Raw genomic sequence first — 56,514 nt, forward strand, 5'->3', positions numbered from 1 at the left:
GAATAATGGGGCTTATTCACGCCGGGGCATAAGGATAAGCGGAAAGTGCCTGCGATGCATCTCTTTGTTCACGGCAAGTTGAAATCAATTGGTTATCGGGTGCATAGTGACAAGGATTCTAATGATCCCCGAGTCAAAACTCTCGGGTTATCAACATTAATCACATTGGAATGGGAGAATAAAATGGAAGTGCGAGTTATTGCCACCCTGCAGGCTAAACCCGAGTTTGTTTCGGCCGTCAGCGATGCGGTGCATGAGATTATCGATCCAAGCCGTCAGGAATTGGGCAACCTGCAATATGACCTGCACCGCGATCTCGAGAAGCCAGGAACTTTCGTGTTCTTTGAACGCTGGGCAAGCGCGGAGGCGCTGGAGAAACACAACGCCACCGAGCATTTTAAGCGGTTTGTCGCCAGCATTGACGGCAAGCTGGATTTGCTGGATATCAAACAATTGAAAAAAATTGCCTGAGTTTATTTCGGCAATAAAAAACCCGCCATCAGGCGGGTTTTTTTATCGAAGCAGATTACCTTATTCGTTAACCGGCTGCGGTTTGGTTGCCGGTGCGGTAGCTTGATTTACCGCCGCATGGCCACCGGCTGAGCCTTTACCTTCGAAGGCGAAGGAAGGACGCTGCCAATCGCTGTGTTGCTGCTGCTCAGGCACATAGTCCGGAGCAGGGGCCTTGGTCATTGGCGCCGTAGCGATATGCTTGTACAGCGTACTAGCCTGTACCGGTGCGGGTTGCTGTTGCACTGCCGGCGCTTGTTTTTCAACAACGGCCGGAGCTACAGTTTCCTGAACCGGGGCAGTTTCAACGACAGGTGCAGCAGGCTCGGTGACGACTTCTGCCACGGTTGCCGTTTCTTCCACCACCAATACCGGTGTTGATTCTGCCACTGGGGTTTCTTCAACCTCAGGAGCAGTTTCAACCGCTGGTGCCGCTTCAACGGCTGGGGTTTCTTCGGCCACAACGGCTGCTTCAACCACTGCAGTTTCTTCAACTGCTGGTGTTTCAGCTGCTACCGGAGTGTCTTCAGCCTGAGCAGCGATGATTGGCTCGGCGGTTTCAACAACCGGTTGGGCTTCTTCAACAACTGTTTCAACCGTATCTGCCACAGCTTCCTGCTGGTTAACCGGGGCGATTTCCTGCTCTGCGACCGCGGCAACCACCGGAGCGGCCACGCTGACGGCTTCTGGTGCCATGACGTTGTCGGCAGCGATTTGGCTAGCTTCAGCCTGAACTTCAGCTTCATCAACCACTTGCGTAGCTTGTGTGACAGGGTAACTCACCCAGACCTTGCCTGACGCCATTTCTGGTGAGGCAAAAGCCCCCGCCAGTGGCATTGGCGACTGAGTTGGGTAACGCTCGTCACGGTAACGACGACGACGCTGACCGCTAACGCGCAGGTGGCGCGGTGAACGACGTGAGCGGCGTGGCATGCCGTTTTCGCCATTAGCGCGGTTGTCACCCTGAGCATCGTCTTCGGCCTGCGCTTCAACGGTTTCCGGCAGCAGTTTAACGCTGTCTTCGGCCTGAGCAGGTTTCGCGTCCTGAGCTTTCGCTACCGGCGTTTTAGGTGCCAGCAGCTCTTCCGCTGCGCGATGCAGCTCTTCTTCCGCGGACAGCACACGAACCTTCTGCGACAGAGGACGACGTTGACGACGCTGCATGTTCTGCATCTGACGTTCTTCGTGATCTTCATCGCTGGCGGTCGTGGCAGTGGCAGCTTCTGTACTTTCCAGTGCGGCCACTTCTTGCTGAGCCTGACGCTTTTCTTCCTGACGACGGCGTTGGCGTTCGGCGCGCTGCTCACGGCGCTGTTGCTGCTCTTCACGCTGTGCCTTGGCGGCTTCTTCAGACTGCGGCTCATCGGTAACCGTGGCAGTGGTTTGCTGCGCATTGCGACGGTTGCGGCGCTGCTCGTCACGCACTTCACGTGTTTCACGGCCTTCGCGGTTATCGCGCGGTTCGCGATTTTCACGCGGCTCACGATTATCACGATCGCGGTTATCACGGCCTTCACCGCGCTCTTTGCGTTCACCACGTTCTGGACGATCGCTACGTTCACCGCGCTCACCACGGTCTTTACGACCGGTACCCTGACGGCGTTGACCGCGACGATCCTGGCGACGGTTTTCACCGTTGCTTTCGGTCTTAGGCGCTTCAACCACAGGTTTGGCTTCGACAACCGGCTGTTCTTCACCGGTAAACAGCGCTTTCAGACCACCAAACAGACGGCCCAACAGACCAGGCTTGGCAGCGGCTGGTGCAGCTTGTTTGGTTGCTGTTGCCGCAACGGCGGGCTGAGTAGCAACGGCTTCTTCAGCCGGTGGTGGTGCATCGGCGGCCAGCGAGAACGAGGCCAGAGCCGGCTGTTCCGGGCGTTTGCGCTCCATCGGCGCATCTTCCAACGGCTGAGCCATCTCTTCTTCGTGCAGTTTCGGCAACAGGTAGCTCAGGGTTGGTGTTTCTTCACCCTTACGTACGCGCAGCACAGAGTAGTGTGGGGTTTGCATCTGATCGTTCGGCACGATGATCGCTTTCACGCCACCCTGACGTTTCTCGATCGCGCTCACCGATTCACGTTTTTCGTTCAGCAGGTAAGAAGCCACCTGAACTGGCACGATAGCGTGAACTTCTTTGGTGTTTTCTTTCAGCGCTTCTTCTTCGATCAAACGAAGAATGGAAAGCGCCAGAGATTCGTTATCACGGATGGTGCCGGTGCCGTTACAGCGCGGGCAAACGTGATGGCTGGATTCACCCAGTGACGGGCTGAGGCGCTGACGCGACATCTCAAGCAGACCGAAACGGGAAATGCGACCGATCTGGATACGCGCGCGGTCTTGACGCACGGCATCGCGCAGGCGGTTTTCAACTTCACGCTGGTGGCGAACCGGGGTCATATCGATAAAGTCGATAACGATCAGACCGCCGAGGTCACGCAGGCGCAGCTGGCGAGCGATCTCGTCTGCCGCTTCCAGGTTGGTGTTGAACGCAGTTTCTTCGATATCGCCGCCGCGGGTTGCACGCGCGGAGTTGATGTCGATAGCGGTGAGCGCTTCGGTAGAGTCGATAACGATCGAACCGCCGGAAGGCAGGCGAACTTCACGCTGGAAGGCGGATTCGATTTGAGATTCGATTTGGTAGTGGCTGAACAGAGGGATTTCACCGCTGTACAGTTTGATTTTGCTGCTGAAATCCGGACGGCCCAGGGCAGCGATGTGCTCTTTGGCCAGATCGAGAACTTTTGGATTGTCGATCAGGATTTCGCCGATGTCCGGGCGCAGATAGTCGCGGAATGCACGTACGATGACGTTGCTTTCCTGATGGATCAGGAAGGGCGCAGCGCGGCCTTCAGCGGCTTTTTTAATCGCTTCCCAGTGCTTCAGGCGGAAAGAGAGATCCCACTGCAATGCATCGGCCGATTTGCCAACGCCTGCGGTACGAACAATCAGGCCCATGCCATCCGGGAGTTGCAGAGAAGAAAGCGCTTCTTTCAATTCAGTGCGGTCATCACCTTCGATGCGGCGTGAAATACCACCGGCACGTGGGTTGTTCGGCATCAGAACCAAATAACTGCCGGCCAGGCTGATGAAGGTGGTCAAGGCGGCGCCTTTGTTGCCACGTTCTTCTTTATCAACCTGAACGATCACTTCCTGGCCTTCGCGCAGCACATCTTTGATGTTCGGGCGACCATGAGAGGAGTAGTTACTTGGGAAGTATTCGCGAGCGATTTCTTTAAGAGGGAGGAAACCATGTCGTTCGGCGCCGTAATCTACGAACGCTGCTTCAAGACTTGGTTCTATACGAGTGATTTTGCCTTTGTAAATATTCGCTTTTTTCTGTTCATGACCCGGACTTTCAATATCCAAATCATACAGCCGCTGTCCATCTACGAGGGCAACACGCAACTCTTCCTGCTGAGTTGCGTTAATCAACATTCTTTTCATCTTAACTTACTCGTTATTTTTACATTATCGACAAAGCTGCGGGCAAAATAACCTCATGGCCGGATTAAAACCGAAAACCCCGTGTCTTCTCGCAAAGCCGTCAACCTCACGGTTGTCGCCTGCATAGGGGCGCATTATCTCGGTAAGCCTGTATTTCTTTGTGAAAAACAGCACTTTTACTAGGGGAATAGCCTCTGATTTACGTCGACAGATCTGATTCCATTTGCCGGCCAAGCTGCAACCCGCAGCCCGCTAATTGTTTGATTTCACATTACGTCTTACGCCATTGCTGCGTTTTTGTGCCATCAGACAAATTTTATAATTCCACCGTTTTCCCTGTTTAACGAGAATCAACGTGGAAAGTAAATGCATTATTCCACTGCTGATACTGTTATAGCAAGGTGACTTTTCCTTAACTGCGGAAGAAATCGCAAACGTTCAAACCGGCTTGCTGCCTTATTGTCCGTCAGGGTTTATCCTGCAGTCAGAGAGACAGTTAAGCACAGAAAAAGAAGTGGCGCTATTTACGCGCTCTATTTAGAATCCCGCTCCATGAAAACGAACATTCCCGCAGTACAATTAATCACGATTTCTGACGACGAAGCCGGTCAGCGAATCGACAACTTTCTGCTTGCTCGCCTGAAAGGCGTGCCGAAGAGCATGATTTACCGCATCGTACGCAAAGGCGAGGTACGGGTTAATAAAGGACGCATCAAGGCTGAATACAAGCTGGCGGCTGGTGACGTGGTGCGAGTACCGCCGGTCCGCGTTGCCGAACGTGAAGACGCGCCGGTTTCCGCCAAGCTGGACAAAGTGGCGGCACTGGCCGATTGCATTTTGTATGAAGACGATCATTTGCTGCTGCTGAACAAGCCTTCAGGCACCGCGGTGCACGGTGGCAGCGGCTTGAGCTTTGGCGTGATTGAGGGCCTGCGCGCGCTGCGCCCGGAAGCCCGTTTCCTGGAGCTGGTGCACCGGCTGGATCGCGATACTTCCGGCGTGTTGCTGGTGGCGAAAAAACGTTCTGCACTGCGTTCGCTGCATGAGCAATTGCGGCTGAAAGGCATGCAGAAGGATTATCTGGCGCTGGTACGTGGCCAATGGCAGTCGCATTGCAAGGCCGTGCAGGCACCGTTGCTGAAAAACATTCTGCAAAGCGGCGAACGTATCGTGCGCGTCAATAGCGAAGGTAAACCGTCGGAAACCCGCTTCAAGGTAGAGGAGCGCTTTGAGCATGCCACGCTGGTCAAGGCGAGCCCGATTACCGGGCGCACCCACCAGATCCGCGTTCACACCTTGCACGCAGGGCACCCGATAGCCTTCGATGACCGCTATGGCGATCGCGAATTCGATCGCCAGTTGGCCGGTACCGGGCTCAAACGCCTGTTCTTGCATGCCGCGGCACTGCGGTTCGAACACCCGGGCACTGGCGAAACCATGCGTATCGAAGCGCCGATGGACCAGGAGTTGCGCCACTGCCTGCAGGTATTGCGCAAGCAGGCCAAAGGCCAGTAAGTAAAAGTATTTTATACCAGCGGGTTGATGCCTTCAGCCCGCAGCATCTCCAGCAGGGCTATCAGCGGCAGACCGATCAACCCATTCGGATCTCGCCCCTCCAGTTTATCGAACAACGCAATACCCAGACCTTCACTTTTAAAACTACCCGCACAGTTGAGCGGCTGTTCAAGGCGCACATAAGCGCTGATTTCTGCGTCGCTCAGCGCACGGAAATGCACATGGAAGGGCTCGCAAAGCGCCTGCAGGTGATGGCTGCGGCTGTTGTACAGCGCCAGACCGGTATAAAACGTCACCCTTTGGCCGCTGGCCTGGCGCAATTGGGCGCAGGCGTTCTCTTCGGTATGCGGTTTCCCGGTTATTTTACCGTCGATCACGCAGACCTGGTCGGAACCGATAATCAAATGGTCAGGATAGGCGATGGTCAATGCCTGGGCTTTCGCCGTCGCCAGCCGTAAGACCAGCGCTTCGGCAGTTTCCCCGGCCAGCGGGGTTTCATCGACCTGCGGCGCGTCACAGGTAAAAGGCAGATGCAGTTTTTCCAACAGCATCTTGCGGTAGGTCGAGGTGGAGGCGAGGAGTAGTCTCTGCATAATTTTTTTCGTAAACCATAGCGTAAATGGAGAGGTCATTTTAAACTGTCCGCCGCTGAGGAAGCGAATATTGGTGAAAGGTGCCGTTTTACGGCCTTTTTCTTTGACTCTAAGTCGTTACAAAGTTAATATGCGCGCCCTATGCAAAAGGTAAAATTACCCTTGACCATTGATGCGGTACGTACCGCTCAGAAACGCCTGGACTATGTTGGTTCCTATGCGCCTGAGCAGGTTACACGTGTTGCTGCCTCTGTGGTCAGTGTGGACAGTGATGTTGAGGTCTCGTTATCTTTCGATATTGATAACCAGCGCCTCGCGGTGATAACAGGGCATGCGGACGTCCAGGTAATGCTGATGTGCCAACGCTGCGGAGTCCCGTTCGAACACCATGTTCACACAACATATTGTTTTAGCCCGGTCGTCAATGATGAGCAGGCTGAGGCATTACCGGGGGCGTACGAGCCGATCGAAGTCGATGAGTTTGGCGAAGTTGATCTGCTGGCAATGATTGAAGACGAAATTATTCTTTCACTGCCTGTCGTCCCGGTACATGAATCTGAACACTGTGAAGTGTCCGAAGCGGACATGGTCTTTGGCAAACTGCCTCCAGAGGCGGAGAAACCAAACCCATTTGCCGTATTAGCCAGTTTAAAGCGTAAGTAATTAAGGAGTAAGGTCCATGGCCGTACAACAAAATAAACCAACCCGTTCCAAACGTGGCATGCGTCGTTCACACGATGCTCTGACCACCACCACTTTGTCTGTTGATGCGACTTCTGGTGAAACTCATCGTCGTCACCACATCACTGCCGACGGTTTCTACCGCGGTCGCAAGGTTATCGGCTAAGTAGCGGTACCTTGACTCGTCTAACCCTGGCGTTAGATGCAATGGGCGGGGACTTCGGTCCCTGCGTCACAGTGCCTGCTTCATTGCAGGCACTGGCCTCTAATTTACAGCTTCATCTTCTGCTGGTCGGCAATCCCGACACCCTCTCTCCTTTACTTGCCAAAGCCGATCCGGTTCTTCTGGAACGTTTGCAAGTCGTGCCCGCTGAATCTGTGATTGCCGGCGACGCCAAACCCTCACAAGCGATTCGTGCCAGCCGTGGCACTTCCATGCGCATTGCGCTGGAACTGACCAAAAACGGTGATGCACAGGGCTGTGTCAGCGCGGGTAATACCGGTGCGCTGATGGGGTTGGCGAAGATGCTGATTAAGCCGTTGGACGGTATTGAACGTCCGGCGCTGATGACGGTGATCCCGAATCAGCTGGGCGGTAAAACCGTGGTGCTGGATCTGGGCGCCAACGTCGAATGCGACAGCACCATGCTGGTGCAGTTTGCGGTGATGGGTGCGGTGATGGCCGAAGAGGTGGTGGGGATTGCGCAACCACGCGTGGCGCTGCTGAATATTGGTGAAGAAGAAACCAAAGGTCTGGATAATATCCGCGAAGCGGCCGCCGTGCTAAAAAATACTCCGGCAATCAACTATATTGGTTACCTGGAAGGCAACGATCTTCTCACCGGGAAAACCGATGTGATGGTCTGCGACGGCTTTGTGGGTAACGTCACCCTGAAAACCATGGAAGGGGTGGTAAGAGTATTTTTATCGCTGCTGAAATCATCCGGAGACGGTGGCAAGCAGGCGTGGTGGTTAAAATTGTTGGGCCGTTGGTTGCAAAAACGGGTGGTAAAGCGGTTCGGCCACCTGAACCCCGACCAGTATAATGGCGCATGTCTGTTAGGATTGCGCAGCACCGTAATCAAGAGCCACGGCGCTGCGAACCCGCACGCGTTTGCAGTTGCAATCGAACAGGCTGTGCAGGCGGTGCAGCGGCAAGTCCCTGACAGGATTGCTGCGCGCCTTGAAGCTGTATTACCTAAGAGTGACTGATCGTACATGTATACAAAGATTCTCGGTACGGGGAGTTATTTACCCGTACAAGTGCGCACCAACGCTGACCTTGAAAAAATGGTGGATACCTCTGACGAGTGGATCGTCACTCGCACCGGTATCCGTGAACGCCGCATTGCCGCCGCTGATGAAACCGTGGCGACGATGGGCTTCCATGCTGCTGAAAAAGCGCTGGAAATGGCAGGTGTGGCTAAAGAAGATATCGGGCTGATCGTTGTGGCGACCACCACTTCGAGCCACGCATTCCCAAGTTCTGCCTGCCAGGTGCAGCAGATGCTCGGGATTAAAGATTGTGCGGCTTTCGATCTGGCTGCAGCCTGCGCCGGTTTCACCTACGCGTTGAGCGTTGCCGATCAGTACGTCAAGAACGGTGCGGTGAAGCGTGCGCTGGTGATTGGTGCAGACGTGCTTTCTCGCACGCTGGATCCTGACGATCGCGGTACCATCATCCTGTTTGGTGATGGCGCTGGCGCAGTGGTGCTGGGCGCTTCTGAAGAGCCGGGAATTCTGTCGACTCACCTGCATGCGGACGGCACTTACGGCGGCCTGCTGACGTTGCCATTCAAGGATCGTCAGGATCAGGAAAAGCCGGCCTATGTCACCATGGCAGGCAATGAAGTCTTCAAGGTTGCGGTTACCGAACTGGCTCACATCGTTGACGAAACGCTGCAGGCCAATGATCTGGACCGCAGCCAGCTGGATTGGCTGGTGCCGCACCAGGCCAACCTGCGCATTATCAGCGCAACGGCAAAAAAACTGGGTATGGGGATGGATAAAGTGGTGGTGACGCTTGATCGTCACGGTAACACCTCTGCCGCCTCGGTCCCCGCAGCGCTCGATGAAGCGGTGCGCGATGGGCGGATCCAGCGCGGCCAACTGGTGCTGCTGGAAGCCTTCGGCGGCGGCTTTACCTGGGGCTCGGCGCTGGTTCGTTTCTGATTAACAGGAAGAAAAAATGACGCAATTTGCTTTTGTTTTCCCAGGCCAGGGCTCACAGTCCCTGGGCATGCTGGCCGATTTGGCCGCTCAATATCCGATCGTTGAAGCGACTTTCAGCGAAGCCTCTTCCGTTCTGGGTTACGACCTGTGGCAACTGGTGCAGCAAGGGCCGGCGGAAGAACTGAACAAAACCTGGCAGACGCAGCCGGCATTGCTGGCCGCCTCAGTGGCGATTTTCCGCGTTTGGCAGCAGCAGGGCGGCAAAATGCCTGCCATCATGGCCGGCCACAGCCTGGGTGAATACTCGGCGCTGGTTTGTGCGGGCGTGCTGGATTTCCAGGCGGCAATCCGCCTGGTTGAGCTGCGCGGCAAACTGATGCAGGAAGCGGTGCCGGAAGGCACTGGCGCGATGTCCGCCATCATTGGTCTGGACAACGCGGCTATCGCCAAGGCTTGTGAAGAGTCTGCCCAAGGCCAGGTTGTTTCCCCGGTGAACTTCAATTCCCCGGGCCAGGTGGTGATCGCCGGCAATAAAGAAGCGGTTGAACGTGCAGGCGCAGCCTGTAAAGCGGCTGGCGCCAAGCGTGCGCTGCCGTTGCCGGTGAGCGTGCCTTCGCACTGTGCACTGATGAAGCCGGCTGCAGACAAACTGGCCGTGGCGTTGCAGGACATCACCTTCAGCGCACCGCAGGTGCCGGTGGTAAATAACGTCGACGTGCGTGCTGAAAGCGATCCAGAAGCGATCCGCAGCGCGCTGGTGCGTCAGTTGTACAGCCCGGTACGTTGGACCGAGAGCGTTGAGTTTATGGCAGCACAGGGCGTTACGTCGCTGCTAGAGGTTGGTCCGGGCAAGGTTCTGACCGGTCTGACTAAACGTATTGTTGATACCCTGACGGCGGCGGCGGTGAATGACGCAGCCAGCCTGACAGCGGCGCTTGAACAATAAAGAGGAAAACAATGAGCTTCGAAGGTAAAGTTGTTCTGGTCACCGGCGCGAGCCGGGGTATTGGCCGGGCTATTGCAGAAACGTTTGTGGCACGCGGCGCCAAAGTGATCGGCACCGCCACCAGTGAAAGCGGCGCTGAGGCTATCAGCAGCTACCTGGGCGCGAACGGCAAAGGGTTTGCATTGAACGTGGTCGATGCTCAATCTATCGACAGCGTTCTGGCATCTATTCGTGCTGAATTTGGCGAAATCGACATTTTAGTGAATAATGCCGGCATTACGCGTGATAACCTCCTGATGCGTATGAAGGACGACGAGTGGCAGGATATCCTGAACACCAATCTGACTTCCGTATTCCGTCTGTCAAAAGCGGTAATGCGAGCTATGATGAAAAAGCGGTTTGGCCGGATCATCACCATCGGTTCCGTTGTCGGTACCATGGGGAACGCAGGGCAGGCTAATTACGCGGCGGCTAAAGCCGGTCTGATTGGCTTTAGTAAGTCTTTGGCACGTGAAGTTGCTTCGCGTGGCATTACGGTCAACGTCGTGGCACCTGGCTTTATTGAGACGGACATGACACGGGCGTTGACAGATGATCAACGCGCAGGCATTTTGTCATCAGTTCCAGCCAATCGGCTGGGGGATGCTAAAGAAATCGCCAGCGCTGTTGCATTTTTAGCCTCTGATGAGGCTGGCTACATCACCGGTGAAACGTTACATGTCAATGGCGGCATGTACATGATTTAAAAAATGCGAAAACTATTTGCGTTATTTGGGGTAAAAACCGCAAAATAGCGTAAAATCGTGGTTTGACCAGCCGGGATTTAGTTGCATCTTTTTCAACATTTTATACACTACGAAAACCATCGCGAAAGCGAGTTTTGATAGGAAATTTAAGAGTATGAGCACTATCGAAGAACGCGTTAAGAAAATCATTGTTGAGCAGTTGGGTGTTAAACAGGAAGAAGTTTTAAATAACGCTTCTTTCGTTGAAGATCTGGGTGCTGATTCTCTTGACACCGTTGAGCTGGTAATGGCTCTGGAAGAAGAGTTCGACACCGAGATTCCAGACGAAGAAGCTGAGAAAATCACTACTGTTCAGGCAGCTATTGATTTCATCAACGCCAGCCAGCAGTAAGAGAACATATCTAGGCGGTCACTCGACCGCCTAAGTTTTTTCTATCCCTAGTGTCATATTTTCCCTCCTTGGAGGACAAACGTGTCTAAGCGTCGAGTAGTTGTGACCGGACTGGGCATGTTGTCTCCTGTCGGCAATACGGTAGAGTCCACATGGAACGCTCTTCTTGCCGGTCAGAGTGGCATCAGCCTGATCGACCATTTCGATACCTCTGCCTATGCGACCAAGTTTGCAGGCCTGGTAAAGAATTTTAATTCAGAAGATTTCATCTCCCGCAAAGATGCGCGCAAGATGGACGCCTTCATCCAGTACGGTATCGCAGCCGGCATGCAAGCCATGCAGGACGCACAACTGGATATCACCGAGGCTAACGCCAGCCGCATTGGTGCCGCTATCGGCTCCGGTATTGGCGGCCTGGGTTTGATTGAAGAGAACCACAGTTCACTGGTTAACGGTGGCCCACGGAAAATCAGTCCGTTCTTTGTGCCGTCAACCATAGTAAACATGATTGCAGGCCACCTGACTATCATGTACGGCATGCGTGGCCCGAGCATTTCGATCGCCACCGCCTGTACCTCAGGTGTGCACAACATCGGCCACGCCGCGCGTATCATTGCTTATAATGATGCTGACGTTATGCTGGCCGGTGGGGCAGAAAAAGCCAGTACCCCGTTGGGCGTCGGCGGCTTTGGCGCAGCACGCGCGTTGTCGACCCGCAACGAAGATCCGCAGGCAGCCAGCCGCCCTTGGGACAAGGACCGTGACGGTTTTGTTCTGGGTGACGGTGCCGGCATGATGGTGCTGGAAGAGTACGAGCACGCCAAAAAACGCGGCGCCAAGATTTATGCTGAAGTTGTCGGCTTTGGGATGAGCAGCGATGCTTATCACATGACGTCTCCACCGGAAAACGGTGCGGGCGCTGCGCTGGCGATGGAAAATGCGTTGCTAGATGCCGGTGTGACCACGTCACAAATCGGCTATATCAATGCGCACGGCACCTCAACGCCGGCCGGCGACAAAGCCGAAACGCAGGCGGTGAAGTCGGTATTTGGCAGCGATGCGCAGCGCGTGATGGTCAGCTCGACCAAATCGATGACCGGCCACCTGTTGGGTGCGGCGGGTGCGATTGAGTCGATCTTCACCGTACTGGCATTGCGTGACCAGGCTGTTCCGCCAACCATCAACCTGGATAACCCGGATGAAGGCTGCGATCTGGACTTCGTTCCGCACGAAGCACGCCAGGTAAGCGATATGCAGTACACGCTGTGTAACTCCTTCGGTTTCGGCGGCACCAACGGTTCTCTGATCTTCCGCAAGGTGTAATAACCTCTGCTGGCGGACGGTAAAGAGCCCGGTTTTTTAAACCGGGCTTTTTTTATGGCGCTGACCCGCCGGGGCCCGGCTAGGCGATGCTTTTGTCGAACGGCCAACTGCTGCTAATGGCGTCGGCGCCTGTTATTCTGTAGTGGAAACCAAAGCGGTCAGGGGAAGTCTATGTACTGGATAAACGGGCAGCAACACGATGCGCTGGCGCCAAGCGATCGCGGCTTGCAGTTTGGCGACGGCTGTTTCACTACCGCACGAGTGGTTGAGGGCAAGATTGATCTGCTGCCCTGGCATATCGAACGTCTGCAGCAGTCGGCACAGCGGCTGATGCTGCCTGCCTGTGACTGGGATGCGTTGGAATATGAAATGGTGCGCGCGGCAGAATCTATCCCGCAGGGCGTGGTCAAAGCGATACTGACGCGCGGCAGCGGTGGGCGAGGTTACAGTCCAAAAGGATGTGAGCATCCCACGCGGATTGTTTCTCGCAGCGCCTATCCGATGCACTATTTGCAATGGCGCGAGCAGGGCATCAGCCTGGCGCTTAGCCAGGTAACGCTGGCTCGTCATCCGCTGCTGGCGGGGTTGAAACACCTGAATCGTTTGGAGCAGGTGTTGATCCGCGCGCATCTTGACCAGACGGCCGCCGACGAGGCGCTGGTGCTTGACACTGCCGGTATGCTGGTGGAATGCTGTGCGGCTAATTTGTTCTGGCGAAAGGGAAAAGCGGTCTTCACGCCGGATCTGAGCCAGGCGGGCGTGGCAGGACTGATGCGTCGCCGGGTGATTGAGCTGCTCGCGGGCAGCCGGTACTCATTACATTACGTCAGTGAGCCACTGGAGACGCTGGCCGACGCCGAAGAAGTGCTGGTGAGCAATGCGCTAATGCCATTGCTGCCGGTGAACATCGCGCAATCCTGGCATTACTCTTCGCGCCAACTCTATGATTTTTTGCGCCCACACTGTTAACGATGGCTGATTGATGAAGAAAAGAAAGCTGAAGTTCGTTTCTATTATTGTTGTTCTGGTATTGGGCCTGCTGTTGTGGGGATATCAGAAGGTTGAACGCTTCGCGGATACGCCTCTGGCGATCCAGCAGGAAGCCATTTTTAAACTGCCGGCGGGTACCGGGCGGGTAGCGCTGGAAGGGCTGCTGGTTCGTGACAAGCTGATCCGCAACGGCATGTGGTTCCCGTGGCTGCTGCGTGTGGAGCCGCAACTGGCGGAGTTTAAGGCCGGTACCTACCGCTTTACGCCTGGCATGACGGTGCGCGAGATGCTCAAACTGCTGGCCAGCGGCAAAGAAGCCCAGTTCAGCGCGCGCTTTATCGAAGGCTCTCGCCTGCGTGACTGGCTGGCGGTGCTGCAACAGTCCAAATACCTCAAACATACGCTGGCGGGCAAAAGCGAAACGGAAATTGCCGTGGCGTTGGGCTTGCCGGAGGGGACTAATCCTGAAGGACGCCTGTACCCCGATACCTACCTGTACACGGCGGGCATGAGCGACATTGCGTTGTTAAAGCGAGCTCATTTGCGAATGACCAAGGCGCTGGAAGATGCCTGGCAAGGTCGCGACACCAGCCTGCCATACAAAACGCCCGAAGAGCTGCTGACCATGGCCTCGATCATTGAGAAAGAGACCGCCGTGCCGGAAGAACGCACCAAGGTGGCTTCCGTCTTTATTAACCGCCTGCGCATTGGTATGCGTTTGCAGACCGACCCAACGGTGATTTACGGCATGGGCGATAGCTATAATGGCGATATCACCCGCAAAGATTTGGAAACGCCGACGGCGTACAACACCTATGTGATCAACGGCCTGCCGCCAACGCCGATTGCCATGCCTGGCAAGGCTTCGCTGGCCGCCGCCGCCAATCCGGCGAAAACCCCTTATCTGTACTTTGTTGCCGACGGCAAAGGCGGGCATCAATTTACCACTAACCTGGCCAGCCATAATCAGGCGGTGCGCGCCTATCGCCAGGCGTTGAAGGAAAAGAATGAAAAGTAAATTTGTGGTTATCGAAGGGCTTGAGGGCGCGGGCAAAACTACCGCTCGCGATACCGTGGTTGACGTACTGCGCCAGCACGGCATCAACGATATTGTCTTTACCCGTGAACCTGGTGGTACGCCGTTGGCAGAAAAGCTGCGCGACCTGTTCAAGCGCGGCGTGGACGGTGAGCTGCCGACCATCAAAGCCGAGGTGCTGATGCTGTACGCAGCCCGCGTGCAATTGGTGGAAACGGTGATCAAACCTGCGTTGGCGCGTGGTGCCTGGGTGGTTGGCGATCGTCACGATTTGTCTTCTCAGGCCTATCAGGGCGGCGGTCGCGGTGTCGATCAGCAACTGATGGCCTCGCTGCGTGACACCGTGCTGGGCGATTTTCACCCGGACCTGACGCTGTATCTGGATTTGCCGCCGTTAGTGGGGTTGCAACGTGCCCGCGCACGCGGCGAATTGGATCGCATCGAACAAGAGGCGCTGCCGTTCTTTGAACGCACCCGCGCGCGCTATCTGGAACTGGCGGCGCAGGACGAGTCCATTGTCACCGTTGACGCGGCCCAATCGCTGGAGCAGGTGACGGCAGCGATTCGTCACAGCGTCAGCCAATGGCTGCAGCAGGAAGGCGCGTAATGAACTGGTACCCGTGGCTGAATACCCCTTACCGGCAGTTGGTCGGGCAATATGCTGCCGATCGCGGTCATCATGCCTTGCTGCTGCACGCGGCGGCGGGCAATGGCGAAGAAGCGCTGGCCTATGGGCTGAGCCGTTGGCTGATTTGCCAGCGCCGTAACGGAGAGAAAAGCTGCGGTGAATGCCATAGCTGCCGGTTAATGCTGGCGGGCAATCACCCGGATTATCATGTGCTGACGCCGGAAAAGGGCAAAAGCAGTCTGGGCGTGGAGCCCATTCGTCAGGTGATTGAGATCCTTTACTCCCATGCTCAGCAGGGCGGAGCCAAGGTGATTTGGTTGCCGCAGGCGGAGCTGCTGACCGAGGCTGCTGCCAATGCGTTGTTGAAAACATTGGAAGAGCCGCCGGAAAAAACCTATTTCCTGCTGAGCTGCCGTGAGCCTTCCCGCCTGTTGGCGACGTTGCGCAGCCGCTGTTTGTACTGGCACCTCGCCAGCCCGGACGAACAGCTCAGCCTGCAGTGGTTAAACCGACAGACGTCGGGTAATCAGGTCGATCTGCTGACCGCATTGCGTCTGCATGATGGCGCTCCTCTGGCCGCCGAGCAGTTGTTGCAGCCGGAACGTTGGCAGCAGCGTAGCGCGCTGTGTACCGCCCTGAGCGCCGCTTTGCCGCAGCATGACATGCTGTCCTTGCTGCCGGTGTTGAATCACGAAGACGTCGCCGAGCGGCTACACTGGTTATGCGCATTGCTGGTCGACGCCATGAAATGGCAGCAGGGGGCGGCGAGTTTTGCCCTTAACCAGGATCAGCAACCCTTGGTGCATCAACTGGCTAGCCGTTTGAGCAGCAACTCGCTGCAGCAAGTGGTGCAACAATGGCTTAATTGCCGCCACCAGTTGCTCAGCGTGGTCGGCGTTAACCGTGAACTGCTGCTGACAGAACAGTTACTTGGCTGGGAGCAGATGCTCGGCGCTACCGGCTATTCTCACCCTCATTCGCTGTAAAAGAGTTAAATATTATGTTGTTAGTAGATTCTCATTGCCACCTCGATGGCCTGGATTACCAAACCCTCCACCAAAACGTGGATGACGCACTGGCTAAAGCCAAGGCGCGCGATGTCGGTTACGTGCTGGCGGTCGCTACCACCTTGCCGGGCTATCAGGCCATGACGCAGTTGATTGGCCAACGCGACGACGTGGCTTTCTCCTGCGGTGTGCATCCGCTCAATCTGGAAGGCGGCTACGACTATGCGGAACTGCGCCGTTTAGCGGCGGCAGAGCAGGTGGTGGCGCTGGGGGAAACCGGGCTGGATTATTTCTATCAAAAAGACAATCTTGAACTGCAGCAAGCCTCGTTTCGTGAGCATATCCGCATCGGTCGCGATCTGAACAAACCGGTGATTGTGCATACCCGTGATGCGCGTGAAGACACGCTGGCGATCTTGCGGGAAGAAAATGCCCAGGACTGTGGCGGCGTACTGCATTGCTTCACCGAAGATCGCGCCACGGCCGAAGCCCTGTTGGACTTGGGGTTCTACATTTCCTTTTCCGGCATCCTGACCTTCCGCAACGCCGAGCAGCTGCGTGATGTGGCGCGTTATGTGCCGCTGGACCGCATTCTGGTGGAAACCGACTCGCCGTATCTGGCCCCGGTGCCGCACCGCGGTAAAGAAAACCAACCTGCCTACGTGCGCGATGTGGCTGAATACATGGCGGTATTGAAGGGCGTGAGCCTGGAAACGCTGGCCGAAGCCACCACCGCCAACTTTTCACGCTTATTTCACATCGAACTCTGATCTTTGGCCTAGGCTATAGCTGTAGTCATCGATTCTGGAATTTTTTTTAAGCTCGTAATTAATCGCCGAAACGGGTAATGTTCCCACCCGTTTTAGGGCGAGGTGCGGGCGTTTTTTCCTCTTTTTTGACAAAAAATAGGCGATTTAAGAAAAATACCCGGTTTTGTTCATTGAAACGTGACTGCCATCAAACATTGCGCAGCCTATTTATTTTACTCTGCGTAAAAATTCAAGGGGTGCTCAGACACCCTGAATTGCAGGGGTTTTTTCTCCCCCCCTTGCAACGCGAAGAATCGCGGAAAGTAGCAAAGCACTATTACTCAGGAGCACACTCAACTATGTTCAAGAACGCATTTGCAAACCTGCAAAAAGTAGGTAAGTCGCTAATGCTGCCGGTGTCCGTATTGCCTATCGCAGGTATCCTGCTGGGCGTCGGTTCCGCCAACTTTAGCTGGCTACCTGCGGTAGTCTCCCACGTGATGGCGGAAGCCGGCGGTTCCGTTTTCGCCAACATGCCGCTGATCTTCGCCATCGGTGTTGCCCTGGGCTTCACCAATAACGACGGTGTCTCCGCGTTAGCCGCAGTAGTGGCTTACGGCATCATGGTGAAAACCATGGCGGTAGTAGCGCCTTTGGTGCTGCACCTGCCGGCTGAAGAGATCGCGGCCAAACACCTGGCGGATACCGGTGTGCTCGGGGGGATTATCTCCGGCTCCATCGCGGCCTATATGTTTAACCGCTTCTTCCGCATTCAATTGCCGGAATACCTGGGCTTCTTTGCCGGTAAGCGCTTTGTGCCGATTATCTCCGGCCTGGCGGCAATCGTTCTGGGCGTAGTGCTGTCCTTCATCTGGCCTCCTATCGGTACGGCTATTCAGACCTTCTCCCAGTGGGCTGCGTATCAGAACCCGGTAGTGGCATTTGGTATCTACGGCGTGGTTGAACGTGCGCTGGTGCCGTTTGGTCTGCACCACATCTGGAACGTACCTTTCCAGATGCAGATTGGTGAATACACCAACGCGGCGGGCCAGGTATTCCACGGCGACATCCCACGTTATATGGCAGGTGACCCGACTGCGGGTAAACTGTCCGGTGGCTTCCTGTTCAAAATGTACGGTCTGCCTGCTGCTGCGATTGCCATCTGGCACTCGGCCAAGCCGGAAAACCGCGCAAAAGTCGGCGGTATCATGATCTCCGCTGCGCTGACCTCGTTCCTGACCGGTATCACCGAACCGATCGAGTTCTCCTTCATGTTCGTTGCGCCGATCCTGTACGCAATCCACGCCATTCTGGCTGGCCTGGCGTTCCCGATCTGTATCCTGTTGGGGATGCGTGACGGCACCAGCTTCTCGCACGGTCTGATCGACTTTATCGTATTGAGCGGTAACAGCAGCAAAATCTGGCTGTTCCCAGTGGTCGGTATCATCTACGGTCTGGTGTACTACACCATCTTCCGCGTGCTGATTGCCAAATTGGATCTGAAAACACCAGGTCGCGAAGACACGGCTTCTGAGCAGGTTGCCCAGGGCGGTTCTGAAATGTCTGCTGCACTGGTTCAGGCTTTCGGTGGTAAAGAGAACATCACCAACCTGGATGCCTGTATCACTCGACTGCGCGTTAGCGTGGCGGACGTGAGCAAGGTTGACCAGGCTGGCTTGAAAAAACTGGGTGCTGCCGGCGTTGTCGTCGCAGGCTCGGGTGTTCAGGCTATCTTTGGCACCAAATCTGACAACCTGAAAACGGATATGGACGAATACATCCGTAACCATTAATTCAGGTCAGGCAGGGGAGTTTTAAGGGAGGCGAAAGCCTCCCTTTTTTATTGGTTTTCTGTCGGCTTTTAAATGAATCTCTGAAGGCCATTTTCTACCAACGTGGTGTAACCACGTCGGGATGATTGCATGTGGCAGTGCCAACAAAGATAATGGTTTTACTTCAATGAGTAGGTGATCTGCCAGAAGGATTTTGGAGCGTGAAAAAGTATTCTTATCCTTTTCTCTTTTCTGCGACCATCGCTTTTTTAGGGTTGGTGTATGGAGTGATGTGGTGGCATAGAGAGGTTTACCGCATTACTTTTCTCAGTGTCTCGACAACGCGCTATATGATTGTTGCAGCGATGATACTGGCTTTGTTTATTTCAATTTACGCTATTGGCCGTGGCGCCGTAAAAAGCAATAAGCACATTGATTATCTCAAGTTTTATGGCGGGGCCTGCATTGTTTTGTTCTTTGTCTTTGCTATGGCATTAATCACCATGACCTACCTGCTGCCAGGGCCGGTCGTGACCTACACGGCGGCTTACTCTTATGCTGAAGGCAGCAGGAAAAGTTGTTCTGGGGCCGATGTTGACGATCCGGACCTGGGGACGAATATAAGAATATGTCATCCAGCGGGTAACTATGCGTTCGATAACGAGATCTTTGTAGAGAAGAGAAACAATGCCCTTGGTTCGGTAGTCATGTATGCAATGACTTCCCCTTAGCACTGCTGCTCAAATGTAGAAGTTGAGTATTCCGGCCTCTGTATTTCACCCAGCGGTTCCTCACTGGGTGAAAGACCTATTGTGTCTCAAGCCGCCGGCGCAGCCAGGGTTCTTTAAGCCTGAAGAGGCAGCAACAACCGGGAGGCGCTATTTTTCCGCGTGTTTTTGCAGGAACTGTTCAAACACCGCCAGGGTGTCGCTGGAAATATGGTGCTCGATCCCTTCGCTGTCCAACTCCGCCGTTTCGTTCGGTACCCCAAGGCACACCAGCAGGTCGACGACTATCCGATGACGACGGCGCACCTTCTGCGCCAGTTGCTCACCTTCCTCCGTCAGGAAAACCCCTCGATAAGGCCGTGACTCCACCAGACCTGCACTCTTCAGCCGGGCAATGTTCTTGATCGCGGTCGGGTGCGACACACCGAAACGTTTGGCGATATCGGTGGTTCTTGCTTCCCGGGTGGTGACCAGCAGGTCGGCTATCAGCTCGACATAATCTTCAATCAGCGCATTGGACTGCGCCTCACGAGCGCGGGTGAAGCGCAGGGCATGTTCAGCCTCGTCCGGCATTTCGGCCACGACGGGGCGGTCGGCGTCATCTGGTGCGCTTGTTGCCATATTCTGAGACGTCCTTTAAACGTAAATCCAGTGAGTTGCAGATTAATGCAGTTCCGCCATACGTTAGTCCAAAGGCGACGCATTATCAATTCGCCAGACGCATTGGGTGGAAATTAGAAATATTTGTACACAAAGGTAGAGTATCTTCCATTTTGCATAAAGTGTAGCCGATGCTACATTGCTGAGAGTGTTGGGTGAAAAATAACCAGAAAAAGATTGAGGGTAAACCATGCGTGATGCGGCAACCACCACATCGTTAACCGAACGAACCAATACGGCAATAGGTAACGCGCTTGCCGGGCGCAAGCGTGGCGCATTCACGCCGCTGCTGTTCGCCGGGCCTGCGGTGATTGCCTCCATTGCTTATATGGACCCCGGTAACTTCGCCACCAATATTCAGGCCGGCTCGAAATACGGCTATAGCCTGCTATGGGTGGTGGTGATGGCCAACCTGATCGCCATGCTGTTCCAGGCGCTGTCGGCCAAGTTGGGTATCGTCACTCAACGCAATCTGGCAGAGATGTGCCGCGATCAATTTTCGCGCCCGGTGGTGATAGGCATGTGGCTGCTCAGTGAAGTGGCGGCGATGGCAACCGATCTGGCGGAGTTCCTCGGCGGGGCTATAGCGCTTGCCTTGCTGTTCCATATGCCGCTGTTGCCGGGAATGGGGGTGACTGCGGTCATTACCTACGCCTTGCTGATGGTGGAGAAAAAGGGGTTCCGCCCGGTAGAGCTGATGATCGGCGGCCTGGTCGCGATTATTGCCCTGTGTTACCTGGTCGAGATGTTCATTGTACCGGTGGACTGGGCTGCAGCGGGTATGGGCATGGTTACGCCGCAGTTGCCGGATGCACAGGCGTTGACCATCGCGGTGGGGATTATCGGCGCCACGGTGATGCCGCACGCCATCTTCCTGCACTCAGGGCTGACTCAGCACCGTGCGCCGGCCAGTGACAGTGGTGAAAGGCGTAAACTGCTGCGCTTTTCCAATATTGAGGTGGTGATTGCCTTATCTGTCGCCGGGCTGGTGAATATTGCCATGGTGATTATGGCCTCCAGCGCCTTCCATGCCGGTAACAGCGACGTGGCGGAGATTGGCACCGCCTACCATACGCTGACGCCGCTGTTTGGCGCTGCGGCGGCGGGTATCTTCCTGATGTCGCTGATTGCTTCCGGCATTTCCAGCTCGGTAGTGGGGACGATGGCAGGCCAGATGATCATGCAGGGCTTTGTCGGTTTCCGTATCCCGGTATGGGTACGCCGCATGGTCACTATGGTGCCGGCGTTCATCGTGGTAGCTCTAGGGGTTAATGCCACCGACGCACTGGTTTACAGCCAGGTCGTATTGAGCCTGGCGCTGCCGGCGCCGATGATTGCCCTGGTGATGTTCACGCGTCGCCGCGACATCATGGGCGAGTTCGTGAATAGTCGCCTGACCAGCCTGGTGTCGATCGTCGGTACGATGATTATTATTCTGCTCAATATGGTGCTGCTGCTGCAAACCTTCGGTGTCGCCATTCCCGGTCTGGGCTGATACCAAGCCGTGCAACCCAGTGTCACGGCCTGGCAACGGCGAGCTCCCGTTAAGGCGTCGTTTTTGGCGTTGGGTTTTGTCCCTGGGTCAGAGCCTTCTCATCGTCGGAGATGCTGCCGGTATTTGCCGCCCATACGCCTTCCTGAGTCTTGGTGACCTGTTGGTGAGCGGCATTCAGGTTTTGGCCAACGGCAGCAATATGATTAGACTCCACACCGCCGGTATTTTCCGCCCAGGGAATGGTTTGATCGTTGGCCCGCGCGAGCCCGCTTAACAACAGAGGCAGGATGACCAGTGTGGCATGAGTAACGACTTTCATTTTCATGATCTCAATGTCCTTTAATGCGTATGGCATACGGTGGTTTGGCCATAGCGTTATCAGTGATAAACAATTGAGGGGGGAGGGATAGCCTTAAGTCAGTCTACTAACGGTTGGCGGTTTGGGATCCGCAATACGCCCTGTTCATACAGTCTAGGCCTGGCTTCCAGCGGCTGCGGTGGCATTGATGTAAACGGAATCATTCATTTCTAAGCGGACATGTAAAACTGTTTCATGAGAAATAATTCGCATGTTTATAATGTTCGGGGTCCTGCAAACGGTTTTATGGCCTAACCTTTCATTTAGGTAGAAAAGGCAGGGTTGGTGTAGTTATCCGTCTCATCTCATTGAGTTTTTCACCTCAGATTACGCCGATCCCTTTTCTTGCTTCCCGGAAAAAAGCGTGCTGATAAAGTCGACGAATACGCGTATTTTATGGCTGCGGTCGCGCAACCGTGGGTAAAGGATATTGACGGGGGCGCCAACGGGGGCCCATTCCTGTAATACCGGCTCTAGTGACCCCGCCAGCAGGTAACTTTCTAACGTGCAATCCAGCAAATAGACCAGTCCGAGATGGTTTTTGGCCACTTCACATAAAGACTGCGAATGATTAAAACTCAGCAGTGGGCTGGGGGGCAGTTGATAGACTTGCTCGTTACGAATAAATTGCCAAGGATCTGCCATTGTTTCACCTGAGCGGATAAAACCAAGCCGCACATGTTGTTGCAACTGTTGTGGGTGTTCCGGCCGGCCATAACGGTCAAAATAGACACTTGAACCGCAACACAGGTAGTGCGGTTGGAATAGTTTGCGGCTGACCATATCCGGAACATCGTTGGCGCCGATTCGAATAAACACGTCTGCACGATCCTCTACCGGATTGACCAGCCGATCGCTTACCGACACGCTGAGCTGTATTTCCGGATACTGTGCCAGAAATGCCGGCAGTGCAGGGGCGATATGCATACTGCTGAGCATCGAGGCAATCTCAACGCGCAAGGGGCCGCGGGGTTGTTCAAATTCATCCGACATATCGTTCTTCAGTCGATCAAACTGCTGCAATATCTCTTGCGCCGAACGATAGCAGCGCTCACCGGCTGCAGTCAGCGAAAAACGGCGGGTTGAGCGTTTAAAAAGCGGCTGTTGAAACTGCTTCTCGAGCTGGTTAATGCTGTAAGTGATGCTGGCGGGTGATAAACCCAGTTTAGTTGCAGCCTGGCTGAACCCTTCCATTTCCACTACCTGACAGAAAACGCGCAGGGCGTGCAATTCATTCATTTTGGCTACGTCCATTATTTAAATTTTTAAAAGAATATTTTTAAATTTCCCCACTGTCAATCAGGGTCGAAGTTGATTAAATTATTTTCATCATCAGTCGTTTAATGATGACGTAATTTACCGCATGGTTAAATATAATGTGTTAAGGATATTCAATGAAAAAAATAATCGCTGCTTTATTGCTGGTGGGGCCAGGTTTGCTCACTCATGCCTACGCGGCTGAAAATAATCTGGCGCATCAAAGTTATAAGGTTTCCGCTGATGCTGGTATAGCGGCGGAACAAAAAGCCGTTTACGATACGATAAATCGCTACCAGACTGCGCTTAATGCGGGTGATACCAACACTATTTTATCGTTGTTCGCGAGTGAGAGTTACTCACAATGGAATGAAAAGCCAACCGCGGACACTAGCGAAAAACGCCGCCAACAATATGACGACTTATTTAAGAAAGAGAAGTTTGAAACAGAATTCGCCTATGACAGCGTTCGGGTTAATGGCAATATGGCTTATGTGCGTACTCACCATCACCGTGGGGCGACGGTTAGTCGAATTAGCGATGGCGCAACGCTAATTGATTTAAATCGGGAAGTCTTTATTTTAGAAAAACAGCAGGGGCATTGGAAAATTGTAGTTTATACATTTAACACCAACCCTATTCAGGGAGTGGGCTGAGTAATTATTAAATAAAGACCGCGAGAGCGGTCTTTATTTTCAGATTATCAACACGACTAAAGATTCCCTACGCCACCGTCGATCAGCAACTCACTGCCCACCATAAAGGCGGACTCATCCGATGCCAGGAAGACTGCCGCCTTTGCCAGCTCCCATGCCGTACCCATGCGGCCGATAGGCACCAGAGCGCGGATCTCGTCGCGCAGGGCCTGTTCATCGGCATCATTTAACCCCAGCTTGCCCAGCGCCGGGGTTTCTGTCGGGCCGGGGCTGAGGCCGTTAACCCGGATGCCGCGCGGATGCAGTTCGCCGGAAAGCGTTCGGGCCAGCGACAACAGCCCGGCCTTGCTGGCGGCGTAAACGTTGCTTAACGGCAGCCCGATATGTGCACTGACCGAGCCGCACAAAATAATCGACGCCGGATTAGCCAGCTGTGGCAGCAGCGCCTGGATCAGGAAGAACGGCCCCTTCAGGTTGATGTCCATCAGTCGCTGATAACTTTGTTCATCCCACTCCTGCAAAGGATGGTGTGTGACGTCACCGGCGTTGATATACAGCACGTCGAGGCGCGGCCAGTGGTTGGCCAACTGCTGCGCCAATGTACGTTGTTCAGCGATATCTCCGGCGTTGCTGCGTAACAGCAACACGTCACCCAGTTCTTTTCCCGCTGCCTCGAGGCCGCTTTGGCTGCGGCCGGTGATCGCCACGGTGGCACCCTCAGCGATAAACTGACGCGCCGTTTCCAAACCAATGCCGCTGGTGCCGCCGGTGATCAACGCGTATTTGCCTTGTAGTCGTGACATAGCCCACTCCTGTTTATGGTCGATACGGCCATTATTTGCGTTATAGTATCCTTTGCATAGTAGGCACCTTTTGGATACTAACGGGCAAAGAGGGATGAAATGAGCAAAGCTGGGCTTTCTGTTACGGAAAAAAATTTAGCCGGGTTGCCGACAGCGGGCGAACCTTGTCCGATGGTGGACTTCGTGAATCTGGTTGCAGGGAAGTGGGCGATTCCCATCCTTTACCGATTGATCTTGATCGACAGCCCGGTGCGTTTCAGTGAACTGCAACGTGCGGTAGCGCCGATTGCTCAGAAAGAGTTGACGCGCCAACTGCGACAGTTTGAGCAGCGCGGTCTGGTCACGCGGCAGGTGTTTCCGGAAGTCCCGCCGCGTGTTGAATATCAAATTACGTCGCTGGGCAAAACGCTGCGCCCGACGCTCGACTCTTTGGCTAACTGGATGCGGACACATGCACCCCAGTTAATTGAGGATTAGTCGCCGATACCCGGCGGATTGATGGCTGAGCGCGGGACCTTTTCATCGTGCTCACCCCAGCGATCCAGCACCTGGGCGTATTCGCCGCTGACGATCACCCCATTGATGGCGGCGTTGATGGCCGCCACCAGGCCATTGTCTTTTTTAGTGGTGACCGCCACATAGGCCACGTTAGGGCCGATGCCAACCATTTTGGTTTTGCCGGTCAGCGCCGCCTTGTAGGCTCCGGTGGAATGGGGACCGAAGTAGGCGTCGACGCGCCCGGACTGAATGCTCAGGTTGGCGGCAGCGTCGTCGGTGACATAAATCGGTTGCACCGGCGGCAGACCGTTGGCGCGGTTCTGCTTGTCCCAGCCGAGCAGGATGTTTTCCTGATTGGTGCCGGAACCGACAATGATTCGCAGCCCGGCAACGTCTGCGGGTTGATTGATTGAATTGATTTTACTGGTGGATTTTACGTAAAAACCCAGCGTATCCACCCGATAGGTAGCGAAATCAAACTTGGTTTTGCGCAGTTTGGTCACGGCAATATTGAAAATTGCGGCGTCATACTTGCCGGAACTGATCCCGAGTGGCCAATCCTCCCAGGAAGTGGGCACCAGATTTAATTCCAGCCCCAAGCTGTCTGCCACCAGTTGTGCAATATCCGGGTCGCTGCCAATCAGCGTTTTATTGTCTTCGGCAAACAGCGCCAGCGGCGGGGAATTTTCAGACGCCACCGCGACCGTTAACTTGCCCGGTACGGCAAAAGGGTAATTGGCTGGGATCAAGGCGATGGCAGCCGGGTTCTTCGCCGCTCGCACATGTTGTTGGTTGGCTTGCAGATCGATAATGCTTTGGGGTTCAGCCACGGCATGGCCGCACAGCAACAGCGCCCCCAGCGCCAGTGTTTTGAATTGCATGTTATTTCTATCCGTTGCTAATCATAGGGTTACTATTGGCGGCGGCCGCGGGCAAGTAAAGCAACAATAGTGAATAACCAAAGTGAAAAAATCGGATATGCGCTGCCCGGAACGGCGTAATTATTCTGGCTGGTTGCCTGATTCTGCATCACTCAACGCGGAAAGTGCGCAATCAGGTTGAAAGCAGTAGAATTTGTCACTCATACTGCGTACAGCTTTTTTCCCTCTACAAGGAACGCCAGATGGCCGAAGAAACGATTTTCAGTAAAATTATCCGCCGCGAAATCCCTGCTGATGTGGTCTACCAGGATGAACTGGTCACCGCTTTTCGCGACATTTCACCTCAGGCTCCGACCCATATTTTGATCGTCCCGAATGTGCTGATCCCTACGATTAACGACGTGACTGTCGAGCACGAAGCGGCTCTCGGTCGCATGATCACCGCCGCGGCAAAAATTGCCGAGCAGGAAGGCATTGCCGAAGATGGCTACCGTCTGATAGTCAATTGCAATCGTCATGCCGGCCAAGAGGTCTATCATATTCATATGCATCTGGTCGGTGGCCGTTCATTGGGGCCGCTGCTGTCACGCTAACCGAGGTCAATCATGCGCTATAGCAAATCCCTGCGTTGTCTGATGGCGCTGGCGTTACCCGCCGTTATTTTAATGGGCTGCAGCAGCCCGAAAGGCATCGCGGTCAACGACCGACAGACGGTAGTGATGGATTCGCCGGTGCTGACCGCGGGCATTCTGGCCGACAATCCGTCGATTTCGGACGCTTCCGGGCGCGTGATGGCTACCTCGGAACTCAGTAACAGCCAATCCACACCGGTAACGGTACACTATCGTTTTTACTGGTATGACGATCAGGGGCTGGATATCCGGCCTTTTGAAGCGCCGCGCACCATCACTATTGCGCCAAATTCAGACGCCACTATTTACTCGCTTAACGGCAACCTCGATGCCAAACGCGTGCGTCTGTACCTATTCTTGTAAACTCTTGGTTCAGTGGGAGAGGGATTAATGAAAAAGTATCTATTTGTGGCGCTGGCCGCGTTGACGTTAACCGGCTGTTTATCGCGTCCGCCGGAACCGGAGCAACCGCAGCCGCCGGTGACGGTTGAGCCGGTAACGCCGCCGATCGAACAGCCACACCCGCCGGTTAGCGAGCCGGTACCGCAACCGCCGAAAATTCAGCAGCTCGATTGGCTTGGCAGCGTACAGCCGCTGGTGAACCAGATGCTGAAAGCCGATGGCGTCAATCCAGGCAGCGTGCTGTTGCTCGACAGCGTGAAGAACAATACCAACGGCGCATTGCAGACGGCGAAAGCGACCTCGGCACTGCACAAGGCGTTGGCATCCAATCAAACCTTCTCCATCGTGCCGGAAGCGCAGTTGGTCAGTGCCAAACAGACGCTGGGCCTGTCGGCGGATGACAGCCTGGGTTCACGCAGCAAAGCCATTGGTCTGGCGCGGATCGTCAGTGCACAGTACGTGTTGTACAGCGACGTCAGTGGCGACGTGAAGTCCCCAACGTTGGATATGCAACTGATGCTGGTGCAAACCGGTGAAATCGTCTGGTCAGGCAATGGCACCGTTAAACACTGAAGCCACGTTGCGAGCACTGATTGAGAACGAACTGCCGGCGGTGAAAACCGCCGGTTGTCGTTTCAGCCCGGTGCAGGGCCTGACCGGTGAAAGTTGGCGTATTGAAGGCGAAGGTGTGCAACTGTTGGCGCGTCAGCAAAGCCCAGAGAAAAGTGCGCTGGGCGTCAGCCGTCGGCGCGAGGCGCGAGTGCTGCATCGCCGTGGGAAGGACATCGGGCCACAGGTTTTAGTGCAAAATAATCAGTGGATTATCCTGCAGTGGCTTGATGGTGACGTTGTCACAGATGTGGATTTTTCTCGCCTCAATGAGCAGGGCGATTTGGCGGCGTTGCTGGCCGGTTTGCATCGGCAACCTCCCAGCGGCTACCCGTTGAACCTGCCTCGGCAATTTGCCCGTTATTGGCAGCAATTGGATGGTCGGCGTTTGACGCCGGCCTGGCTGCGGTTGCATCAACACTTTCAGCACCGCCGCACACCAACGCCGTTGAAACTGGCGCCGCTGCATATGGATGTTCATCCGGGTAATCTGATCGTTCAGGGCGAAAATCTGCGGCTGATTGACTGGGAGTATGCGGCAGACGGCGATATTGCGTTAGACATCGCCGCGCTGTTTTGCAGTAACGCCTGGTCACCCGCGCGCCGACAGCAATTTTTGCAGCATTATGCTCGCATCGGTTACCTTGATTTACCCTTGCTGCGCAAGCAGGTTCAGCGCTGGCTGCCGTGGGTGGATTACCTGATGCTGCTCTGGTTTGAAGTGCGCTGGCAACAGACCGGCGATCCTGAATTTTTGCGCTGGGGCGCAGTGTTGCACCGGCGTTTTTGTTTAACATCCCATGTTCTATACCTAAAATAATTGGAGTTGCATTGAGGCGGCCAGTCTGTAAGTCCCCAGGAGCATAGATAACTATGTGACTGGGGCGTGCAGGCGCAGCCAACAAAGAGGCAGATTCAAGTAGACAGGTATAAATGAATAATGAAGTGAGGTGGCCGTGGGCCCAGTAATGTTAGATGTCGCCAGCTATGAGCTGGACGCAGAAGAACGTGAGATCTTAAAACACCCGCTGGTGGGCGGCCTGATCCTCTTCACCCGCAATTTCCACGATGCACAGCAGCTGCGTGAGCTGGTGCGGCAGATCCGCGAGGCTTCCCACGATCGGCTGGTGGTGGCGGTGGATCAGGAAGGCGGCCGCGTTCAGCGTTTCCGCGAAGGTTTTACCCGCCTGCCGGCGGCACAGTCATTTGCCGCCCTGAATTCTGCCCATGAGGGCAAGCGTCTGGCGCAGGAGGCCGGTTGGCTGATGGCAGCGGAAATGATCGCGCAGGATATCGACATCAGCTTCGCGCCGGTGCTCGATATTGGCCATGTCAGCGCCGCGATTGGTGAACGCTCGTTCCACAGCGATCCAACGCAGGCGTTGGTGATGGCTGAGCAGTTCATTTTGGGCATGCACAGTGCCGGTATGAAAACCACCGGCAAGCATTTCCCGGGGCACGGTGCCGTCAGCGCGGATTCGCACAAAGAAACGCCGCGCGATCCACGTCCACTGGCGCAGATCCGCGAACATGATATGGCGATCTTCCGCGAATTGATTAACCGTCAACTGCTGGACGCCGTAATGCCGGCGCACGTCATCTATACTGAAGCAGACCCGCGTCCGGCCAGCGGCTCCCCTTATTGGTTAAAGCAGATCCTGCGTCAGGAGTTGGGCTTTGACGGCGTCATTTTCTCGGACGACCTGTCAATGGAAGGGGCGGCGATCATGGGCAGTTATGCCGAACGTGGCCAGGCGGCGCTGGATGCCGGCTGTGACATGATCCTGGTGTGCAATAACCGCGCAGGGGCGGTCAGCGTGCTGGATAACCTGTCCCCGGTCAAAGCAGACAGGGTGAAGCAGTTATATCATCGCGGTCAGTTCACCCGTCAGGCGCTGCGTGATTCTGCGCGCTGGCAGCAGGCGCATAAGGAATTGAATGCGCTCAGCGAACGCTGGGAGGAGCACAAACAGCGTAATGCGGGGTGAACCCAGGGCGTCGTAATGCGGCGTAAACGATGAGGGCTGCGGCGCGGCCCTCAGCTTGTTGCGAGGATCCACATGATTATCTATCTACATGGCTTCGATTCAACCAGTCCCGGCAATCATGAAAAGGTGTTACAGCTCCAGTTTATCGATCCGGACGTGCGCTTTATCAGCTACAGCACCTTGCATCCACGCCATGACATGCAGCATTTGTTGAAAGAGGTGGACAAGGCGGTTCAGCAGGAAGGGGATAAACATCCGCTGATCTGTGGGGTGGGTTTGGGGGGCTTTTGGGCCGAACGTATCGGCTTTCTGTGCGGCATCCGACAGGTGATCTTCAACCCCAATCTGTATCCTGAAGAACATATGCAGGGCAAAATCGACCGGCCGGAAGAGTACCGTGACATCGCCACCAAGTGTGTCGAAGACTTCCGCGAGAAAAATCGCGATCGCTGCCTGGCGGTGCTTTCCCGCCACGACGAGGTGTTGGACAGCCAGCGCAGTGCGGAACTGCTGCACAAATACTATGAAATCGTCTGGGATGAACAGCAGACGCACAAGTTCAAAAATATCTCGCCTCACCTGCAACGTATCAAGGCGTTCAAGACCCTGCTTTAACAGTTTTATAACGCGCGATGTCGCCGCAATGATTGCTTTTTACAGGCAAACATTGCGGTATTTTGCGGTCAAAAAGCGCCGTTTGGCCCGTTGGACGGTAAAATTTGAAACTGTGACCCAGCGCTAACTATTTGAATCACAATCCTCAAAATTTCCCTTCGTCCAGCCTTTAACCAAAAAAGTTTGATGTACATCAATTTTGGTATTACCAAATAACCCCCCATGCTATTCTGGCTTTAGATAGCAGGTTTAATTTACGCGAACCCTATGTATTCTAAGGATATTATTTCTTTACCCTTGGGCAACAATTGGTTCACATTTAGGGGGTTATTTTGACAACGCCAAAGAAAAAAATCGTCATCGTGGGTGGTGGCGCCGGTGGTCTGGAACTGGCGACCAGCCTGGGCCATAAACTCGGTCGTAAGCATAAAGCTGAAATCACGCTGGTGGACCGTAACCACAGCCATCTGTGGAAACCTTTGCTGCATGAAGTCGCAACCGGTTCCCTTGATGATGGCGTTGACGCGCTGAGCTACCTGGCGCATGCGCGCAATCACTCTTTCAGCTTCCAACTGGGTTCGCTGACCAACATCAATCGTGAAACCAAAACGCTGCACCTGGCGCAAATCTGCGACGAGCAGGGTGGCGAATTGGTGCCTGAGCGCGAGTTGTCTTACGATATTCTGGTGATGGCGCTGGGCAGTACCTCGAACGACTTTGGCACTCCTGGCGTAAAAGATCACTGTATCTTCCTGGATAACCCGCACCAGGCTCGACGTTTCCACAACGAGATGCTGAACCTGTTCCTCAAGTTCTCGGCGCAGCCGGGGCAAAAAGAGCGGGTGAATATCGCTATCGTTGGGGGCGGTGCCACTGGCGTTGAGCTGTCCGCCGAACTGCATAATGCGGTGAAACAGCTGCACAGCTATGGTTTTGAAGGCCTGGACAACAGTGCACTGAACGTAACGTTGGTCGAAGCGGGCGAGCGCATTCTGCCTGCGCTGCCGCCGCGTATTTCGGCTGCTGCACATCAGGAACTGAACAAATTGGGCGTGCGCGTGCTGACCAACACCATGGTCACCAGCGCGGATGCCAACGGCCTGAATACCAAAGGCGGCGAATTTATCGATGCCGATCTGATGGTGTGGGCGGCCGGTATCAAGGCGCCGGACTTTATGAAGGACATCGGCGGGCTGGAAACCAACCGCATCAACCAGCTGGTGGTAGAGCCAACGTTGCAAACCACGCGCGATCCGAACATTTTCGCCATCGGCGACTGCGCTTCCTGCCCGAAAGAGGGCGGTGGTTTTGTACCGCCGCGCGCCCAGTCGGCGCACCAGATGGCATCACGCTGCTTTACCAACATTCTGGCGCTGATGAACGGCCAGACGCTGAAGCCGTACGTGTATAAAGACCACGGTTCGTTGGTGTCTCTGTCCCGCTTCAGCACCGTGGGCAGCCTGATGGGCAACCTGATGCGCGGCTCGATGATGGTGGAAGGCCGCATTGCGCGCTTTGTTTACATCTCGCTGTACCGTATGCACCAGGTCGCTTTGCACGGCTACATCAAAACCGGCCTGATGATGCTGGTTGGCGGCATTAACCGGGTGATCCGCCCGCGTTTGAAAATGCACTAACCGCCCCGTTATCGACCACCCACGCCGGTTCGCCCGCGTGGGTTTTTTTATGCCTACAGCCGCAAGATCGGGGAGGCAGCAGCTGATTATTCAGCACAATGTCCCGTCGTTATGGGTAAAAGTCTTAAGAATCCTCCTAAACACTGGGGGTAAGTGGGATTTCCGGCATTTTTGGTCACATTGTCTTATTGCGAGGTTCTGGAACATTGTGCAGACTTTCTCTCGTTTACAGACGGCGCGTCGCGCACGCCGTAAACCGGAATACCACGTGCCGCCAATGCGCAAAATAATAAGCGCGGTGCAATGTCGGTAAAGTCCCCGGTACAAATGCGTGGTAACACTTTCAGGAGGATTTCCTGTGAACAAGTCAATGTTAGCCGGTGTGGGTATTGGTATTGCAGCCGCTCTGGGTATTGCTGCGGTTGCCAGTCTTGACGTTTTCTCTTCCGGTCCGCAATACGCGCAGGTACTCGCTGCCACGCCGATCAAAGAAACCATCAAGACCCCGCGTCAGGAATGTCGCAATGTGACCGTCACTCACCGTGCGCCAGTACAGGACGAGAATCGTCTTGCCGGCTCCGTGCTGGGTGCGGTCGCCGGCGGCGTCATCGGTCATCAGTTCGGTGGGGGTCGTGGACGTGACGTCGCGACGGTCGTCGGCGCATTGGGCGGCGGCTATGCCGGTAACCAGGTGCAGGGGGCGATGCAGAATAACGACACCACCACCAGCACGCAGCAGCGTTGTAAAACGGTCTACGACAAATCACAGAAAATGCTGGGTTACGACGTGACCTACAAGATTGGCAATCAGCAGGGCAAGATCCGCATGGATCACGATCCCGGCACCCAGATCCCGCTGGATAAAAGCGGCCAGCTGGTGCTGAACAAAGCCTGATCGCCCGATAAGAATTAAACCCGCGAACAGTGTTAGTTCTGATCGTTTAACTCAGTTAAGCGAGCGGCATTAATATTGGCGCGGGTTTCTGTCTATTTACTCCCCGCTGTTTTGCCGTCAGGCCAGTACGGACGCTATTTCCCGCACTAATGTATCCGTGCGATTTATCCGGGCATAACTTCAATAGTGCAACAGTGTTTGTTATATTATTGTGCAATTGAGCGGGTGTTGTGGCGTGATGCCACCCCGGCCAAACCTGAGAATTGGGTCTCCCGGAGACAGAGATAAAAACATGTTAGATTTTCGCTTTCCGACAGCGTTGCAAATGGTACTTAGCGTAGCCGTGGCTGAAAAGCTGGGCGTGCGTTCGACCAGCGCGGTCCTTGCCGCCGGTCTGGAAGCCAATCCCAGTTTTATCCGCAAGCTGATGGTACCCTTGACCAAAAATGGCATCATCGTTTCTACCCTCGGCCGTAATGGTTCGATTCACCTGGGGCGTCCGGTGGAGCAGATCACCCTGCGAGATATTTACCTGTCCGTGATTGACGATAAGCGCATCTGGGCCGCCCGCCCGGAAGTACCGGCCCGCTGCCTGGTCAGCGCCAATGCCTGTTGGTATTTCAAGTCGGTGGTAAACGAAGCGGAAGAAGCGTCGCTGGAAGTATTGGCGCGCCATACGGTAGCCGACGCGTTAGCCGAGCTGGAGCGGGGCGATAAGCGTGCCTGTGCGGAATATATGGCGCGTGCCGGTCAGGATGCAGAGACAGCGGAAAAATAAATCACGCTAAACGCTAAAACAAAGAAAAAGCCCGGTGTTTAAACCGGGCTTTTTTATGGCTGACAAAGTCCTTTGCCGTTAAAAAATCTGATCTTGGGACGAATAAAAACAAAGAATTATGTCTTCTGATCTACCCCAAACATCCGAAAATCCCATTTTTCGGGTGTTTGTCATCAGACTAAGCCCGGTGTTTAAACCGGGCTTTTTTATGGCTGATACAAACGGAAGATTAGGCCGTTTGCTGACGTGCCTTCCGTGTGACCATACGACGCAGGGTCACGTAGAACACCGGGGTCAGGAACAACCCGAACAGCGTGACGCCCAGCATGCCGGCAAACACCGTAATACCGGTGACGCCGCGCACTTCGGCCCCGGCACCGTGCCCCAGGATCAGGGGAATGGTTCCGGCGATAAAGGCGATAGAGGTCATCACGATCGGCCGCAGTCGCAGACGGCAGGCTTCCAGCGCCGCTTCCATGATGCTTCTGCCCTGTAGCTCAAGTTCGCGGGCGAACTCGACAATCAAAATGGCGTTTTTACAGGCCAGCCCCATCAATACCACTAACCCTACCTGGACGAACACGTTGTTGTCGCCGCCGGTCAGCCAGACGCCGAACAGCGCCGACAGCATGGTCATCGGCACGATCAGGATCACTGCCAGCGGCAGCGTCCAGCTTTCGTACAGCGCCGCCAATGCCAGGAAGGCCAACAGTACCGCCACCGGGAACACAATAATCGCCGCATTGCCCTGGGTTGACTGTTGGTAGCTCAGGTCGGTCCATTGGATGTTCATACCGTTCGGTAACAGCTTATTGGCCATGATCGTCAGTTCACTCATTGCCTGTGACGATGACAACACCCGAGGATCGGCATCGCCAATCAGATCCGCCGCCGGGAAACCGTTGTAGCGGATCACCGGGTCCGGGCCGTAGGTGGTGCTGATGCTGACCATGCTGCCAATCGGCACCATTTCACCCTTATCGTTACGGGTGCGCAGGTTGGCGATATCCTCCACGCTGTCGCGGAACTGACCATCAGCTTGGGCCATCACTTTCCAAGTGCGACCGTAGCGGTTGAAGTCATTGATGTATGACGAACCAAGGTAGGTCTGCAGCGTGCTGAACAATGCGTTAAGCGGTACGCCTTGCGCCTTGGCCTTGTCACGGTCAATTTTTGCGTCCAACTGCGGCACGTTGGCCTGATAAGACGAAATAGGGAAGCCCATGCCCGGCGTTTGCATGATGGCACCCGACATCGTATTGATCGCAGTCTGCAGCGCGCCATACCCCAGACCAGCACGATCCTGAATATACAGCGAATACCCGGAGCCCTGACCGATGCCGAGAATGGGCGGTGGCATGATCGAGAAGGCGAAGCCTTCCTGGATCTGTGAAATCTTGGCGTTAATTTCGGCGTTAATCTGCGCCGCACTGCGGGTGCGGGTGCTTAACGATTCAAGCGCAAAGAACACGGTGCCGGTGTTGGGCGTATTGGTGAACTGCAACGCATTCAAACCGGGGAAGGAGACTGCATCGGTTACGCCGTCGACGCTCAGGCCGATAGCGCTCATCTTGCGGATCACCGCATCGGTACGCTCCAGTGACGAACCTTCCGGCATTTTCACCCCGCCAATCAGGTAAAGTTTGTCCTGAGTCGGGATAAATCCGCCCGGCACGGTTTTAAACATCACCCCGGCGGCACACAGCAACAGCACGTACACCACAAATACCGCGCCACGCTTGCCTAACGCACGTGAAACCCCACGCTGATAACGTTGCGAACTGTTGGCAAAGAAGCGGTTGAACGGGCGGAACAGCCAACCGAATAACCGATCAATCAGGCGTGACGGCATGTCCTTCGGCGCACCGTGCGGTTTGAGCAGCAGCGCTGCCAATGCCGGTGACAGGGTCAGCGAGTTGATGGCGGAAATCACGGTCGAAATGGCGATAGTGACGGCAAACTGCTTATAAAACTGGCCGGTAACGCCGGAAAGAAACGCCATCGGGACGAACACGGCGCACAGCACCACGGCGATGGCGATAATCGGGCCGGAGACTTCGCGCATTGCCTGATGCGCTGCCGCCAGCGGCGACAGACCTTCTTCAATATTACGCTCGACGTTTTCCACCACCACGATGGCGTCGTCGACCACGATACCGATGGCCAGCACCAGCCCGAACAAACTCAACGTATTGAGCGAGAACCCCAACAGATAGAGCGCAGCAAAGGTGCCGACGATGGAGATCGGAACCGCCAGTAGCGGGATGATCGACGCGCGCCAGGTCTGCAGGAACAGAATGACCACCAGAACTACCAGCAGCACCGCTTCAAGCAGGGTATCTATTACCGAGCGGATAGAATCGCGCACGAACACCGTAGGGTCGTACGGCGATTCCCAGCTCATGCCGTCCGGAAAGCGGGTCGACAGCTCGGCCATTTTGGCTCGCACCGCATTGGACAGCTCAATGGCATTGGCACCCGGTGCCTGGAAGATACCAATCCCGACCGCGTCTTTATTATTGAGCTGGGCACGCAACGCATAGCTGCCGGAACCCATTTCAATACGCGCCACGTCACGCAGGCGGACGATCTCGCCGTTGTCGCCGCTTTTGAGAATGATATTACCGAACTCTTCCTCGGTCTGCAGGCGGCCCTGCGCGTTGATCGACAGCAGGTAATCGCTGCGGGTCGGCATAGGTTCCGCCCCCAACTGGCCGGCGGAAACCTGCACGTTTTGCTCCTGCATGGCGGTAACCACGTCAGAGGCCGTCAGCCCGCGTGAAGCGACCTTATTCGGATCCAACCAGATGCGCATCGCATATTCGCCCGCACCAAAGATCTGTACCTGACCGATCCCCGGCAAACGGGCCAGCTCATCCTTGACCTTCAGGGTGGCGTAGTTGCGCAGGTACAGTGAATCGTATTTGCCGGAAGGGGAGACCAGATGCACCACCAGCGTCAGGGCCGGTGATTGCTTCTGGGTGGTTACCCCCTGGCGACGCACATCCTCCGGCAGGCGCGCTTCGGCCTGCGCCACGCGGTTTTGTACCTGCACCTGTGCCTGGTCAGGATCGGTTCCCGGGCGGAAGGTGACGGTGGTTACCAGGACACCGTCGGAACCGGCTACCGATTTCATGTACATCATATTTTCGACGCCGTTGATCGCTTCTTCCAGCGGCGTTGCAACCGTTTCGGCAATCTCTTTCGGGTTGGCGCCCGGGTATTCTGCGCGCACCTGCACGCTGGGCGGCACGACGTCAGGGTACTCGCTGATCGGCAACAGCGGGATGGCAATCACGCCGCCGACAAAAATCAGGATCGACAGCACCGCGGCAAAAATCGGTCGGTCGATGAAAAAACGGGAAAAGTCCATGGCTCAGAATTCCTGCTGGGGCTTAGTTAAGCGCGGAAGCATCGGCGTTGATCGCCACGGTTTTTGCTGCAACCGGCATGCCCGGCATAAACACTTTTTGCATACCGTCGACGATCACCCGATCGCCCGCAGACAGGCCTTTGCGGACAATGCGCAGTCCGTCAGCCACGCGGCCGACCTCGATGTCTCGGCGCTGCGCCTTGCCGTCTTTATCGACGATATAAACAAACTTGCGGTCCTGATCGGTCATTACCGACTTGTCGTCAATCAGCATGGCGTTGAACACGGCGCTGCCGGGCATCTGCACCCGTGCAAACAGCCCTGGCGTAAAGCGGCGCTCGGCGTTTTCCAGCAGGGCGCGCATACGAATGGTGCCGGTGCCGGCGTTCAGTTGGTTATCGGTGAAATCCACCACGCCCTGATGCGGATAGCCGTCTTCGCCCACCAGCCCGACCTTCACCGGCAGTTTTGCCGTGCGTCGACCATCGTTTTGGTACCGCAGGAAGGTGGCTTCATCGACGTCGAAATAGACATACACCTTATCGAGCGAGACCAGCGTGGTGAGCACGCTGGCGCTGTCGCCGGCGGTGACCAGGTTACCGGCAGTGATCATGGCGCGGCTGGCGCGACCGTCGATCGGGGCGATCACTCGGGTAAAGTCGAGATTCAGCTGTGCCATGTCGAACTGGGCCTGGGCCGCTAAAACGTTGCTCTGTGCCTGTGCGGCGGAGGAGCGGCGTTGTTCCCATACCTCGGTCGAAATCGCCTGGCTGCCAATTAGTTTCTCGGTACGGCTGGATTCGCTGCGCGCCAGCGCGGCCTGGTTGCGCGCCCGCACCAGTTCGGCCTGAGCCTGTTCGCGCGCGGCGCGGTAGGTACGATCGTCTATGGTAAACAGCACCTGACCTTTCTTGACTTCATCGCCTTCGGTGTAATTCACCTTGTCGATATAGCCGGAAACTCGCGGACGCAACTGCACGCTTTGCACCGCTTCGATTCGGCCATTAAAGGTATCCCATTGGCTGATGGGTTTGATTACCACGTCGGCGGCGCTGACGGCAGGCGGCGGGGGGGCCGCATTCTTGGCGGCGCTGTTATCACACCCGGCCAGCAACGTGACCAGCAGCGCAATCGCCGAGAGGCGTGCGCCGAAACCGATGGCGTTATGATGGCCTGGAGAGGGGAACAATGAGTTTGGCTGGCTTGGCATTCTTTTTATTTCCAGTGGGTAAGCACGATCAGGCCATACACCCGGCCCTGTTATCCGGGTAACGACTCTGGCCTGGGGCCGACGGCAGTGCGGTTGCACCGTCATCGGCGCAACGGTTAGGTTTTGAAACACATTGTTGTCACATTAATGTATCAATATCGGTTACATTAATTGGGTGGATTATAGAAGTGCCCCTCCGTTAAATGCAATAATAAAAATTGCATTTAGTGCGAAACTGCTGCAACGTAATGACATCGGGCAGCGGATTTACCTGCCAACGTCATGGGAGCGTCAGCATGAATAGCACGGGCTTTATTACTGATTTGATTGAGTGGATTGACAACAATCTGGAAGAGAAGCTGGATATCAACACCGTGGCGGGGCGCGCGGGGTATTCCAAATGGCACCTGCAGCGTATGTTCAAACGCCAGACCGGCTACGCGCTGGGGGAGTATATCCGTATGCAGAAGCTGAGGCTTTCAGCCGAGCGCCTGGCCAACAGCGGCGAGCCGATCGTCAGCGTGGCGATCTCACTCGGCTTCGATTCGCAACAGTCCTTCAATCGCAGTTTTAAACGCCATTACGGCCAAACCCCGGGTGACTGGCGCCGAGGTGGAATGCAGCCGCACATGATGGCCAACCGACCGCACTGAGGCGGGTTGCAGACAGCCAAAAAGCCTGAACTCGCATTCAGGCTTTCTCGTCAAATAGGGCGGTGAGGGAGGGTTTGATTCGCTGCGTTCAGCCTCCCGGTCGGTATGAGATGCAAAAAAAAAGTCTGGAGGTTAATCCAGACTTTCTCTTTAAAAGATGGCGGTGAGGGAGGGGTTCGAACCCTCGATACACTTTCGCGTATACACACTTTCCAGGCGTGCTCCTTCAGCCACTCAGACACCTCACCGTATTTTGTTGTTGCGTACTCACTGGTGCAACGGGGCGCTACTATAGGGAGAGAGGGCGATCCGGTCAAGCAGAATTTCTTGGTTTCGACGCGTCCGGTTAACCTGTGTTCGCTTTGCCGAAAACTACGGCGAACCGCACGCACAGGCAGTTTCGCCAGGGCGTTTCCTGCGCCGCAGGCAACAAAAAAGCCTGAACTTGCGTTCAGGCTTTCTCATTAAAATATGGCGGTGAGAGAGGGGTTGATTCGCTGCGCTCACCCTGCGGGCCGCCTTTGGCGGTCCAAAACACGTAGCGTTTTGTCAAACCCTGTCGAGGGTTCTTACCCTCTCGGATCCTGCTTTATAAAAGCAAAAAAAGCCTGGACGCGAATCCAGGCTTTCTCTTTAAAATATGGCGGTGAGAGAGGGGTTCGAACCCTCGATACACTTTCGCGTATACACACTTTCCAGGCGTGCTCCTTCAGCCACTCAGACACCTCACCGTTTTACTTCATCGCCAACGCGTTGCGCTGTCGACGGGCGCTAATGTAGGAGAATCTGATCCCAGCGTCAACCCTCTTGTGACATAACCACGACTGTTTAGCTAAACTTGCAGCAATTTGCTGATTTCCCGAGCAATCGACCACCGCGCTACACACATCCGCTGGACCCTCATGGGGCTAAATTGCCTTGCAGGCTAATATTTGTACATTTTGGTGTTGGTTAGCTCAATATATCAGCAATGGGATTATCTATGGTGCAGTTATATGCATTAATACTGGATTATTAGTCATATGTGTCGCTAAATAGATTGGTGCAGGCACGGCGGTTTTGGCAAGGAATATCACACCGCCGCGCAGGTTGCCGGGCAAGACGCCGGCGATAACGCAGACAGGGACTGACCTATTAAATAATAATGCAGTAGAGGTTCATTTTGACTCCATCGGACTCCACAACGGCAGCGCCGCAGCGCCATGCCATCCCCCCGGGCGCCGGGGCACTGTTCTTTATCCAAATCTTTGCCACCCTGGGTTTTGCCGTGCTGTATTCCACGCTGGTGCTCTACGCCACCAAGCGCCTGGGCTTCAGCGAGGGCAGCGCCAACGCCATGATGGGCGTATTTGGTGCGTTCAACTACGGTTTGCATATGTTTGGTGGTTACCTGGGCGGGCGCTTCCTCAGCAACCGCAACCTGTTCGTGCTGGGCATGGTGCTGCAGGTGATCGGTTGTGCATTGATCGCCGTGGCGGGCGTTTGGGGGCTTTATTGGGGGCTGGCGATGTTCCTGACCGGCAGCGGGCTGAACGTCACCTGCATTAATATGATGCTGACCCAGCGCTTTAAACCGGATGACGATCGGCGCGAATCGGCCTTTTTGTGGAACTACGCCGGGATGAACCTGGGGTTCTTTGTCGGATTCACCGTGGCCGGCTATTTCCAACTGACCGAAAACTACCGCGCTCTGTTCCTGTTCGCCACGTTGGGCAATGCCGCGGCGATCATCGTCGCTGTCAGCCGCTGGCGCATTCTGGCCGATCTCAACACCCCGCTGCACGATGCCAGCCGTTCGCAATACCGCTGGCGCATGCTGGTCGGGCTGGCGGTATTGGTGGCACTGGTGCCCATTATCCGCGTGATGCTGACCCATGCCGAATTCAGCGGCCACTTCGTGATTGGCCTCGGAGTACTGATTTTCCTGATGTTATGCGTGGTGACGTTGCGCCACCACCCGCGTGACGAGCGTCGCCGGATGACGGCTTACCTGATCCTGGCATTAGGCTCTCTGGTGTTTTGGGCGCTGTATCAGCTGGCCCCAATGGGGCTGATGCTGTTCTCCGAGCACAATATCAATCTGAACGTTTATGGCATTCAGGTGGCGCCGCAGTGGATCCAGAACATCAATACGCTGGTGATCGTGGTGGGTGGCCCGTTGATGGCCTGGTGGTTCAATCGCCTGCGCGCTCGCGGCTGCAATATCGATATTCCGATGCAGTTCTCCGGTTCGCTGTTTTGCATCGGGCTGGGCATGCTGGTGTTGCCGTTGGGCATTAGCCTGGCCGGCGGCGACGGGCTGGTGGCGTTCAAATGGATCGCGATCAGTTACGTGTTGCAGAGCATCGGCGAACTGATGATTTCCCCTATCGGTTACGCGATGATCGGCAAACTGGCGCCACCGCGTTATCAGGGCGTCATGATGGGCTGCTGGATGATGGTCACCGGCGTTGCTTCGGTGCTGGCGGGCTATGTCTCCGGCCTGATGCCGGAAAACAGCGGCAGTACCCCGTTGCAAACTAACCCTGGCTACAGCGAGGTGTTCAGCGTACTGGGCTGGGGCGCTGCGGGCGTTGGCGTGGTGATGCTGATTTTGATCCCGCTGTTGCGCAGGCTTATCCGGCATGACGCTCCTGCCGCAGCCTGAGATCCCTCGGTCTAAAAACAGCCCCACTGGTCGGGGCTGTTTTCATTTTGAGCTTTAGCGCTTGCATCTGTTGGCGAATCGCGGAAGTCTGGATGCAAATGCATAAAAACAGACGGGAGCCGCACAGATGAACATCATTTTTTATCACCCTTTCTTTAACGCCCAGGACTGGCTGACAGGCCTGTCGCAGCGTCTGCCACAGGCGACGGTTCGCGCCTGGCAACCTGGCGACGATCGCCCGGCGGATTATGCGCTGGTGTGGCGGCCGCCCTATGAGATGCTGGCGAATCGCGGCAAATTAAAAGGGGTTTTTGCCCTCGGCGCGGGCGTTGACGCCATCCTGGAACAAGAGCGCCAGCATCCCGGCACTCTGCCGGCAGGCGTTCCGCTGGTGCGCCTTGAGGACACCGGCATGGCGCAACAGATGCAGGAATATGCGCTTAGCTATGTGCTGCGTTATTTCCGCCGTTTTGATGAATATCAGTTACTGCAACAGCAGCAGAAGTGGCAACCGCTCGATCCCCATCAGCAGGAGAATTTCACCATTGGCATTTTGGGGGCGGGGGTGTTGGGGAAAAGCGTGGCGCTGAAACTGGCGGAGTTTGGTTTCAACGTGCGTTGCTGGAGCCGCAGCCCTAAACAGATTGCTGGCGTGCAGAGTTTTGCCGGTGCAGAGCAACGCGCCGCATTTCTCGATGGCGTGCAATTGCTGATCAACCTGCTGCCCAATACGCCGGAAACCGCAGGTATCCTCAATCAGCAACTGTTTGCACACCTGGCGCCTGGCGCTTACCTGATCAATCTGGCGCGTGGCGCGCATCTGGTTGAGGACGATTTACTGCAGGCGCTGGAGCAGGGGCAAATCGCCGCCGCTACGCTCGATGTGTTCGTTGACGAACCGCTGCCACAGGCGCATCCGTTCTGGCGTCATCCGCGTGTCACCATTACCCCGCATATTGCTGCCATCACCTTGCCGGAAGCGGCGATGGATCAGATAGCGGCAAACATCCGTGCGCTTGAATCCGGCCAAACACCGGCCGGCGTGGTGGATGTGCAACTGGGTTACTGATCTTTCGGTGATGCACCTGCTAAGCTAATTGAATAATAAACCGCGCCTGCCGCCGTATTTACGGCAGGCCGCCAAGAAGGAGAAGTAATGTACCCCGTTGATTTACATATGCACACCGTCGCCAGCACCCACGCCTACAGTACGCTGCATGACTACATCGTCGAAGCCCAGCAAAAGGGCATCAAACTGTTCGCCATCACCGACCATGGCCCGGATATGGCCGATGCGCCGCATTATTGGCACTTTATGAACATGCACGTGTGGCCACGTCTGGTGGACGGCGTGGGCATATTGCGCGGCATCGAGGCCAACATCAAAAACCTGCAGGGCGATATCGACTGCACCGGCCCGATGCTGGATAAAATTGACGTGATTATTGCCGGTTTCCACGAGCCGGTATTTGCACCGCAGGATAAAGCGGCCAATACCGAAGCGATGATCGCCGCGATGGCGCAAGGTGACGTGCACATAATCAGCCACCCTGGCAACCCAAGATATCCGATCGATATTGCGGCGGTTGCTGCCGCCGCGGCCAAATACGACGTGGCATTGGAACTGAACAATTCGTCGTTCACCCATTCGCGCAAGGGCAGCGAGGATAATTGCCGGGCGATTGCCGCGGCGGTGCGTGATGCCGGTGGCTGGTTAGCGCTGGGCTCGGATTCACACATTGCTTTCTCGCTCGGCGGTTTCGAGCACTGCGAACGCATCATTGCCGAGGTGGAGTTCCCGCAGGAGCGTATTCTCAACGTGAGCCCACGACGCCTGCTCGATTTTCTCGAGCGTCGCGGCAAGCCGGCGATTGCGGAATTGGCCGATTTGTGACATCGTCCCGGCAAATTTTTCCGTATTGTATAAGGCATTATCATGAATGAGTTTTCCGTTGTTTGCCGCGTGCTGGGTACGCTGTTTTATCGCCAGCCGCAGGATCCGTTGCTGGTGCCGCTGTTTACGCTGATCAAAGAAGGCAAGCTGCAACAGCACTGGCCGCTGGAACAGGACGAACTCTTGGTACGCCTGCAGCAGGGTTGTGATGTGAACCTGCTGTCCAGCGACTTCAACGCCATGTTCGTCGGCAGCGAATGCAGCGTGTCACCTTTCCGTTCGGCCTATGTTGAAGGGGCAACCGAAGCGGAAGTGCGTACTTTCCTGCAGCAGCGCGGCATGCCGCTCGGAGAAGCGCCGGCCGATCATTTCGGTTCTTTGTTGCTGGCGGCCTCCTGGCTGGAAGACCAGTCTCAGGAAGACGAAGCGCAGGCGCAAATCACGCTGTTTGACGACTATCTGCTGCCATGGTGCGGCCGTTTCCTCGGCAAAGTAGAAGCTCACGCCACCACCGGTTTTTACCGCACTTTGGCGCTGTTGGCTCGCGAGTCGATTCAGGCAATGCGTGACGAACTGGCGGAATACGAACAGGAAGAAGACCAGCCGGGCGAAGAGGGCGAACAGCCTTAATCCGCGAGTGGCCGGCTAGCGCCTGATGGCGAAGTCGGCCTTTTCCCGCCATCAATGTTCCCCGCTACACAGGTTTTCATCCCCCATACGTAAACTGACAAAAAATCCCCTAATCTGACGCTTTACTGGCGGCTTGGCCTTTTTGTGCCTGCACGCCTTGTTTCCTCACGCAAAGGGTAAAGCATGAAAAATAACTGGATGCAGCAGATCCAATCGATGATTGGGCAAAAGGCCGGTTCAATCGGCGGTTCGGAAGGTATCGGCAAGCTGCTGGCCCCGACTGCGCTGGGTGGCCTGGTGGGCGTTTTGCTGGCGAATAAGTCTTCGCGCAAGCTGGTCGGCAAATTCGGTAAGAATGCGTTGATTATCGGCGGCAGCGCAGCGGTTGGTGCAGTGCTGTGGAATAAGTACAAACAACGGGTGAAAGAAACCCACCAGAACGAACCACAGTTTGGCCTGCAGACCACGCCGGTGGATTTGCGTGCCAAACGTCTGGTGCAGGCGCTGGTGTTTGCCGCCAAAAGCGACGGGCATATCGATGCGGAAGAAAAGCTCGCCATCGACCACAGCCTGGAACAGCTGCAGGTGGGTGAAGAAGCGCAAAAATGGGTGCAAGAGGCGATCGACCAGCCGCTTAACCCGGATTTGATCGCCCAGAGCGTCAAGAATGAAGACGAAGCGCTGGAGGTATATTACCTGAGCTGCATGGTGATCGACGTGGATCACTTTATGGAGCGTGGCTATCTTGATGCTCTGGCGCAGTCGTTGAAGATCCCGGCGGACGTCAAGCAGGGCATAGAAAACGACGTGAACGAGAAAAAACGCGAGCTGGCATAGCGCCGCTTGGCAAGCCGGGGGGAATCGTGTCACTCTTGCCTTAATCAAGGTAAGCGGATGATTTAACAATGATGACCCCCCCTAAGGCAGAAAAACGTCCTTATCCCATTACGGTTCACGGCGACACGCGTGTGGACGACTACTATTGGCTGCGCGACGACGATCGCGCAGACCCGCAGGTGTTGGACTACCTGCAGGCGGAAAACGCCTTCACCGATGCGGCGCTGAAACCACAGCAGGCCCTGCGCGAAACGCTGTATGAAGAAATGGTGGCGCGCATTCCTCAGCAGGAACATTCAGTCCCCTATGTCAGAAACGGCTACCGCTATCAGACGCGCTTCGAACCGGGCAATGAATACGCGATTTATGTGCGTCAGCCGCAGGCGGAAAGCGAACATTGGGACACCCTGATCGACGGCAACCAGCGCGCCGAGCAGCGAGAGTTTTATACCCTTGGCGGGCTGGAAGTCAGCCCCGACAACCAAAAGCTGGCGGTGGCGGAGGATTTCCTCTCCCGTCGCCAATACGACATTCGTTTCAAAAACCTCAACGACGACAGCTGGACCGACGAAGTGCTGGAAAACACCTCCGGCAACTTCGAGTGGGCCAATGATTCAGCCACCGTGTATTACGTGCGTAAACACGCTAAAACGCTGTTGCCGTATCAGGTCTATCGCCATGTGGTAGGTACCGATCCGCAGCTTGATGAATTGATCTACGAAGAGCTGGATGACACCTTCTACGTCGGGTTGGAAAAAACCACCTCCGAACGTTTCATTCTGATCCACCTGAGCAGCACCACCACCTCGGAAATTCTGCTGCTGGACGCCGATCGCGCCGACAGCACGCCGCAGATGTTTGTGCCGCGCCGCAAGGATCATGAATACGGTATCGATCACTATCATCAGCATTTCTACATCCGTTCCAACAAGGACGGCAAAAACTTCGGCCTGTATCAGAGCGAGCAGGCGGACGAAGCGCAGTGGCAGACGTTGATTGCTCCCCGCGTGGAAGTGATGCTGGAAGGCTTTAGCCTGTTCCGCGACTGGCTGGTGGTAGAGGAACGCAGCGAGGGGTTGACCCAACTGCGACAAATTCACTGGCAGAGCGGTGAAGTGAAGCGCATTGCCTTCGACGATCCGACCTACACCACCTGGCTGGCATACAATCCGGAGCCGGAAACCGAGCTGTTGCGCTATGGTTACTCCTCGATGACCACGCCCACTACGCTGTATGAGTTGAATCTCGACAGCGGCGAACGTGTGATGCTCAAACAGCAGGAAGTGAAAAACTTTACCCCGGAAAATTACCGCAGCGAGCGAGTCTGGGTGAAGGCGCGCGACGGTGTCGAGGTGCCGGTTTCGCTGGTTTATCGCCCGGATAGCTTCGTGCACGGCAGCAACCCGCTGATGGTGTATGGCTACGGCTCTTACGGCAGCAGCATGGATCCGGCCTTTAGCGCCAGCCGCTTGAGCCTGCTGGATCGCGGTTTTGTCTTTGCGCTGGCGCACATTCGCGGCGGCGGCGAATTGGGGCAGCTGTGGTACGAAGACGGCAAGCTGTTCAACAAGCAAAATACCTTCAACGACTTTATCGACGTGACGGAAACCTTGATTGCTCAAGGCTACGGCGATGCCAAACGGGTATTCGCCATGGGTGGCAGCGCCGGCGGCTTGCTGATGGGCGCGGTGATTAACCAGGCACCACAGCTGTTCAACGGCATCGTGGCGCAAGTGCCGTTTGTCGACGTGGTCACCACCATGCTTGACGAGTCTATTCCACTGACCACCGGTGAGTATGACGAGTGGGGCAACCCGAACGAACGAGCTTATTACGACTACATTTTGCAGTACAGCCCGTACGATCAGGTCAAGGCGCAGGATTACCCGCATATGCTGGTCACCACCGGCCTGCACGACTCGCAGGTACAGTATTGGGAACCGGCCAAGTGGGTAGCAAAATTGCGTGAGTTGAAAACTGACGACCGCCAACTGCTGCTGTATACCGATATGGATTCCGGCCACGGCGGCAAGTCGGGGCGTTTCAAGGCCTACGAGGATATCGCGCTGGAGTACGCCTTTATTTTGGCGCTGGCGGAGTAACCTTCTGGCGGGCGGCTGGCGCTGCCCGCTTTCTTCAGCCGATCAGATAGTATTTCAGCGTGTGTTTCATGTCCGGGCTGAGATCTTCAATGGATTTCAGCATCCAGCGCAAATAGCCGGGATCTTCCTGCGCAATGCGATCAATTTCCTGCCCACGGTATTTTCCGAACTTAAACTTCTTCAACAGCACCGGCTGCTCGGTGATTTGCGCCATTTGCTCCGGCGTCCAGCCTGAATCCTTGATGATGCGTTGCAGCAGCGCGGCGGTCACGTAGCAGTCATACAATGCGCGGTGCGGATACAGGGTTGTGTCCTGCGGCAATTGCACATCCAGATTGAGCGCGTAGCGCAGATATTGGTTGCCGTATTTGATGTCCGGGTACAGGTTACGGGCCAGCTTCATGGTGCAGATCCAGGCGCCGTGCATTTCAGGCAGTACGCCGCGATCGAAAGCCGCATTGTGAGCGACATAGTAGGGGCTGCCGAGATAACGCCCGATCGCCACCGCGATCCGCGGTTTCCCTTCGACCATCTGCTCGGTAATGTGGTGAATAGCCATGGCTTCAATGCCAATTGGCCTGTCAGGGCTGATCAAATCGTTCATGGGATTGGTGATTTGCCCGTCAATCAGATCGACAGAGGCCACTTCGACTACGCCGCCTTCCAGCCCGCAGGTTTCAGTATCTATTACGCGTAAATTCATGGTTTCCTCAGGATGGCTGCACAAGTTTAGCTTAACGGGCCGTTACGCCAATGCCAACCGTTGAAAGCGGGGACGTTATTTCAGGCAACAAAAAACCCGCCTTGGCGGGTTTAACTCTACGGTTAGAAGTTCGCTTACTCGCCGGACGTTTGCCCTTTTTTGGCGCGTTTGCCTGCGCGTTTTTCAGCAGGGGTTTTCAACGGCTTCTTCTTCGCATTTTTTTTGCTATCCATTCCCTTACTCATGATGGCCTCTCAGTTACCTATGGTTGGGTGGGTTGCTCAGCCATTAACCCCCTTACGCCTGTCGGATGCAAGCATGAAAGCAGGTGTTTTAGTTAATCGATTGTTTATAGGTTGAATTTTGTTTTTCAGGAAAGGCTGCTGAAAATATTTGATATGTTATAATATAACAATTAATTCCTAACCGGAGAGCGCGATGACAGTCGTTTCCATGTTAAACCAGCAACAGCTCCTGGCCATGCCGGAGTCTGACTACATGAACCCGGCGCAGCGGGCTTTTTTTCGCCAGCGCTTGCTGGAAGAGCAGCAAAAACTGCTGCAGCACATCGATGCGTTGAAGCGGGATATCGACAGCGGTGAAGTTTCAGGTGACGAAGCGGACAAGGCCGCGCGTGAAGAAGACTTGCGGTTGCTGTTTCGCCAGTTGGATCGCGAAAGCCGTTTGCTGCCGAAAATCAGCGCGGCACTGACGCGTTTGTATAACGGCGACTATGGTTATTGCCGTGAAAGCGGAGAGCCTATTGGCCTGGCGCGCTTGCTGTTGCGGCCAACGGCGGAACTGAGCATTGAGGCCAAAACCGCGCAGGAAATGCGCGAACCGCATCTGCGTAAGCGGGGTTGATTCTACGGCTGGCTCCCAACGGCCAGCCGGTATTTTGCCGGCAAGTCGTATTCATTTTAAGCAAACGAACCTTAACTTGTTGGGGAGCGTAGGAGTTTTCAGGATTTACCGTTGACCAAATGAGTGGCTTCGGCTTTGATGAGGGTATGACCCACAGAGAGACGGAAGCGCCATGGAACAATTACGAGGTTTGTACCCGCCGTTAGCAGCATATGACAGCGGTTGGCTGGACACCGGGGATGGCCACCGGATCTACTGGGAACTGAGCGGTAACCCGAACGGTAAACCGGCAGTCTTTATTCACGGTGGACCGGGGGGCGGCATTTCTCCTTATCACCGCCAACTGTTCGATCCGCAGCGTTACAAGGTATTGCTGTTCGATCAGCGTGGTTGTGGCCGTTCCAAGCCGCATGCCAGCCTGGACAACAACACCACCTGGCACCTGGTGCAGGACATCGAACGGCTGCGCGAAATGGCCGGTGTCGATCAGTGGCTGGTGTTTGGCGGCTCCTGGGGCTCAACGTTGGCGTTGGCCTACGCACAGACTCATCCGCAGCGCGTCAGTGAAATGGTGCTGCGCGGCATCTTTACCCTGCGCAAGCAGGAGCTGCATTGGTACTATCAGGACGGCGCTTCGCGCTTCTTCCCGGAGAAGTGGGAACGTGTGTTGTCGATTCTTTCAGAGGAAGAACGCAAGGACGTGATTGCTTCTTATCGCCAGCGCCTGACCTCAACGGATCCGCAGGTGCAGCTGGAAGCGGCCAAACTGTGGAGCGTGTGGGAAGGGGAGACGGTGACCTTGCTGCCCAGCAGCGAGTCGGCTTCTTTTGGCGAGGACGATTTCGCGCTGGCGTTCGCCCGTATCGAAAACCACTACTTTACTCATCTGGGCTTCCTGGACAGCGACGATCAACTGCTGCGCAACGTTCCGCTGATCCGTCATATTCCGGCGGTGATCATCCATGGCCGTTACGATATGGCTTGCCAGGTACAAAACGCCTGGGATCTGGCGAAGGCTTGGCCGGAGGCGGAGCTGCATATTGTCGAGGGAGCCGGACACTCATTCGATGAGCCCGGCATCCTGCACCAGTTAATGCTGGCGACCGACAAATTTGCCGGCAAATGACACCGAGCCCGCCACTACGGCGGGCTTTTATTATTTGGATTTCGGTTCGTACGGCAGGCGCGAATACTTGTGCGATTCGGCACGGTAGTGCGCCACGCGTTCGCGGAAATAATCACGCAGGTGTTCGGGCTGTTCACGCTCAACCATTTCGGGGATCACCGGCATATTGTAGCGCTCTTTGAACGCCACGCCGGAAGCTGCGAGATCAACGTTCACTTTGTCCATCTCTTCTTTGGAAAGCTCTGCCAAATTGTAACCCACCGTATTCTCCTTACTGTTACCGCATTGGATCAGCGCAGAAGGTAATCCACCCGGCGGCGCTTGGCAAGCCTGAAGCGCGCAGGGGGGGATGGTCACCAATAACCGGTAACGGAAAAGGTTATTTATTATTCGTTCAGCAATGCAATTCATTTATTATTATAAATAAGAATGATTCGCTTTTTGATTAAATTTACAGATGGAAATAGTTATCATAATTATTTAAATGAATAATTGGTGTTTTTCATAACCATTTGATTTTATTTTAATTTAAAATTAAATCGTCGATGATGTAAATCAGGTGTGTTTATTTTGTTTTCGTCAGGGCATAATGCGGAAAAATTAAGTTGATACCTGCAAAATAAAGGAATGATTATGCTGACGCCTGAAATGACCAAAAAGCTGAATGAGCAACTGAACCTGGAGTTCTACTCTGCCAACCTGTATCTGCAAATGAGTGCCTGGTGCAGCGATAAAGGCTTTGAAGGCGCCGCGGCATTCCTTAAAGAACACTCTCAGGAAGAGATGCAGCACATGCAGCGCCTGTTCGAATACCTCAGTGATACCGGTGCACTGCCGCTGCTGGGCACCATCGCCGCGCCGCCGGTTGAGTTTGGTTCCCTGGCAGAGGTGTTCCAACAGACGTACGAACATGAGCAACTGATCACCCGCCAGATTAATGAACTGGCGCACGCGGCAATGACCGCTCATGACTATTCAACCTTCAACTTCCTGCAGTGGTATGTTGCCGAGCAGCACGAAGAAGAGAAGCTGTTCAAGTCCGTACTGGATAAACTGGCGCTGGTGGGCAACAGCGGCAATGCCCTGTTCTTCATTGATAAAGATCTGAAGAAAATGGGTGCGGCCGGCGAAAACGGTAACGGCCAGGCCTAATCCTTTTGTAGAAAACCGCGTGTCGGCGTTGGCCGGTGCGCGGTTTTTTTATGCCCTGCATTTATCGCGGTTTTACAGCGATATGTGCTACTGGATCGCAAAATGCCAGCGTTCTGCTCGACTTGCATAATGACACTCGTTATCATTTGACGCGATACGCTACAGGGAAGGTTGAGAGTCAAAACAGGGGGTTACTCCCGTAATTCTGTTTACCCGTGGCGCAATCATCTGCGGTGGGTTGGGCTGCTGATACATCGCCCTGGCGGTTAGCCTGGCTCCTTATCACCCTCGATTATTGCTTTAAGGGATATCACTGTGATCGGTAAAATTCGGACTTCTTATCGCCTGCTTTCCACCATTTTCGTGCTGTTTGTCGGGCTGTCCTCACAGCAGGCACTGGCGCATGCCCATTTAAAAGTTGAAACGCCGGCGGCAGATGCCAGCGTGAGTCCGGCACCCAAGGTGCTGACGCTCAATTTCTCCGAGGGTATTGAGCCCAACTTCAGCGGCATTAAAATCACCGGCCCAGACAACGCCGAAGTGAAAACCGGCAAGCTGCAGCTCGATGCGAACAACAATACCCAGGTCAATCTGCCTATCGAAGGCGATCTGGCGGCAGGCAAATATAACGTCAGCTGGCATGTGGTGTCGGTCGACGGTCATAAAACCAAGGGCCAATACAGCTTCACCGTAAACTGACCCATGAGTCTGGCGACCCTGTTTGTCCTGTGTCGCTTTGTGCACTTTGCGGCGGTGATGCTGATGTTTGGCTCCAGCTTATTCACCGCCTTATTGTCGCCGCAGCGCCTTTCTCCGTATCTCACCCGTGATGTGCGTCCTTTGTTGGTCTCTTGCACCTGGCTTGCCGGGCTGTCCGCTATTGCGTTGCTGGCTATTCAGGCCGGGCAGATGGGCGACGGCTGGGCAGATACCTGGCGGCTGGACGTGTGGTGGGCAGTACTGGGCACCACCTTTGGCGAGGTTTGGCGCTGGCACCTGGGCATTTCAATGCTGGCATTGCTGAGCCTGTGGCTCGCCGAGCCACGTCGTACACAACTGCTGGCGCTGCTTTCCACATTGCTGTTGGTCAGCATGGCGTTTATCGGCCATGCGGCGATGCATGGTGGGGGGCTTGGCGCACTGCATCGTTTCAATCATGCGCTGCACCTGCTGGCGGCCGGGTACTGGTTTGGCAGCCTGTTGCCGCTGCTGGTCTGTTTGCGCTATCTGACCCAACCGCAGTGGCGCAGCGACGCGGTGACCACATTGATACGCTTCTCGCGCTGGGGACACCTGGCTGTGGCGCTGGTGCTGCTGACCGGCGTAATCAACAGTTTGATCATTCTCGGCAGTTGGCCGTTGGACGTAGATTCTCCGTACCAACGCCTGCTGCTGTTTAAAACCGCGCTGGTGGCGCTGATGGTTATGGTGGCATTAGCCAACCGCTACGCCGTCGTCCCGGCGATGAGCAGCATGCCACGGCTGGCGCAGCGCGGGCTGGTGCTTGCCTGCTGGGCGGAGTTGGGGTTAGGGGCGGTGGTGCTGCTGCTGGTCAGTTTATTTGCAACCTATGCGCCGGTATAACATTCCGGCTTGCCGGATGCCCCCAAACTGCGGGAAAATTGAATCAAATAGCAACCCTAAGGCCATAACATGAAATCGGTATTACTTGGCATGACGCTGCTGGCAACCGCGACCGGTGCTTTGGCAGCAGACCAACTGGTGAACATCACCAAGCTGGAATACGGCAAGCAGTGGGCGTTCACCAAAGAAGAAGTGACGCTGCAGTGCCGCAGCGGCGGTGCGTTGTTCGTGCTCAACAACAGCACGCTGATGCAGTACCCGCTTAACGCGGCCGCAGAAGCGCAGGTGAAAGCAGGGCAGCAACGCGCTCAACCGCTGGACGTGATCCTGCTCGATGACGCCGCCAATCCAGGCCATAAGATGAGTGTTGAGCCGTACCGCGAACGCGCCGAGAAGCTCTGCGCGAACTAATCGCTTATCCCCCAATGGCTTAGTGCGAGGTTAACCGGTGATGGATAATTGCACGAAATTAATTCCGTAATGAAACTATCACCGGCCGTGCGGCTGGCTGGCAAAAATAGCGCGGTAAGCTACTCTTAAAGTGCACGGCTGAACAAGCCTTGCACAAAATGCCAACTTTTAGCGCACGGCTCTCTCCCAAGAGCCATTTCCCTAGACCGAATATAGGAATCGTATTCGGTCTTTTTTTGTGTTTGATTTATCAGTTAATTTTCTGCAATTAGAAAAATAAGCTGCAACCATGGCTTTGCCCAGACTCAAACCCCGGTAATAAAACGCGCTGCAAAGGAAAGATCGTTTTTTTGCATGATAGCTACGAGGGGGACGAGAGGTGTTGGGGGGATAACGTGGTGATCTGTCAGCTTAACAGTGCAACAGATACATCAAGCCCTATTGGCTGAAATAGGGCTTGCGAGAGTGGCTAAGCTTTCCTGTTAATGATTCAAAAACATCAGCGGTTTGCAGCTCCCGCCCGGAAGGGATAAGCGGCGAACAGCGCGGCTACCGCCTGTTGAAGCTGCGCCTGGCTGGCAGGTTGCGCGTCTGAGTTGAGCGTGTCGCTGGCGGTTCCGCGCCAGACCAGCTGTTTCTTCTTGCTGTCCACCAGATCCACCGTCAGGGTGCCTTCGGTGTAGGTCCACAGTGTTTGATTGTATCCGCCCCAGCCGGCATAGCCCCAGCGGCCAATCGGCGCGGGGGAGTCATTCACCTGCACTTTGTTTTGTTTCATTGCGCTGCTGTAAACCAACAGGTCTGGGGATGCGCTCAGCTTATAGCCGCGCTGCTCCATCTGTTGCGCTATGGCGCTATGAATATATTTACCCGTCAGCGTTAAGTACTGCCCCTCGGCCTCTGTAGCAAAGCCGTAGGTATGGTATTGGCTAAAATTGGTGCTGTGGTCATAGTCGCTGGTCACCTGCGGCTGGTTGGCGCAGCCCGACAATAAAGCCAAGGAACTTGCGAGCAAAAGGCAAGAAAGCGAACGCATAGAAAACCCCTGTAGGATTATTAGTTTCATAAACTTAGCCCCAGAAGGTGAGCTTGGCAAATCTGGTTGGCAGGAACGGGTTAGGTGGACCGAGGGAACGAAAAACCGTAACGATCTCGCCAGAAAGAGCAGGGTGTGTGTTCCGTAGGGGGCATCAGGCGATTCAGGTCGCGGATACCCGAACCCGTAGCGATACGCCGGAGTTTCGGCTCGTTCACTGAAAATTAAGAACATGCTGCTGGCCGCGGTGGCAGTGGCTTTGTTACTATCGGCTCACCTAAAGTCTCAATGGTGCATTACGTTGAAAATCAAAGCGTTGTTATTTATCGCCTTAGTCGGCCTCGCCGGCTGCAGCCAGGAGGGAGCGAAAGTGAGCCAACCCGTGAATAAAGACGGAGATCATACGGAAGTGTTGCTGGTTAACAGCGCGCTGGTAGATTGCATGGGCGTAGCCCCAATGAAATGCATGCAGGTTCGCCACTCTGTGCAGGGCCAGTGGGAAATGTTTTACAGCCAGATCGAAGGTTTTACCTTCGAGCCCGGTTACCGCTACCGCCTGAAGGTTAAAGTGACCGAACTGGAAAACGTCCCGGCTGACGCTTCTTCACTGCGCTATACGCTGGTTGAGCAGTTGGAAAAGAACAAGGTCTGATAGCCGTATGCAGGTCAGGGCCGAATGTCCTGACCTGATAGCCTCAAAGCGATAACCCAACGTCCGCCGCTACCTGCTCAATCTGATAGCGTGAAGTCCGCGCCAACGCAGGCTCTTTTTCAACGTAATACGCATACGCAATCACGCCAATCGACAATGCCCAGGCCCGGCCACGCAGCCAGGTGGCTTTATCGGTATCCACGGCGCGTATAAAATCCTCGCGGTTGTCCTGACTCAATAAATTCCACGCGACAATCAAATCCACCGCCGGATCGCCAATCGCCATACCACCCCAGTCGATTACCGCCGCTAACTTACCTTCGTTGACCAGCAGGTTGCCCGGCTGGATATCGGTGTGGATCCAGCATGGGGTAGCGCTGTTCTCCTGTATCTGGCTAACGGTTTCCCATACGTGCAGCAGAATGTCCGTATCGAGATAGTCACCACATTGCGCTATCGCGTTGCGGGTGAGGGTGTCTCTGGCGCCAAGCGGGCCGCCACGATAGGAGGTCAGGCTCTTTTGCAACTCAGGCTCGGTAACAGGGATGGCATGCAGTGCGTGGACAAATTCCCCCAGCTGTTGCGCCAGCCCAGGGCTGCCTTCGCCGCAAACCGGCATGTGCCCCTGGATCCAACGGCCTACGCACCAGTTGAAAGGGTAGCCTGCTTGCGGCTGACCTTGCGCCAGCGGAACGGGAACCGGGGCCGGCAGATAACGGGCTAGCAACGCCGGGTAACGGTTTTCCCGCTTAAGCGCCGCCGCTGCAGACGGCGTGCGCGGCAGACGAATATAGAGCTCGTCGCCCAACTGCAGCATCACGTTATCGGTACCGGCAATAGTGACCGGCGCTATCGCCAGCGCCGCCCACTGCGGAAACTGGTCGGTGAGCATGGAAGTCACCAGGTTGAGATCAATATCCACTTCGTCGGCGTGTAATTTGGCGATAAAACTCACGTGCGCACTTCCTTCAAGGCTGAGATTTAACGAGTGAGACTGGTCTGCTCACTGGGCTTGTTGCAAATCTGCCATGCACCCAGCTTAAGTATATTGATAAAATCAGGTATATTGTCCTTCGGTTTTTAGCTACCAAGAAAAAATTACTATGATTATCAAACCTAAAATTCGTGGTTTTATCTGCACTACCGCTCACCCGGCAGGTTGTGAAGCCAATGTCCGTGAGCAAATCGCCTACGTTAAATCACGTGGCGAACTGAAAAACGGGCCGAAAAAAGTGCTGGTGATCGGTGCTTCCACCGGTTACGGCCTGGCGTCACGTATCAATGCCGCCTTCGGCAGCGGTGCGGCCACTATCGGCGTATTTTTTGAAAAGCCGGGCAGCGAAGGCAAAACCGGTTCTGCCGGTTGGTATAACTCTGCCGGTTTTGACAAGGCAGCTAAAGAAGAAGGCCTGTACGCGAAAAGCGTTAACGGCGATGCGTTCTCCAACGAATGCCGCCAAACGGTCATTGACCTGATCAAACAGGATCTGGGCCAGATCGACATGGTGGTTTACTCACTGGCTTCGCCGGTGCGTAAAATGCCGGAAACCGGTGAAGTGGTGCGCTCTGCGCTGAAACCTATCGGCGAACCGTACAAATCCGTGGCGCTCGACACCAATAAAGACGTGCTGGTTGAAGCCGTGGTTGAACCGGCCAACGAGCAGGAAATTGCCGATACCGTCAAAGTGATGGGCGGCCAGGACTGGCAGCTGTGGATGGACGCACTGGAAGAAGCCGGCGTGCTGGCGGACAACGTGCAGGCAGTCGCTTACTCCTACATCGGTACCGATCTGACCTGGCCAATCTACTGGCACGGTACGCTGGGCAAAGCCAAAGAAGACCTGGATCGCGCGGCGCAGGCCATCGATCAGAAACTGAAGGCCAAAGGCGGCGCGGCTTACGTTGCCGTACTGAAGTCGGTAGTGACTCAGGCTTCCTCCGCTATCCCGGTCATGCCACTGTATATCTCTATCGTTTTCAAAATCATGAAAGCGCAGGGGATCCACGAAGGCTGTATCGAGCAGATCCAACGTCTGTTCGCCACCAAGCTGTACAGCGGCACCGCACCGGATACCGATGAGAAGCACCGTCTGCGTCTGGACGACTGGGAACTGCGCGACGACGTACAGAACACCTGCCGTGAAATCTGGGCACAAATCGACGACAGCAACATCAACGAACTGACCGATTACCTGGGCTACAAGGCCGAGTTCCTGCGTCTGTTCGGTTTTGGTCTGCAAGGCGT

57 protein-coding genes and 2 tRNA genes (1 of these 59 only partly in view) are annotated in these 56,514 nt (G+C 55.2%); 44 read left to right on the plus strand and 15 right to left on the minus strand.

Going from position 1 to position 56,514, the window contains the following annotated elements:
• Positions 1–183 precede the first annotated feature (183 nt).
• Positions 184–471 carry a putative quinol monooxygenase gene (locus NR114_RS03280; protein ID WP_020826330.1) on the plus strand — a complete coding sequence of 96 codons (288 nt, stop codon included), beginning with the start codon at positions 184–186 and terminating at the stop codon, positions 469–471.
• Between the two features lie 60 nt (positions 472–531).
• On the opposite strand, the gene rne is transcribed toward NR114_RS03280, so the two are convergent.
• Positions 532–3,954 (minus strand): ribonuclease E, encoded by a 3,423-nt coding sequence (gene rne, locus NR114_RS03285; protein WP_256813993.1) that lies wholly within the window; start codon positions 3,952–3,954, stop codon positions 532–534.
• A gap of 552 nt (positions 3,955–4,506) precedes the next feature.
• On the opposite strand from rne, the gene rluC reads away from it, so the two are divergent.
• Positions 4,507–5,469, plus strand: coding sequence for a 23S rRNA pseudouridine(955/2504/2580) synthase RluC (gene rluC, locus NR114_RS03290; protein WP_020826332.1), 963 nt, complete (start codon positions 4,507–4,509; stop codon positions 5,467–5,469).
• 11 nt (positions 5,470–5,480) lie between these two features.
• Here the strand turns inward: rluC and NR114_RS03295 are convergent, their stop codons facing one another.
• Positions 5,481–6,062, minus strand: coding sequence for a nucleoside triphosphate pyrophosphatase (locus tag NR114_RS03295; protein ID WP_234530585.1), 582 nt, complete (start codon positions 6,060–6,062; stop codon positions 5,481–5,483).
• Between the two features lie 141 nt (positions 6,063–6,203).
• Here NR114_RS03295 and yceD point away from each other — a divergent pair, with 141 nt between their 5' ends.
• From yceD to NR114_RS03370, 15 genes are all read left to right on the plus strand, one after another.
• A complete protein-coding gene (yceD, locus tag NR114_RS03300; protein ID WP_020826334.1) occupies positions 6,204–6,725 on the plus strand; it encodes a 23S rRNA accumulation protein YceD in 522 nt (173 codons plus the stop codon).
• A gap of 16 nt (positions 6,726–6,741) precedes the next feature.
• A complete protein-coding gene (rpmF, locus tag NR114_RS03305; protein WP_004943042.1) occupies positions 6,742–6,909 on the plus strand; it encodes a 50S ribosomal protein L32 in 168 nt (55 codons plus the stop codon).
• 11 nt (positions 6,910–6,920) lie between these two features.
• A complete protein-coding gene (gene plsX, locus NR114_RS03310; protein ID WP_071827011.1) occupies positions 6,921–7,955 on the plus strand; it encodes a phosphate acyltransferase PlsX in 1,035 nt (344 codons plus the stop codon).
• Between the two features lie 6 nt (positions 7,956–7,961).
• Entirely contained in the window at positions 7,962–8,915 is a 954-nt protein-coding gene (locus NR114_RS03315; RefSeq protein WP_041414443.1) for a beta-ketoacyl-ACP synthase III, read from the plus strand.
• 16 nt (positions 8,916–8,931) lie between these two features.
• Positions 8,932–9,861 (plus strand): ACP S-malonyltransferase, encoded by a 930-nt coding sequence (gene fabD / locus NR114_RS03320; protein WP_020826337.1) that lies wholly within the window; start codon positions 8,932–8,934, stop codon positions 9,859–9,861.
• 11 nt (positions 9,862–9,872) lie between these two features.
• On the plus strand, positions 9,873–10,607 hold the full coding sequence (fabG, locus tag NR114_RS03325; RefSeq protein WP_020826338.1) for a 3-oxoacyl-ACP reductase FabG: 735 nt from the start codon (positions 9,873–9,875) through the stop codon (positions 10,605–10,607).
• Between the two features lie 154 nt (positions 10,608–10,761).
• Entirely contained in the window at positions 10,762–10,998 is a 237-nt protein-coding gene (acpP, locus tag NR114_RS03330; protein ID WP_004719003.1) for an acyl carrier protein, read from the plus strand.
• Between the two features lie 81 nt (positions 10,999–11,079).
• Positions 11,080–12,321: a beta-ketoacyl-ACP synthase II gene (gene fabF / locus NR114_RS03335; protein WP_041414447.1), complete on the plus strand. Its 1,242-nt coding sequence runs from the start codon at positions 11,080–11,082 to the stop codon at positions 12,319–12,321.
• Between the two features lie 171 nt (positions 12,322–12,492).
• Entirely contained in the window at positions 12,493–13,290 is a 798-nt protein-coding gene (gene pabC, locus NR114_RS03340; RefSeq protein WP_197820536.1) for an aminodeoxychorismate lyase, read from the plus strand.
• Between the two features lie 13 nt (positions 13,291–13,303).
• The gene (gene mltG / locus NR114_RS03345; RefSeq protein ID WP_020826341.1) at positions 13,304–14,329 is read left to right on the plus strand and encodes an endolytic transglycosylase MltG; all 1,026 of its coding nucleotides are present in this window, start codon (positions 13,304–13,306) and stop codon (positions 14,327–14,329) included.
• Positions 14,319–14,954 carry a dTMP kinase gene (tmk, locus tag NR114_RS03350; RefSeq protein WP_020826342.1) on the plus strand — a complete coding sequence of 212 codons (636 nt, stop codon included), beginning with the start codon at positions 14,319–14,321 and terminating at the stop codon, positions 14,952–14,954. Before mltG ends, tmk begins: the two co-directional genes overlap by 11 nt.
• The gene (holB, locus tag NR114_RS03355) at positions 14,954–15,961 is read left to right on the plus strand and encodes a DNA polymerase III subunit delta' (protein WP_234529683.1); all 1,008 of its coding nucleotides are present in this window, start codon (positions 14,954–14,956) and stop codon (positions 15,959–15,961) included. Before tmk ends, holB begins: the two co-directional genes overlap by 1 nt.
• Before the next feature lie 14 nt (positions 15,962–15,975).
• A complete protein-coding gene (locus NR114_RS03360) occupies positions 15,976–16,752 on the plus strand; it encodes a metal-dependent hydrolase (RefSeq protein ID WP_020826344.1) in 777 nt (258 codons plus the stop codon).
• Positions 16,753–17,090: 338 nt separating this feature from the next.
• Complete coding sequence (ptsG, locus tag NR114_RS03365) at positions 17,091–18,524, plus strand: PTS glucose transporter subunit IIBC (protein WP_020826345.1); 1,434 nt, start codon at positions 17,091–17,093, stop codon at positions 18,522–18,524.
• 200 nt (positions 18,525–18,724) lie between these two features.
• Positions 18,725–19,234, plus strand: coding sequence for a hypothetical protein (locus NR114_RS03370; protein WP_020826346.1), 510 nt, complete (start codon positions 18,725–18,727; stop codon positions 19,232–19,234).
• Between the two features lie 147 nt (positions 19,235–19,381).
• On the opposite strand, the gene mntR is transcribed toward NR114_RS03370, so the two are convergent.
• On the minus strand, positions 19,382–19,852 hold the full coding sequence (mntR, locus tag NR114_RS03375) for a manganese-binding transcriptional regulator MntR (RefSeq protein ID WP_020826347.1): 471 nt from the start codon (positions 19,850–19,852) through the stop codon (positions 19,382–19,384).
• Between the two features lie 229 nt (positions 19,853–20,081).
• Between mntR and NR114_RS03380 the strand changes: the two genes are divergently transcribed.
• Complete coding sequence (locus NR114_RS03380) at positions 20,082–21,386, plus strand: Nramp family divalent metal transporter (RefSeq protein ID WP_234529713.1); 1,305 nt, start codon at positions 20,082–20,084, stop codon at positions 21,384–21,386.
• 49 nt (positions 21,387–21,435) lie between these two features.
• Here the strand turns inward: NR114_RS03380 and NR114_RS03385 are convergent, their stop codons facing one another.
• Entirely contained in the window at positions 21,436–21,711 is a 276-nt protein-coding gene (locus NR114_RS03385; protein WP_116690748.1) for a hypothetical protein, read from the minus strand.
• 360 nt (positions 21,712–22,071) lie between these two features.
• Positions 22,072–22,983, minus strand: coding sequence for a LysR family transcriptional regulator (locus tag NR114_RS03390; RefSeq protein ID WP_234529714.1), 912 nt, complete (start codon positions 22,981–22,983; stop codon positions 22,072–22,074).
• A gap of 155 nt (positions 22,984–23,138) precedes the next feature.
• Between NR114_RS03390 and NR114_RS03395 the strand changes: the two genes are divergently transcribed.
• Positions 23,139–23,657 (plus strand): nuclear transport factor 2 family protein, encoded by a 519-nt coding sequence (locus tag NR114_RS03395; RefSeq protein WP_234529715.1) that lies wholly within the window; start codon positions 23,139–23,141, stop codon positions 23,655–23,657.
• A 56-nt stretch (positions 23,658–23,713) separates the two neighbouring features.
• Here NR114_RS03395 and NR114_RS03400 read toward each other — a convergent pair whose 3' ends face one another.
• Complete coding sequence (locus tag NR114_RS03400) at positions 23,714–24,460, minus strand: SDR family oxidoreductase (RefSeq protein ID WP_234529716.1); 747 nt, start codon at positions 24,458–24,460, stop codon at positions 23,714–23,716.
• A 99-nt stretch (positions 24,461–24,559) separates the two neighbouring features.
• On the opposite strand from NR114_RS03400, the gene NR114_RS03405 reads away from it, so the two are divergent.
• A complete protein-coding gene (locus tag NR114_RS03405; RefSeq protein WP_234529717.1) occupies positions 24,560–24,937 on the plus strand; it encodes a helix-turn-helix domain-containing protein in 378 nt (125 codons plus the stop codon).
• Here the strand turns inward: NR114_RS03405 and NR114_RS03410 are convergent.
• Positions 24,934–25,839 (minus strand): ABC transporter substrate-binding protein, encoded by a 906-nt coding sequence (locus NR114_RS03410; RefSeq protein ID WP_020826354.1) that lies wholly within the window; start codon positions 25,837–25,839, stop codon positions 24,934–24,936. The genes NR114_RS03405 and NR114_RS03410 overlap by 4 nt on opposite strands.
• A gap of 242 nt (positions 25,840–26,081) precedes the next feature.
• Between NR114_RS03410 and hinT the strand changes: the two genes are divergently transcribed.
• The 9 genes from hinT to NR114_RS03455 all read left to right on the plus strand — a co-directional run bounded on the left by hinT (position 26,082) and on the right by NR114_RS03455 (position 33,395).
• On the plus strand, positions 26,082–26,432 hold the full coding sequence (hinT, locus tag NR114_RS03415; RefSeq protein ID WP_020826355.1) for a purine nucleoside phosphoramidase: 351 nt from the start codon (positions 26,082–26,084) through the stop codon (positions 26,430–26,432).
• A 12-nt stretch (positions 26,433–26,444) separates the two neighbouring features.
• Positions 26,445–26,834: a YcfL family protein gene (locus NR114_RS03420; protein ID WP_020826356.1), complete on the plus strand. Its 390-nt coding sequence runs from the start codon at positions 26,445–26,447 to the stop codon at positions 26,832–26,834.
• A 27-nt stretch (positions 26,835–26,861) separates the two neighbouring features.
• Positions 26,862–27,446: a penicillin-binding protein activator LpoB gene (gene lpoB, locus NR114_RS03425; RefSeq protein ID WP_256824820.1), complete on the plus strand. Its 585-nt coding sequence runs from the start codon at positions 26,862–26,864 to the stop codon at positions 27,444–27,446.
• Positions 27,427–28,302 (plus strand): thiamine kinase, encoded by an 876-nt coding sequence (thiK, locus tag NR114_RS03430; RefSeq protein ID WP_234529718.1) that lies wholly within the window; start codon positions 27,427–27,429, stop codon positions 28,300–28,302. Before lpoB ends, thiK begins: the two co-directional genes overlap by 20 nt.
• 148 nt (positions 28,303–28,450) lie before the next feature.
• On the plus strand, positions 28,451–29,470 hold the full coding sequence (gene nagZ, locus NR114_RS03435; RefSeq protein WP_046373903.1) for a beta-N-acetylhexosaminidase: 1,020 nt from the start codon (positions 28,451–28,453) through the stop codon (positions 29,468–29,470).
• A 72-nt stretch (positions 29,471–29,542) separates the two neighbouring features.
• Entirely contained in the window at positions 29,543–30,085 is a 543-nt protein-coding gene (ycfP, locus tag NR114_RS03440) for an alpha/beta hydrolase YcfP (RefSeq protein ID WP_020826360.1), read from the plus strand.
• 332 nt (positions 30,086–30,417) lie between these two features.
• Entirely contained in the window at positions 30,418–31,722 is a 1,305-nt protein-coding gene (locus NR114_RS03445; RefSeq protein ID WP_020826361.1) for an NAD(P)/FAD-dependent oxidoreductase, read from the plus strand.
• Positions 31,723–32,080: 358 nt separating this feature from the next.
• Positions 32,081–32,617 carry a glycine zipper 2TM domain-containing protein gene (locus NR114_RS03450; RefSeq protein ID WP_169534192.1) on the plus strand — a complete coding sequence of 179 codons (537 nt, stop codon included), beginning with the start codon at positions 32,081–32,083 and terminating at the stop codon, positions 32,615–32,617.
• A 292-nt stretch (positions 32,618–32,909) separates the two neighbouring features.
• Complete coding sequence (locus NR114_RS03455) at positions 32,910–33,395, plus strand: Rrf2 family transcriptional regulator (RefSeq protein WP_020826363.1); 486 nt, start codon at positions 32,910–32,912, stop codon at positions 33,393–33,395.
• A gap of 229 nt (positions 33,396–33,624) precedes the next feature.
• Here the strand turns inward: NR114_RS03455 and sdeB are convergent, their stop codons facing one another.
• Positions 33,625–36,768: a multidrug efflux RND transporter permease subunit SdeB gene (gene sdeB, locus NR114_RS03460; protein WP_176983855.1), complete on the minus strand. Its 3,144-nt coding sequence runs from the start codon at positions 36,766–36,768 to the stop codon at positions 33,625–33,627.
• A gap of 22 nt (positions 36,769–36,790) precedes the next feature.
• Positions 36,791–37,978, minus strand: coding sequence for an efflux RND transporter periplasmic adaptor subunit (locus tag NR114_RS03465; RefSeq protein WP_234530826.1), 1,188 nt, complete (start codon positions 37,976–37,978; stop codon positions 36,791–36,793).
• Positions 37,979–38,274: 296 nt separating this feature from the next.
• Between NR114_RS03465 and NR114_RS03470 the strand changes: the two genes are divergently transcribed.
• Positions 38,275–38,631 (plus strand): helix-turn-helix domain-containing protein, encoded by a 357-nt coding sequence (locus NR114_RS03470; protein WP_020826366.1) that lies wholly within the window; start codon positions 38,275–38,277, stop codon positions 38,629–38,631.
• A gap of 158 nt (positions 38,632–38,789) precedes the next feature.
• Here NR114_RS03470 and NR114_RS03475 read toward each other — a convergent pair.
• Positions 38,790–38,879 (minus strand) — tRNA-Ser (locus tag NR114_RS03475).
• Positions 38,880–39,272: 393 nt separating this feature from the next.
• Positions 39,273–39,362 (minus strand) — tRNA-Ser (locus tag NR114_RS03480).
• A 431-nt stretch (positions 39,363–39,793) separates the two neighbouring features.
• Between NR114_RS03480 and NR114_RS03485 the strand changes: the two genes are divergently transcribed.
• From NR114_RS03485 to NR114_RS03510, 6 genes are all read left to right on the plus strand, one after another.
• Positions 39,794–41,278: a peptide MFS transporter gene (locus NR114_RS03485; protein WP_048762105.1), complete on the plus strand. Its 1,485-nt coding sequence runs from the start codon at positions 39,794–39,796 to the stop codon at positions 41,276–41,278.
• Positions 41,279–41,405: 127 nt separating this feature from the next.
• The gene (gene ghrA / locus NR114_RS03490) at positions 41,406–42,347 is read left to right on the plus strand and encodes a glyoxylate/hydroxypyruvate reductase GhrA (RefSeq protein ID WP_116690741.1); all 942 of its coding nucleotides are present in this window, start codon (positions 41,406–41,408) and stop codon (positions 42,345–42,347) included.
• A gap of 87 nt (positions 42,348–42,434) precedes the next feature.
• A complete protein-coding gene (locus NR114_RS03495) occupies positions 42,435–43,172 on the plus strand; it encodes a phosphatase (RefSeq protein WP_020826369.1) in 738 nt (245 codons plus the stop codon).
• Between the two features lie 42 nt (positions 43,173–43,214).
• Positions 43,215–43,802: a molecular chaperone gene (locus NR114_RS03500; RefSeq protein ID WP_020826370.1), complete on the plus strand. Its 588-nt coding sequence runs from the start codon at positions 43,215–43,217 to the stop codon at positions 43,800–43,802.
• A gap of 183 nt (positions 43,803–43,985) precedes the next feature.
• Positions 43,986–44,639: a tellurite resistance TerB family protein gene (locus NR114_RS03505; protein WP_020826371.1), complete on the plus strand. Its 654-nt coding sequence runs from the start codon at positions 43,986–43,988 to the stop codon at positions 44,637–44,639.
• 68 nt (positions 44,640–44,707) lie between these two features.
• Complete coding sequence (locus NR114_RS03510; protein ID WP_234530825.1) at positions 44,708–46,741, plus strand: S9 family peptidase; 2,034 nt, start codon at positions 44,708–44,710, stop codon at positions 46,739–46,741.
• 34 nt (positions 46,742–46,775) lie between these two features.
• Here the strand turns inward: NR114_RS03510 and exoX are convergent, their stop codons facing one another.
• Positions 46,776–47,444 (minus strand): exodeoxyribonuclease X, encoded by a 669-nt coding sequence (gene exoX, locus NR114_RS03515; protein ID WP_256813997.1) that lies wholly within the window; start codon positions 47,442–47,444, stop codon positions 46,776–46,778.
• A gap of 438 nt (positions 47,445–47,882) precedes the next feature.
• On the opposite strand from exoX, the gene dksA reads away from it, so the two are divergent.
• The gene (dksA, locus tag NR114_RS03520; RefSeq protein ID WP_020826374.1) at positions 47,883–48,308 is read left to right on the plus strand and encodes an RNA polymerase-binding protein DksA; all 426 of its coding nucleotides are present in this window, start codon (positions 47,883–47,885) and stop codon (positions 48,306–48,308) included.
• Between the two features lie 172 nt (positions 48,309–48,480).
• Positions 48,481–49,434, plus strand: coding sequence for a prolyl aminopeptidase (pip, locus tag NR114_RS03525; protein ID WP_020826375.1), 954 nt, complete (start codon positions 48,481–48,483; stop codon positions 49,432–49,434).
• Positions 49,435–49,464: 30 nt separating this feature from the next.
• On the opposite strand, the gene NR114_RS03530 is transcribed toward pip, so the two are convergent.
• A complete protein-coding gene (locus tag NR114_RS03530; RefSeq protein WP_020826376.1) occupies positions 49,465–49,695 on the minus strand; it encodes a DNA polymerase III subunit theta in 231 nt (76 codons plus the stop codon).
• Positions 49,696–50,067: 372 nt separating this feature from the next.
• Here NR114_RS03530 and ftnA point away from each other — a divergent pair, with 372 nt between their 5' ends.
• The 4 genes from ftnA to NR114_RS03550 all read left to right on the plus strand — a co-directional run bounded on the left by ftnA (position 50,068) and on the right by NR114_RS03550 (position 52,581).
• Complete coding sequence (gene ftnA / locus NR114_RS03535) at positions 50,068–50,586, plus strand: non-heme ferritin (protein ID WP_020826377.1); 519 nt, start codon at positions 50,068–50,070, stop codon at positions 50,584–50,586.
• Between the two features lie 315 nt (positions 50,587–50,901).
• Positions 50,902–51,285 (plus strand): CopC domain-containing protein YobA, encoded by a 384-nt coding sequence (gene yobA, locus NR114_RS03540; protein ID WP_020826378.1) that lies wholly within the window; start codon positions 50,902–50,904, stop codon positions 51,283–51,285.
• Between the two features lie 3 nt (positions 51,286–51,288).
• On the plus strand, positions 51,289–52,170 hold the full coding sequence (gene copD / locus NR114_RS03545) for a copper homeostasis membrane protein CopD (protein WP_234529577.1): 882 nt from the start codon (positions 51,289–51,291) through the stop codon (positions 52,168–52,170).
• A 69-nt stretch (positions 52,171–52,239) separates the two neighbouring features.
• Positions 52,240–52,581, plus strand: coding sequence for a YebY family protein (locus NR114_RS03550; protein WP_020826380.1), 342 nt, complete (start codon positions 52,240–52,242; stop codon positions 52,579–52,581).
• A gap of 499 nt (positions 52,582–53,080) precedes the next feature.
• On the opposite strand, the gene NR114_RS03555 is transcribed toward NR114_RS03550, so the two are convergent.
• Positions 53,081–53,617 carry a DUF4136 domain-containing protein gene (locus NR114_RS03555; protein WP_046373856.1) on the minus strand — a complete coding sequence of 179 codons (537 nt, stop codon included), beginning with the start codon at positions 53,615–53,617 and terminating at the stop codon, positions 53,081–53,083.
• Between the two features lie 301 nt (positions 53,618–53,918).
• Between NR114_RS03555 and NR114_RS03560 the strand changes: the two genes are divergently transcribed.
• Positions 53,919–54,269: a DUF4377 domain-containing protein gene (locus NR114_RS03560; protein ID WP_041415315.1), complete on the plus strand. Its 351-nt coding sequence runs from the start codon at positions 53,919–53,921 to the stop codon at positions 54,267–54,269.
• A 43-nt stretch (positions 54,270–54,312) separates the two neighbouring features.
• Here NR114_RS03560 and NR114_RS03565 read toward each other — a convergent pair whose 3' ends face one another.
• Positions 54,313–55,224, minus strand: a complete 912-nt coding sequence (locus NR114_RS03565) for an aminoglycoside phosphotransferase family protein (RefSeq protein ID WP_234529576.1) — start codon at positions 55,222–55,224, stop codon at positions 54,313–54,315.
• A gap of 148 nt (positions 55,225–55,372) precedes the next feature.
• Between NR114_RS03565 and fabV the strand changes: the two genes are divergently transcribed.
• Positions 55,373–56,514, plus strand: the 5' portion of a protein-coding gene (gene fabV / locus NR114_RS03570) for an enoyl-ACP reductase FabV (protein ID WP_020826387.1). The gene runs 58 nt beyond the window's last position; only the first 1,142 of its 1,200 coding nucleotides appear in the window; it begins with the start codon at positions 55,373–55,375; its stop codon lies off the right edge, out of view.

It is taken from the genome of Serratia sp. Ser99 (assembly GCF_024519545.1).
Taxonomy (GTDB): domain Bacteria; phylum Pseudomonadota; class Gammaproteobacteria; order Enterobacterales; family Enterobacteriaceae; genus Serratia; species Serratia liquefaciens.

Coding starts and splice junctions, on each gene's coding strand:
- NR114_RS03280 (WP_020826330.1), top strand. CDS start 184: ATGGAAGTGCGAGTTATTGCCACCCTGCAGGCTAAACCCGAGTTTGTT.
- rne (WP_256813993.1), bottom strand. CDS start 3,954: ATGAAAAGAATGTTGATTAACGCAACTCAGCAGGAAGAGTTGCGTGTT.
- rluC (WP_020826332.1), top strand. CDS start 4,507: ATGAAAACGAACATTCCCGCAGTACAATTAATCACGATTTCTGACGAC.
- NR114_RS03295 (WP_234530585.1), bottom strand. CDS start 6,062: ATGCAGAGACTACTCCTCGCCTCCACCTCGACCTACCGCAAGATGCTG.
- yceD (WP_020826334.1), top strand. CDS start 6,204: ATGCAAAAGGTAAAATTACCCTTGACCATTGATGCGGTACGTACCGCT.
- rpmF (WP_004943042.1), top strand. CDS start 6,742: ATGGCCGTACAACAAAATAAACCAACCCGTTCCAAACGTGGCATGCGT.
- NR114_RS03315 (WP_041414443.1), top strand. CDS start 7,962: ATGTATACAAAGATTCTCGGTACGGGGAGTTATTTACCCGTACAAGTG.
- fabD (WP_020826337.1), top strand. CDS start 8,932: ATGACGCAATTTGCTTTTGTTTTCCCAGGCCAGGGCTCACAGTCCCTG.
- fabG (WP_020826338.1), top strand. CDS start 9,873: ATGAGCTTCGAAGGTAAAGTTGTTCTGGTCACCGGCGCGAGCCGGGGT.
- acpP (WP_004719003.1), top strand. CDS start 10,762: ATGAGCACTATCGAAGAACGCGTTAAGAAAATCATTGTTGAGCAGTTG.
- pabC (WP_197820536.1), top strand. CDS start 12,493: ATGTACTGGATAAACGGGCAGCAACACGATGCGCTGGCGCCAAGCGAT.
- mltG (WP_020826341.1), top strand. CDS start 13,304: ATGAAGAAAAGAAAGCTGAAGTTCGTTTCTATTATTGTTGTTCTGGTA.
- tmk (WP_020826342.1), top strand. CDS start 14,319: ATGAAAAGTAAATTTGTGGTTATCGAAGGGCTTGAGGGCGCGGGCAAA.
- holB (WP_234529683.1), top strand. CDS start 14,954: ATGAACTGGTACCCGTGGCTGAATACCCCTTACCGGCAGTTGGTCGGG.
- NR114_RS03360 (WP_020826344.1), top strand. CDS start 15,976: ATGTTGTTAGTAGATTCTCATTGCCACCTCGATGGCCTGGATTACCAA.
- ptsG (WP_020826345.1), top strand. CDS start 17,091: ATGTTCAAGAACGCATTTGCAAACCTGCAAAAAGTAGGTAAGTCGCTA.
- mntR (WP_020826347.1), bottom strand. CDS start 19,852: ATGGCAACAAGCGCACCAGATGACGCCGACCGCCCCGTCGTGGCCGAA.
- NR114_RS03380 (WP_234529713.1), top strand. CDS start 20,082: ATGCGTGATGCGGCAACCACCACATCGTTAACCGAACGAACCAATACG.
- NR114_RS03385 (WP_116690748.1), bottom strand. CDS start 21,711: ATGAAAATGAAAGTCGTTACTCATGCCACACTGGTCATCCTGCCTCTG.
- NR114_RS03390 (WP_234529714.1), bottom strand. CDS start 22,983: ATGAATGAATTGCACGCCCTGCGCGTTTTCTGTCAGGTAGTGGAAATG.
- NR114_RS03395 (WP_234529715.1), top strand. CDS start 23,139: ATGAAAAAAATAATCGCTGCTTTATTGCTGGTGGGGCCAGGTTTGCTC.
- NR114_RS03400 (WP_234529716.1), bottom strand. CDS start 24,460: ATGTCACGACTACAAGGCAAATACGCGTTGATCACCGGCGGCACCAGC.
- NR114_RS03405 (WP_234529717.1), top strand. CDS start 24,560: ATGAGCAAAGCTGGGCTTTCTGTTACGGAAAAAAATTTAGCCGGGTTG.
- NR114_RS03410 (WP_020826354.1), bottom strand. CDS start 25,839: ATGCAATTCAAAACACTGGCGCTGGGGGCGCTGTTGCTGTGCGGCCAT.
- hinT (WP_020826355.1), top strand. CDS start 26,082: ATGGCCGAAGAAACGATTTTCAGTAAAATTATCCGCCGCGAAATCCCT.
- NR114_RS03420 (WP_020826356.1), top strand. CDS start 26,445: ATGCGCTATAGCAAATCCCTGCGTTGTCTGATGGCGCTGGCGTTACCC.
- lpoB (WP_256824820.1), top strand. CDS start 26,862: ATGAAAAAGTATCTATTTGTGGCGCTGGCCGCGTTGACGTTAACCGGC.
- thiK (WP_234529718.1), top strand. CDS start 27,427: ATGGCACCGTTAAACACTGAAGCCACGTTGCGAGCACTGATTGAGAAC.
- nagZ (WP_046373903.1), top strand. CDS start 28,451: ATGTTAGATGTCGCCAGCTATGAGCTGGACGCAGAAGAACGTGAGATC.
- ycfP (WP_020826360.1), top strand. CDS start 29,543: ATGATTATCTATCTACATGGCTTCGATTCAACCAGTCCCGGCAATCAT.
- NR114_RS03455 (WP_020826363.1), top strand. CDS start 32,910: ATGTTAGATTTTCGCTTTCCGACAGCGTTGCAAATGGTACTTAGCGTA.
- sdeB (WP_176983855.1), bottom strand. CDS start 36,768: ATGGACTTTTCCCGTTTTTTCATCGACCGACCGATTTTTGCCGCGGTG.
- NR114_RS03465 (WP_234530826.1), bottom strand. CDS start 37,978: ATGCCAAGCCAGCCAAACTCATTGTTCCCCTCTCCAGGCCATCATAAC.
- NR114_RS03470 (WP_020826366.1), top strand. CDS start 38,275: ATGAATAGCACGGGCTTTATTACTGATTTGATTGAGTGGATTGACAAC.
- ghrA (WP_116690741.1), top strand. CDS start 41,406: ATGAACATCATTTTTTATCACCCTTTCTTTAACGCCCAGGACTGGCTG.
- NR114_RS03495 (WP_020826369.1), top strand. CDS start 42,435: ATGTACCCCGTTGATTTACATATGCACACCGTCGCCAGCACCCACGCC.
- NR114_RS03500 (WP_020826370.1), top strand. CDS start 43,215: ATGAATGAGTTTTCCGTTGTTTGCCGCGTGCTGGGTACGCTGTTTTAT.
- NR114_RS03505 (WP_020826371.1), top strand. CDS start 43,986: ATGAAAAATAACTGGATGCAGCAGATCCAATCGATGATTGGGCAAAAG.
- NR114_RS03510 (WP_234530825.1), top strand. CDS start 44,708: ATGATGACCCCCCCTAAGGCAGAAAAACGTCCTTATCCCATTACGGTT.
- exoX (WP_256813997.1), bottom strand. CDS start 47,444: ATGAATTTACGCGTAATAGATACTGAAACCTGCGGGCTGGAAGGCGGC.
- dksA (WP_020826374.1), top strand. CDS start 47,883: ATGACAGTCGTTTCCATGTTAAACCAGCAACAGCTCCTGGCCATGCCG.
- pip (WP_020826375.1), top strand. CDS start 48,481: ATGGAACAATTACGAGGTTTGTACCCGCCGTTAGCAGCATATGACAGC.
- ftnA (WP_020826377.1), top strand. CDS start 50,068: ATGCTGACGCCTGAAATGACCAAAAAGCTGAATGAGCAACTGAACCTG.
- copD (WP_234529577.1), top strand. CDS start 51,289: ATGAGTCTGGCGACCCTGTTTGTCCTGTGTCGCTTTGTGCACTTTGCG.
- NR114_RS03550 (WP_020826380.1), top strand. CDS start 52,240: ATGAAATCGGTATTACTTGGCATGACGCTGCTGGCAACCGCGACCGGT.
- NR114_RS03555 (WP_046373856.1), bottom strand. CDS start 53,617: ATGCGTTCGCTTTCTTGCCTTTTGCTCGCAAGTTCCTTGGCTTTATTG.